Source organism: Geodermatophilus sp. SYSU D00705 (assembly GCF_054050135.1).
Window position 1 is genome coordinate 57,071 of record NZ_JBJGYT010000008.1, and the last position, 54,531, is coordinate 111,601.

Here is a 54,531-nt window from a genome sequence, read left to right on the forward strand (position 1 = left end):
TGCCTGCTCCTCGTAGCCGTAGCGCCGGGCCAGGTCGTTGTAGAAGTTCTTGCCGCGGGCGCCCATCCCACCGATGTAGAGCGCCAGTTGCGGCCGCACGTGGTCGAGCAGGCCCTCGACGTCGTCCCCGATGGCGACGGGCACGCCGGTGACCACCTGGAGCTCGCCCAGTGCCGGGTCCCGCCTGGCCTTGCCGGCGGCCAGGGACTCGCCCCACACCGAGGCCGCCTTCTCGGGGACGAAGAAGATCGGCTCCCACGCCTCGGCGATCTCGGCGGCGAGCTCCACGTTCTTGGGGCCGAGAGCGGCCAGCAGCACGGGGATCCGCTCGCGGACCGGGGTGTTGATCAGCTTCAGCGGCTTGCCCAGGCCGGTGCCCTGCTCCGGAGGGAGCGGGATGGTGTACTTCGGCCCCTCGTGCGCCAGCCGCTCCCGGCGCCACACCTGCCGGCAGATCTCGACGATCTCCCGGGTGCGCTGCAGCGGCGCGTCGTAGGGGACGCCGTGCCAGCCCTCGATGACCTGCGGACCGGAGGCGCCCAGGCCCAGGGTGAACCGGCCGCCCGAGACGAAGTCCAGCCCGGCGGCGGTCATGGCGGTCAGCGCCGGCGTGCGGCTGTAGATCGGGAAGATGCCGCTCATCAGCTCGACCCGCTCGGTCACCGCCGCCAGGTAACCGAGCTGGCTCACCGCGTCGAAGGTGTAGACCTCCGCCACCATCGCGAGGTCGAGGCCGGCGGACTCGAGGTCGCGGATCTCGGCGGCGGTCTCGCGGAACCCCCCGCTGTAGCTGGCCTGGATGCCGATGCGCACGTCCACTCCTCTGGTCGGCGGCACCCCGGTCGGCGCCGGTCCCGACCGTATCGGCAGCGGAGAGCGGTGGAGGTGCTGTCCAGGAGCGGGAGGAGGGGCCTTGCTCAGAGGGCGCGGACGACCCCGACGACCTCGGTGACGACACGGACGCCGTCGACGTCCCCCGGGACGCGGCTGGCCGCACCGGGGTCGGCCAGGTCGACCTTCACCACGTACCCGCTGTCGCGCCGGGCCAGGCCGATGCCGACCACCCCCGGGTCGGTGGCCAGCCTCGCGCTGAGGGCGCTCTTGGCGGCTCGGGCGGAGGCGCGGTCGGTCATGCACCCATGGTGCCCCGGATCGGTCCGGTGCGACAGGCTCAGACCGCCGGGGGCACCCTCAGGCGGGGACCCACTGCAGATCGAGCAGCTCCAGGACCGTGCTCAGGGGGTTGGCGAACGTGACGCCGCCACCGTTGCGGCCGCCGGTCTCGCTGCCCGCGAACAGCAGCCCCAGGGGCGCGCGGTCCGAGCTGCGCCAGATGACCGACCCACTGTCGCCGCCGGCGCTGAACCCGCCGTCCAGACCCTCGATCTCCACCTGGTCGTCGAAGACGTGCACCTGCTGGTCGTACTGGACGCTCAGTCCGTCCACCTCGACGGCGCTGATCCGGCCGATCGTGTGCGCCGTCGTCCGGCCGACCTTCTCCACCCGCTCGTCGGGGTCGACGTCCTCCACCGAGGGGACGTCGGCGCCGAGCGGACCGCCCGGCAGCCGCCCCGGCTCGGCGGGCACCTCCGGGTCGAGGGTGGCCACCGCGGCGTCGACGAGGTTGGCCCGGCCGTCGCCCCGGAACCGGACGAACGCGGCGAGCGTGGCGACGCGGTCGGCGTCGGTGCCGCCGTCGGCAGGCCCCGGCTGCAGCACCGCGTCGCCGACGGCGGCCGCGTCACTGGCCGCCAGCACGTGGTTGTTCGACAGCATCCCCAGCCGGCCGTCGACCCGGACGAAGCCCCCCAGGGTGCCCGCGGTGACCGACGGGTGCGCCACCGACAACCCCGGGCGCAGCGGGCGGGTGCGCCGCTGGAGCTCGCCCGGGGTGGGGGAGGACAGCGCCCGCACCGCGCCGACCACCCGGACGTCGACCTGCTCCAGGACGGCGTCGTCCAGCCCGGCCAGCAGCAGCTCCGCGTCGTCCTTGGCGCTGACCCGGATGGCCAGGTGGGCCCGACCGGGCCCGGTGGGGGCCAGCCCGAGCGCCGGCCGTGCCCAGCCGCCGAGGTCGAGTGCGCTGACCGGACCCGCCTCGGCCAGGCGAGCCGACAGGTGGGCCTTGAGCTCGCGGGCGAGGTCGACGTGCACGGCAATCCTCCGGTGGCGTTCGGTGGGCGTCCTGCGACCGACGGTAGGGCCGGGGTACGACAGCCGCGCGCCGGTCCGCGTCGTCCGAGGTGGACGGGGTGTCGCCGCGTGCACGGGCCCCCGCCGCGTGCGCCGAGCGGTACAGTCGCGCCACCGTCGGGCCGCCCGGTCGGGTCCGTCCGCCTCCGGGAATACCCGGTCCGGCGCGACGTTGACCCCGACGTACGACCTCGACGAGCGGGCTGTACCACCGCCTGTCGACATGTGGCGGACCCGGCTTTGACCGGGTTCGAGCACGCGGGTATCGTGGTCAGCCGTGCCCAGGGTGCCCTGGGCCTGCTCCCGTTCGCGGTGCGCCTGCCGGTAGGTGGTGGCGCCGAGTCGCGGGGGGCGACCGATCCGGTTCGACTCGCCGGCCGGTCCTGGGGAAGGCGACACGCCCGACCGCGGGGACCGGTGGTGGGCCACGGCCGGAACCGGGTACGGCCCCGGCAGGACCGGCACCCGGTACAGCAGAGCAACGTCCACAGCACGACCCAGCGCAGGTAGGAGATCCAGGCCACCCATGCCCACGATCAACCAGCTGGTCCGCAAGGGCCGCGAGGACAAGGTCGAGAAGACCAAGACCCCGGCGCTGAAGGGCTCCCCTCAGCGTCGTGGCGTGTGCACCCGCGTGTACACGACGACGCCGAAGAAGCCGAACTCGGCGCTGCGCAAGGTCGCTCGCGTGCGTCTCACGAGTGGCATCGAGGTGACCGCCTACATCCCCGGTGTCGGCCACAACCTGCAGGAGCACTCGATGGTGCTCGTGCGCGGCGGCCGGGTGAAGGACCTCCCCGGCGTGCGGTACAAGATCATCCGCGGCTCGCTCGACACCCAGGGTGTCCGCAACCGCAAGCAGGCTCGCAGCCGGTACGGCGCGAAGAAGGAGAAGAGCTGACATGCCGCGCAAGGGCCCTGCACCGCGCCGCCCCCTGGTCGCCGACCCGGTGTACCAGTCGCCGCTGGTCACCCAGCTGGTGAACAAGGTTCTCGTCGACGGCAAGCGCTCGGTCGCCGAGTCGATCGTCTACGGCGCCCTCGAGGGCTGCCGTGCCAAGACCGACACCGACCCGGTGGTCACGCTCAAGCGGGCGCTGGACAACGTCAAGCCGGCCCTCGAGGTCCGCAGCCGCCGCGTCGGTGGTGCGACCTACCAGGTCCCGGTCGAGGTCCGCGCCTCCCGGAGCACGACCCTCGGTCTGCGCTGGCTGATCCAGTACAGCCGCGCCCGTCGCGAGAAGACGATGACCGAGCGTCTGATGAACGAGCTGCTCGACGCCAGCAACGGCCTCGGTGCCGCGGTCAAGCGCCGCGAGGACACGCACAAGATGGCCGAGTCGAACAAGGCCTTCGCGCACTACCGCTGGTAAGTGCCACCCCGGCTGGCTCCGCCAGCCCCCGCGGCCGGCGGGTAGTCCGGGCCACCCCCTGGACACCGCACGCGGACCCGAACCAAAGAGGAGACGAGACAGATGGCCGACACCCAGGCCCAGCTCGCCAAGACCCGCAACATCGGGATCATGGCGCACATCGACGCCGGCAAGACCACGACGACCGAGCGCATCCTCTTCTACACCGGTATCAACTACAAGATCGGTGAGGTCCACGACGGCGCGGCCACGATGGACTGGATGGAGCAGGAGCAGGAGCGCGGCATCACCATCACGTCCGCCGCGACGAAGTGCTCCTGGAACGGCTACGACATCAACATCATCGACACCCCCGGGCACGTCGACTTCACCGTCGAGGTGGAGCGGTCGCTGCGGGTGCTCGACGGTGCCGTCGCCGTCTACGACGGTGTCGCCGGCGTGGAGCCGCAGACCGAGCAGGTGTGGCGGCAGGCCGAGAAGTACGGCGTCCCGCGCATGTGCTTCGTCAACAAGCTCGACCGCACCGGTGCGGACTTCTTCCGCTGCGTCGACATGATGGTCGAGCGGCTCGGCGCCAACCCGGCGGTGCTGCAGCTGCCGATCGGTGCCGAGGCCGACTTCATCGGCGTCGTCGACCTGGTCCAGATGCGTGCGCTCACCTGGCGTGGCGAGACGCAGATGGGTGAGGACTACGCGGTCGAGGAGATCCCGGCCGAGCTCGCCGACCAGGCGGCCGAGTACCGCGAGAAGCTCCTCGAGACCATCGCCGAGACCGACGACGAGCTCATGGAGGCCTACCTCGGCGGCGAGGAGATCTCCGTCGAGCGGCTGAAGGCGGCCATCCGCAAGGCGACCATCGCCGCGCAGGTGAACCCCGTCCTCACCGGCACCGCCTTCAAGAACAAGGGCGTCCAGCCCCTGCTCGACGCGGTCACCGACTACCTGCCCAGCCCGCTGGACATCGAGGCGATCGTCGGCACCGCGCTCGACGGCGAGACCGAGGTCATCCGGCACGCCGACGAGGACGAGCCGTTCTCGGCGCTGGCGTTCAAGATCCAGACCGACCAGCACCTCGGCAAGCTGACCTACATCCGGGTCTACTCCGGCAAGGTCTCCTCCGGGTCCCCGGTGCTCAACAGCACCAAGGACCGCAAGGAGCGGATCGGCAAGATCTACCAGATGCACGCCAACAAGCGCGAGGAGCGCGAGGGCGTGGGCGCCGGCCAGATCGTCGCCGTCGTCGGCCTGAAGCAGACCACCACGGGTGACACGCTCAGCGACCCGCAGAAGCCGGTGATCCTGGAGTCGATGACCTTCCCGGCGCCGGTCATCTCGGTCGCGATCGAGCCGAAGACCAAGAGCGACCAGGAGAAGCTCGGCACCGCCATCCAGAAGCTGGCCGAGGAGGACCCGACCTTCCAGGTCCGGCTCGACGAGGAGACCGGCCAGACGGTCATCTCCGGCATGGGCGAGCTCCACCTGGAGATCCTCGTCGACCGCATGCGGCGCGAGTTCAAGGTCGAGGCCAACGTCGGCAAGCCGCAGGTGGCCTACCGCGAGACCATCCGCAAGACGGTCGAGAAGTACGACTACACGCACAAGAAGCAGACCGGTGGCTCCGGCCAGTTCGCGAAGGTCCAGGTCACCCTGGCGCCGCTCGAGGTCAGCGGCGACGGTCCGACCTACGAGTTCGAGAACGCCGTCACCGGTGGGCGCATCCCGCGGGAGTACATCCCGTCGGTGGACCAGGGCATCCAGGACGCCATGCAGTACGGCGTGCTCGCCGGCTACCCGCTGGTCGGCGTCAAGGCCACCCTGGTCGACGGCCAGTACCACGAGGTCGACTCCTCGGAGATGGCCTTCAAGATCGCCGGCTCGATGGTCTTCAAGGAGGCCGCACGCAAGGCCAGCCCGGCCCTGCTCGAGCCGCTCATGGCCGTCGAGGTCGTCACCCCCGAGGACTACATGGGCGACGTCATCGGCGACCTGAACTCCCGGCGCGGGACCATCCAGGCGATGGAGGAGCGCTCCGGCGCCCGCGTCGTCCGGGCCCTGGTCCCGCTCTCGGAGATGTTCGGCTACGTGGGCGACCTGCGCAGCCGCACCCAGGGGCGGGCGAGCTACACCATGGTGTTCGACTCGTACGCCGAGGTCCCGCAGAACGTCGCCAAGGAGATCATCGCCAAGGCGACCGGCGAGTGATCTGCCGGGCGGGGTAGTCCCGTCCGGCCCCCCAGCAAGCCCACCCCAGAGTTCGCGCACGACTGCGACACCACGAGGAGAGGAACCCAGTGGCCAAGGCCAAGTTCGAGCGGACCAAGCCGCACGTCAACATCGGCACCATCGGGCACATCGACCACGGCAAGACGACGCTGACCGCGGCGATCACCAAGGTGCTGCACGACAAGTACCCGGACCTCAACGAGGCGTCCGCCTTCGACCAGATCGACAAGGCGCCCGAGGAGAAGGCCCGCGGCATCACGATCTCGATCGCGCACGTCGAGTACCAGACCGAGAACCGGCACTACGCGCACGTCGACTGCCCCGGTCACGCCGACTACATCAAGAACATGATCACCGGTGCGGCGCAGATGGACGGCGCCATCCTGGTGGTCGCGGCGACCGACGGCCCGATGCCGCAGACCAAGGAGCACGTCCTCCTGGCCCGCCAGGTCGGCGTCCCCTACATCGTCGTGGCCCTCAACAAGGCCGACATGGTCGATGACGAGGAGATCCTGGAGCTCGTCGAGCTCGAGGTCCGCGAGCTGCTCAGCGAGTACGAGTTCCCGGGCGACGACGTCCCCGTGGTCCGCGTCTCCGCGCTCAAGGCCCTCGAGGGCGACGCCGAGTGGGGCAACAAGCTCATGGAGCTCATGGACGCGGTCGACGCCGCGATCCCCGAGCCGCAGCGTGAGATCGACAAGCCCTTCCTCATGCCCGTCGAGGACGTCTTCACCATCACCGGTCGCGGCACCGTCGTCACCGGTCGCGTGGAGCGCGGCATCGTCAAGGTGAACGAGGAGGTCGAGATCGTCGGCATCCGTTCCTCGTCGACCAAGACCACCGTCACCGGCGTCGAGATGTTCCGCAAGCTGCTCGACCAGGGCCAGGCCGGCGACAACGTCGGTCTGCTCCTGCGCGGCATCAAGCGCGAGGACGTCGAGCGCGGCCAGGTCGTGGTGAAGCCGGGTTCGATCACCCCGCACACCAACTTCGAGGCCTCGGTCTTCATCCTGTCGAAGGACGAGGGTGGTCGTCACACCCCGTTCTTCAACAACTACCGTCCCCAGTTCTACTTCCGGACGACGGACGTGACGGGTGTGGTGACCCTGCCTGCCGGCACCGAGATGGTCATGCCGGGCGACAACACCGACATGACGGTCGAGCTGATCCAGCCGATCGCCATGGAGGAGGGCCTGAAGTTCGCCATCCGTGAGGGTGGCCGGACGGTCGGCGCTGGTCGCGTCACCAAGATCCTCAAGTAAGACCCTCGACGGGCGGCGGCCGATCGCGGCCGCCGCCCGTCCTCGGGTGGCCGACGCCACCCATCCCGCTGGGGCCAGACCGGATGAGGTCAGGACCACCCGGCGTTCCCCAGCTACGAACAGACACCGATCGGCAGGAGCAGAAGACAGCGATGGCGGGACAGAAGATCCGCATCCGGCTGAAGGCCTACGACCACGAGGCGATCGACGCCTCGGCGCGGCGCATCGTCGAGACGGTGACCAAGACCGGTGCGCGCGTCGTCGGCCCGGTGCCGCTGCCGACGGAGAAGAACGTGTACTGCGTCATCCGGTCCCCGCACAAGTACAAGGACTCGCGGGAGCACTTCGAGATGCGTACGCACAAGCGGCTCATCGACATCCTCGACCCGACGCCCAAGACGGTCGACGCGCTCATGCGCATCGACCTGCCGGCCTCGGTCGACGTCAACATCCAGTAAGGGCAGTCAGCAGACATGGCGAGCACATTCCGTGGTCTCCTCGGCGAGAAGCTGGGCATGACCCAGGTCTTCGACGAGAACAACCGCATCGTGCCGGTGACCGTCGTCAAGGCGGGCCCGTGTGTGGTGACCCAGGTGCGCACCCCCGAGGTCGACGGCTACTCGGCCGTCCAGCTCGGGTTCGGTGAGATCGACCCGCGCAAGGTGAACAGGCCCGAGGGCGGGCACTTCGCCAAGGCGGGCGTCACGCCGCGCCGGCACCTGGTGGAACTGCGCACCGCGGACGCCTCGAACTACACGGTCGGCCAGGAGCTGACCGCCGAGGTCCTCGAGGGCGTCGCGAAGGTCGACGTCATCGGCACCAGCAAGGGCAAGGGCACCGCCGGCGTCATGAAGCGTCACGGCTTCAAGGGCCTTGGCGCGGCGCACGGCACCCAGCGCAAGCACCGGTCGCCCGGTTCCATCGGCGGGGCCTCGACCCCCGGCCGCGTCTTCAAGGGCCTGCGCATGGCCGGCCGCATGGGCGCGGTCAAGACGACGACCCTCTCGCTCAACGTGCACAAGGTGGACGCCGAGCGTGGGCTGCTGCTGATCAAGGGCGCGATCCCTGGCCCGAAGGGCGGCCTCGTGCTCGTCCGCTCGGCGGTCAAGGGCGGCCCCGTGGGGAGTGACAACCAGTGACCCAGTCCACCCAGACCCGGACCGACCGTGAGGTCGACGTCCGGACCCCGGCGGGGGAGACCGCCGGCAGCGTGACGCTGCCCGGTGAGCTCTTCGACGCGTCGGCCAACGTCTCGCTCATGCACCAGGTCGTGGTGGCCCAGCTGGCCGCCGCGCGCCAGGGCACGCACGCGACCAAGACCCGCGGCCAGGTCAGCGGTGGTGGCGCCAAGCCCTACCGCCAGAAGGGCACCGGCCGAGCCCGCCAGGGCTCCACCCGCGCCCCGCAGTTCGAGGGCGGTGGCACCGTCCACGGGCCGCAGCCGCGCGACTACTCCCAGCGGACGCCCAAGAAGATGAAGGCCGCCGCCCTGCGCGGTGCCCTCTCCGACCGGGCCCGTGAGAACCGCGTCCACGTGGTGAGCACCTTCGTCGACGGGGACGCCCCCAAGACCAAGGCCGCCCTGGCCACGCTCGAGGCGATCACCACCGCCAAGCGCGTGCTCGTGGTCCTCGACCGCGACGACGTCCTCAACTGGGTCAGCCTGCGCAACGTGCCTCAGGTGCACCTGCTCGAGGCCGGCCAGCTCAACACCTACGACGTGCTGGTCTCCGACGAGGTCGTCTTCACCGAGACCGCGCTGGCCGAGTTCGTCGCCGGCCCGGTGTCCGGCAAGCGCCGCGACGTCGAGCTGCCCGACCTCTCGACCCACGAGACGCCCGGCGGCGTCCCGTCGATCGCCCCCGCCGAGGGTGAGGGCACCGTCGAGACCGCCAGCACCACCGACACCACCGAGGAGAAGGCGTGAGCGTCCGCGACCCCCGGGACGTCCTGCTGTCCCCGGTCATCTCGGAGAAGAGCTACGGGCTGCTGGACGAGAACCAGTACACCTTCATCGTCCTGCCCGAGGCGAACAAGACGCAGATCAAGATCGCGGTCGAGCAGATCTTCAACGTGAAGGTCCTCGGCGTGAACACGATCAACCGCCAGGGCAAGCGCAAGCGGAGCAAGGGCAACCAGATGGGCAAGCGCAAGGACACCAAGCGCGCCATCGTGTCCCTCGCCCCCGGCGACCGCATCGAGATCTTCGGTGGTCCCGGCGCCTGAGCGCCGCGACCGTTCGGACCAGAGATAGAGGACTGAGTCAGCAATGGCTATCCGCAAGTACAAGCCGACGACGCCGGGCCGCCGCGGCTCCAGCGTCGCCGACTTCGCCGAGGTCACCCGCGACCATCCCGAGAAGTCGCTGGTCCGACCGCTGCACGGTCGTGGCGGGCGCAACGTCCACGGGAAGGTCACCGCGCGGCACCAGGGCGGCGGGCACAAGCGCGCCTACCGGGTGATCGACTTCCGCCGGGCCGACAAGGACGGCGTGCCGGCCAAGGTCGCGCACATCGAGTACGACCCCAACCGCACCTCGCGCATCGCGCTGCTGCACTTCGCCGACGGCGAGAAGCGCTACATCATCGCGCCGGCGCGCCTGAAGCAGGGCGACACTGTCGAGTGCGGCCCCTCGGCGGACATCAAGCCGGGCAACAACCTGCCGCTGCGGAACATCCCGGTCGGCACCGTGGTTCACGCCATCGAGCTCCGTCCCGGTGGCGGCGCGAAGATCGCCCGCTCGGCCGGCACCAGCGTCCAGCTGGTGGCCCGTGAGGGTCGTCTGGCGCAGCTGCGCATGCCGTCGGGCGAGATCCGCAACGTCGACGTGCGCTGCCGCGCGACCGTCGGCGAGGTGGGCAACGCCGAGCAGTCGAACATCAACTGGGGCAAGGCCGGCCGCATGCGGTGGAAGGGCAAGCGCCCGACCGTCCGCGGTGTCGCCATGAACCCGGTGGACCACCCGCACGGCGGTGGTGAGGGCAAGACCTCCGGTGGTCGCCACCCGGTGAACCCGAAGGGCAAGCCGGAGGGCCGGACGCGCAAGCGCAAGGCCAGTGACGCCCTGATCGTGCGCCGCCGGCGCACCAACAAGAAGCGCTGAGCGGGTAGAGGAGTCCGACAGACATGCCACGCAGCCTGAAGAAGGGCCCGTTCGTCGACGACCACCTGCTCAAGAAGGTGGACTCGCAGAACGACAAGGGCACCAAGAACGTCATCCGCACCTGGTCGCGGCGCTCGACGATCATCCCCGACATGCTCGGGCACACGATCGCGGTGCACGACGGCCGCAAGCACGTCCCGGTCTTCGTGACCGAGGCGATGGTCGGGCACAAGCTCGGCGAGTTCGCTCCCACGCGCACGTTCCGTGGGCACGTCAAGGACGACCGCCGGTCCCGGCGCGGCTGACCAGGTAGAGAGAGATTCCAATGACTTCCCAGGTGGGACAGGAGACGCCGGTCGCCCGGGCCACGGCCCGGTTCGTCCGCGTCACCCCCATGAAGGCACGCCGGGTGGTGGACCTCATCCGCTACCTGCCGACCGACGAGGCGCTGGCGCTGCTGCGGTTCGCCCCGCAGGCCGCCAGTGAGCCGGTGCTCAAGGTGGTGGCCAGCGCCGTCGCGAACGCCGAGCACAACCTGCGGCTGGACCCGGCCGCCCTGGTCGTGAGCGCCGCGTACGTGGACGAGGGCCCGACGCTCAAGCGGATCCGTCCGCGTGCGCAGGGCCGCGCGTTCCGCATCAACAAGCGGACCTGCCACATCACCGTCGAGGTCGCGGAGGTGAGCGCCAGCGAGGAGCTCGCCGGCAAGTCCCGCACCGCGCGCCGCCGTACCGGCCAGTCCGGCCCGGCCACCCAGCAGCAGAAGAGCAACACGAGGGGAGGGACCCGCTAGTGGGTCAGAAGGTCAACCCGCACGGGTTCCGGCTCGGCATCACCACCGACTACAAGTCCCGGTGGTACGCCGACAAGCTCTACAAGGACTACGTCAAGGAAGACGTGGCCATCCGCAAGCTCATGAGCAAGGGGATGGAGCGGGCCGGGATCTCCAAGGTCGAGATCGAGCGCACCCGCGACCGCGTCCGCGTCGACATCCACACCGCCCGGCCGGGCATCGTCATCGGCCGTCGCGGCGCGGAGGCCGACCGCATCCGCGGCGAGCTGGAGAAGCTCACCGGCAAGCAGGTGCAGCTGAACATCCTCGAGGTCAAGAACCCCGAGTCCGACGCGCAGCTGGTCGCCCAGGGCGTCGCCGAGCAGCTCTCCAGCCGCGTGAGCTTCCGTCGCGCCATGCGCAAGGCCATGCAGTCGGCGCAGCGCAGCCCGCAGGTGAAGGGCATCCGGGTGCAGTGCTCCGGGCGCCTGGGCGGCACCGAGATGAGCCGGTCGGAGTTCTACCGCGAGGGGCGCGTGCCGCTGCACACCCTGCGCGCGAACATCGACTACGGCATCTACGAGGCCCGCACCACCTTCGGCCGCATCGGCGTGAAGGTCTGGATCTACAAGGGCGACGTGAGCGGCTCCCGGGCCGAGCGCGAGGCTCTCGAGGCCCTGGCCGCCCGTCAGCAGCGTCGCGAGCGGGCCCAGCGTCCGCAGCGCCGTTCCGGGTCCTCCGGCACCACCGCCGGTGGCACCGAGGCTGGCCGCGCCGCGGCCGAGTCCCCGACCGGCCCGGCCGTCGACACCACCGACAGCGCGGTGGCCGCGACCTCCGGCGAGGTGGCTCCCGAGCAGACCCTCGCCGAGGCCGCTGGTCCCGAGGCCACCGCTGCGGCCGAGACCACGGCCGCGCAGAACCCCACGGAGGGCTGACACGTGCTGATCCCACGGCGCGTCAAGCACCGCAAGCAGCACCACCCGAGCCGTTCGGGTCGTGCCAAGGGCGGCACCGAGATCAACTTCGGTGAGTACGCCATCCAGGCCCTCGAGCCGGCGTACGTGACCAACCGGCAGATCGAGTCCGCTCGTATCGCCATGACCCGGCACATCCGTCGTGGCGGGAAGGTCTGGATCTCGATCTACCCGGACCGTCCCCTCACCAAGAAGCCGGCCGAGACCCGCATGGGTTCCGGTAAGGGCTCGCCCGAGTGGTGGGTCGCCAACGTGAAGCCGGGCCGGATCATGTTCGAGCTGTCCGGCGTCGCCGAGCCCGTGGCCCGCGAGGCCATGCGCCGCGCGATCCACAAGCTGCCGATGAAGTGCCGCTTCATCACTCGTGAAGGAGAGGTGTGATGGCCGCCGGTCTGACCGCTCCCGAGCTGCGCGAGCTGTCTGCGGACGAGCTCGCCTCGCGGCTGCGCGAGTCGAAGGAAGAACTGTTCAACCTGCGGTTCCAGGTGGCCACCGGCCAGCTGGACAACAACCGGCGGCTGCAGACCGTCCGCCGCGACATCGCCCGGATCTACACGATCATGCGCGAGCGCGAGCTGGGCCTCTCGGTCGCCCCGAGTGAGGGTGTGGCATGAGCGAGCCCCAGTCGGCCACGACCGACAACACCGCCGCCGCGTCCGGGCCCGGCCTGGCCGGACGTGGCTACCGCAAGGTCCGCGAGGGCCTCGTGGTCAGCGACAAGATGGACAAGACGATCGTCGTCGAGGTCGAGGACCGCGTGAAGCACGGCCTCTACGGCAAGGTCATCCGTCGCACCAGCAAGCTGAAGGCGCACGACGAGCAGCAGGTCGCCGGCATCGGTGACCGCGTGCAGATCATGGAGACCCGGCCGACGTCGGCCACCAAGCGGTGGCGGCTGGTCGAGGTCCTCGAGAAGGCCAAGTAAGACCGCGGGGGCCTGCCGGCCTCCGTGTGCCAGGCGGCCCTCCGGGGCCGGTCCAGGAGCAGGTACTCTGGACGACTGGCGCGCCCCACGGGTGCGCGCCCATCCCGGTACTCGTGCTCGGACGCACCGGCGGCAGAAACGCTGCCGGTGCGTCCGCACGTGGGTGCCGGACAGCCGGTTCACCGTTCCGGCCCGGCTGTCACCACTGAGATTTGGGAGTAGGACGTGATCCAGCAGGAGTCGCGACTGCGGGTCGCCGACAACACCGGTGCAAAGGAGATCCTCTGCATCCGTGTGCTCGGCGGATCCGGGCGACGCTACGCGGGCATCGGCGACATCATCGTCGCCACCGTCAAGGACGCCCTGCCCGGCGCCGGCGTGAAGCGGGGTGACGTGGTCAAGGCCGTCGTCGTCCGCACCGTGAAGGAGCGTCGTCGTCCGGACGGCTCCTACATCCGCTTCGACGAGAACGCTGCGGTCATCATCCGCGACAGCGGCGACCCGCGCGGTACGCGCATCTTCGGCCCGGTGGGCCGTGAGCTCCGCGACAAGCGCTTCATGCGGATCATCTCGCTCGCTCCGGAGGTGCTGTGATCATGGCGGACAAGACGCCGTCGATGAAGGTCAAGAAGGGCGACACCGTCGTCGTGCTGTCCGGCAAGGACAAGGGCGCGAAGGGCCGGGTCATCGCCGCCTACCCGAAGGACCAGAAGGTCCTCGTGGAGGGCGTGGGCCGGGTCAAGAAGCACACCCGGATCAGCTCCAACCAGCGCGGCGCCCAGTCGGGCGGGATCGTCACGCAGGAGGCTCGCATCCACGTGAGCAACGTGATGGTGCTCGACTCCGAGGAGAAGCCGACCCGGGTCGGTTACCGCAAGGACGAGGAAGGCCGCAGCATCCGGGTCTCGCGGCGCACCGGTAAGGACCTCTGACCCCATGAGTGCACCCACCCGTGAGCTGCCCCGCATGCTCGCCCACTACCGCGAGCAGATCGCCCCGGCGCTGCAGTCGCAGTTCAACTTCGACAACGTCATGCAGATCCCGCGGCTGACGAAGATCGTGGTCAACATGGGCGTCGGCGAGGCGACCCGTGACGCGAAGCTGATGGACGGCGCGGTCCGCGACCTCACCGCCATCACCGGTCAGAAGCCGGCCGTCGTCCGCGCCCGCAAGTCCATCGCGCAGTTCAAGCTCCGCGAGGGCATGCCGATCGGCGCCAAGGTCACCCTCCGTGGCGACCGCATGTGGGAGTTCCTGGACCGGCTGCTGTCGCTGGCCCTGCCCCGCATCCGTGACTTCCGCGGGCTCAACGCCAAGCAGTTCGACGGTCACGGCAACTACACGTTCGGCCTGACCGAGCAGTCGATGTTCCGCGAGATCGACGTCGACAAGATCGACCGTCCGCGCGGCATGGACATCACGCTGGTCACCACCGCCACGAACGACGAGGAGGGTCGCGAGCTCCTCCGCCTGCTGGGCTTCCCGTTCGCCGGCCAGCCCGTCGTGACCACCACCCGCTGAGCCGGGGCGAGGAGACACTCAGATGGCCAAGAAGGCGCTGATCAACAAGGCGGCCCGCAAGCCCAAGTTCGCGGTCCGCGGGTACACCCGGTGCCAGCGGTGCGGTCGCCCGCACTCGGTGTTCCGCAAGTTCGGCCTGTGCCGGATCTGCCTCCGGGAGATGGCCCACGCCGGCGAGCTCCCGGGCGTCAGCAAGTCCAGCTGGTGAAGGCCCCCGCTGCCCCCACGCCTCGCAAGCTCGGCGCGGGACCCGGCAGCGGGGCCGTTCCAGCACCTCACCAACAGAGCACCACCGATCGCCGAGAGGCCCACGCGCGAGCGCGTGAGGAACCGCGGCGAGAGAGGCACCACACCCCATGACGATGACCGACCCGATCGCGGACATGCTCACGCGGATCCGGAACGCCAACCAGGCGTACCACGACTCCACGACCATGCCGTCGTCGAAGCTGAAGACGCACATCGCCGAGATCCTCCAGCAGGAGGGCTACATCGCCGGCTGGACCGTCAACGAGGTCGAGAAGGACGGCACCACCCGCAAGGAGCTGGTCGTCGACCTCAAGTACGGCCCCAACCGTGAGCGGAGCATCGCCGGCGTCCGGCGCGTCTCCAAGCCCGGTCTGCGGGTGTACGCCAAGTCCAACGCGCTGCCCAAGGTGCTCGGCGGCCTCGGGGTGGCCATCATCTCCACCTCGACCGGGCTGCTCACCGACCGGCAGGCGAACAAGAAGGGCGTGGGCGGGGAAGTCCTCGCCTACGTCTGGTAAGGGAGCGAGAAGATGTCACGGATCGGACGACTCCCGATTCCCGTGCCCGGTGGCGTGGACGTCTCCGTCGACGGTCAGACGGTCAGCGTGAAGGGCCCCAAGGGCTCGCTGACCCACACCGTCGCGGCGCCGATCACCGTCGAGCGCGGCGAGGACGGCACGCTCAGCGTGCAGCGCCCCAACGACGAGCGGGAGAGCCGGGCCCTGCACGGGCTGTCGCGCACCCTGATCGCCAACATGATCACCGGCGTCACCGAGGGGTACACCAAGACCCTCGAGATCGTCGGCGTCGGCTACCGCGTCGCGGCCAAGGGCTCGGACCTCGAGTTCGCCCTCGGCTACAGCCACCCGGTGCCGGTCAAGGCCCCGGAGGGCATCACCTTCACCGTCGAGTCGCCGACCCGCATCCGGGTCGCCGGCATCGACAAGCAGCAGGTGGGCCAGGTCGCGGCCAACATCCGCAAGCTGCGCCGCCCCGACCCGTACAAGGGCAAGGGCGTGCGCTACCAAGGCGAGGTCGTCAAGCGCAAGGTCGGGAAGACGGGTAAGTGATGGCACAGACCGAGAAGGCTGCCGCTCGGGTGCACAAGCCCGTCGGCACCGACATCAGCACCGCACGGCGGGTCTCCCGCCTGCGCCGGCACAACCGGCTGCGCAAGCGGGTCTCGGGCACGCCGGAGCGCCCGCGCCTGGTGGTCCACCGCAGCTCGCGGCACATCCACGTCCAGGTGGTCGACGACACCGTCGGCCGTACCCTGGTCAGCGCCTCGACCCTGGACCCGAGCCTGCGCGGCGCCGAGGGCGACAAGTCCTCGCTGGCCCGTCAGGTGGGGGCCCTGGTCGCCGAGCGCGCCAAGGCCGCCGGCATCGCAGCGGTCGTCTTCGACCGCGGCGGCAACCGCTACCACGGCCGCATCGCGGCGCTGGCGGACGGCGCCCGCGAGGGCGGTCTGGACTTCTGATGAGCTACACCGCGAACGAGCAGATCGAGAGGGACGTCTGATGCCAGGACCACAGCGACGCGGCGGCGGCGCCGGCGGCGGTAACGACCGCCGCGACCGTCGTGACGGCGGGCGGGGGCCCGGCGGCGCGCCTGCCGAGAAGAGCAACTTCATCGAGCGCGTGGTGGCCATCAACCGCGTGTCCAAGGTCGTCAAGGGCGGTCGGCGCTTCAGCTTCACCGCCCTGGTGATCGTGGGCGACGGCGATGGCACCGTGGGCGTCGGCTACGGCAAGGCCAAGGAGGTGCCCGCGGCGATCGCCAAGGGCGTCGAGGAGGCCAAGAAGCACTTCTACAAGGTGCCGCGCATCGCCAGCACCATCCCGCACCCCGTGCAGGGTGAGGCGGCTGCCGGTGTCGTGCTGCTGAAGCCGGCCAGCCCGGGTACCGGTGTCATCGCCGGTGGTCCGGTGCGCGCCGTCCTCGAGTGCGCCGGCATCCACGACGTGCTGTCCAAGAGCCTCGGGTCCTCCAACCCGATCAACATCGTGCACGCCACGATGCAGGCGCTGAAGGACCTCGTCCGTCCCGAGGAGATCGCGGCCCGCCGCGGTCTGCCCCTGGAGGACGTCGCTCCCGCGGCCATGCTGCGTGCCCGTGCGGGCCAGGGGGTCTGACATGGCGCAGCTGAAGGTCACCCAGATCCGGTCCGCGATCGGGACCAAGCCGAACCAGCGTCAGACGCTGCGTTCGCTGGGTCTGAAGAAGATCCACGACTCGGTCGTGCAGGAGGACCGTCCCGAGATCCGCGGGATGGTCGCGACGGTGCCGCACCTGGTCACCGTCGAAGAGATCAGCTGAACCGCGGCTGAGTAGGGACATCTCATGACTCTCAAGGTCCACCACCTGCGTCCGGCCCCGGGCGCCCACACCGCCAAGACCCGCGTGGGTCGCGGTGAGGGCTCCAAGGGCAAGACCGCCGGTCGCGGCACGAAGGGCACCGGCGCGCGGGGCAACACCTCCGCGCGGTTCGAGGGTGGGCAGACCCCGCTGCACATGCGGCTGCCCAAGCTCTCGGGCTTCAAGAACCCGAACAAGGTCGTGTTCCAGGTCGTCAACCTCGACCGGATCGCGGCGCTGTTCCCCCAGGGCGGCTCGGTCAACCCCGACACCCTCGCCGAGGCCGGCGCCGTGCGCCGTGGCCAGCCGGTGAAGGTGCTGGGCACCGGCGACCTGGGTGGCGTCGAGGTGCACGTGCACGCGCACGCGTTCTCGTCGTCCGCCGCCGAGAAGATCAGCGCGGCCGGGGGCAGCACCACCCGCATCTGACGGCCGATGACCCCCGGGGTGCGTCTCTCCGCGAGACGCCCCCGGGGGTCGTCTGCTGCCCGGCCGCGGCGCCGCAGCGCCGGGCCACGACAGGGCGGGACGGCGCACGGCGCCCCGCAGGGACGGGTCCTCGGCCGGTCCCGTTCCACTCGTTGCTAACCTCATCCGACCGAGTAGGGGAGGGCACGTGCTGCAGGCGTTCGCCGCGGCGTTCCGGACGCCAGACCTCCGGCGCAAGCTGCTGTTCTCCCTGGCGATCATCGCCGTCTACCGGCTGGGCGCCCAGGTGCCGGGGCCAGGGGTCTCCGTGGCGGCGATCAACAGCTGCCTCGAGCAGGCGCAGGCCTCCGACCAGCGGGACCTCTACTCGCTGGTCAACCTCTTCTCCGGCGGCGCGCTGCTGAGGCTGTCGATCTTCGCGCTCGGGATCATGCCGTACATCACGGCGAGCATCATCGTCCAGCTGCTGGTCGTGGTCATCCCGCGCTTCGAGCAGCTGAAGAAGGAAGGGCAGTCGGGTCAGGCCAAGCTGACCCAGTACACCCGCTACCTCACCATCGCCCTGGCGATCCTGCAGAGCACCGGCGTCATCGCCCTGGGCCGCAGCGGTCAGCTGTTCCCCAACTGCTCGCAGAACATCATCCCGTCGGACTCCATCTGGACGACGGTCGTGCTGGTCATCTCGATGACCGCCGGTACCGCCGTCATCATGTGGCTCGGCGAGCTGCTGACAGAGAAGGGGATCGGCAACGGCATGTCCGTGCTGATCTTCACCTCGATCGCGGCCCGCATCCCGGCCGAGGGCGGCGCGATCCTGCAGACCCGCGGCGGCTTCGTCTTCGCGCTGGTCTGCCTGCTGGCCGTCGTGATCATCACGTCGGTTGTCTACGTCGAGCAGGCACAGCGCCGGATCCCGGTCCAGTACGCCAAGCGCATGGTCGGTCGCCGCATGTACGGCGGGACGTCGACCTACCTGCCGCTGAAGGTGAACCAGGCCGGCGTCATCCCCGTCATCTTCGCGTCGTCGCTGCTCTACCTGCCCCAGCTGATCACCCAGCTGCAGGGCGACGAGACCGGTCCGGTGCGGCGGTTCTTCGAGAACTACGTCATCGACCAGAGCAGCCCCGTCCACATCGCCGTCTACTTCGGCCTCATCGTGTTCTTCACGTACTTCTACGTGTCGATCACGTTCAACCCGGAGGAGCGGGCCGAGGACATGAAGCGCTACGGCGGCTTCATCCCCGGCATCCGTCCGGGCCGGCCGACCGCGGAGTACCTGCAGTACGTGCTGTCCCGGATCACCCTGCCCGGGTCGATCTACCTGGGCCTGGTGGCGGTGTTGCCCAACCTGTTCCTCTCGCTGACGCAGGAGGGGCAGAACCAGAACTTCCCGTTCGGCGGGACCGCGGTGCTGATCATGGTGGGAGTGGGGTTGGAGACGGTGAAGCAGATCGAGACGCAACTCAACCAGCGCAACTACGAAGGGTTCCTGAAGTAGTGCGCGTCGTGCTGCTCGGCCCTCCGGGCGCGGGCAAGGGCACCCAGGCGCAGATCATCGCCGACCGTCTCGGCGTCCCGGCGATCTCGACCGGGGACATCTTCCGGGCCAACGTCAGCGGGCAGACCGAGCTGGGCCTGCAGGCGAAGGTGTTCATGGACGCCGGGGACCTGGTGCCCGACGAGGTGACCGTGGCCATGGTCCGGGACCGGCTGGCCGAGCCCGACGCCAAGGGCGGTTTCCTGCTCGACGGCTTCCCGCGCACCATCCCCCAGGCCGAGCAGCTGCGCTCCTCCCTCCAGGACCTCGGGCACGGGCTGGACCGCGTGCTGGAACTCGTCGTCGAGGAGGAGGAGCTGGTGCGCCGGCTCTCCGGCCGGCGGATGCTGGTCGACGGGGAGTGGGTGCAGCGCGAGGACGACAAGCCGGAGACGGTGCGGCACCGGCTGCAGGTGTACCGGGAACAGACCGAGCCGCTGTCGGGGTTCTACGAGGCCGAGGGGCTGCTCACGCGGATCGACGCCATCGGGGCGGTCGAGGAGGTCACCGAGCGGGCCATGCGCGCGCTCGGGCAGGCCGGCGGCGACGGGCAGCCGGACGTGCCGACCGGGCAGCCCACCGCGGGCTGAGGACGGCGGCGCAGATGACGGCCGCCGGACTCCTCGGCCGGCTCCCGCTGCTGGCGAAGTGGAGTGGACGGATGATCCAGATCAAGACCCCGCACGAGATCGAGCTGATGCGGGCCGCGGGCCTGGTCGTGGCCGGCGCGATCGCCGCGGTCAAGGCTGCGGTCCGGCCCGGTGTCACCACCGGTGAGCTGGACGCCATCGCCGAGGACCACATCCGCACGGCCGGCGCCATCCCGTCGTTCCTGGGCTACCACGGCTTCACGGGCAGCATCTGCGCGTCGATCAACGACGAGATCGTGCACGGCATCCCGAACGAGGACCGCGCGCTCGCCCTGGGCGACAACATCTCGATCGACTGCGGCGCGATCCTCCAGGGCTGGCACGGGGACTCCGCGGTCACCGTGACGGTGGGGGAGCCCTCCGCCGAGGACGCCGCGCTGATCGCCGTCACCGAGCGCTCGATGTGGGCCGGCCTCGCGCGGGCGCTGGCCGGCGGCCGGCTGACCGACATCAGCCACGCCGTCGAGGAGGCGATCACCAGCGAGCAGCACTCGTACGGGATCGTCGACCACTACGGCGGCCACGGCATCGGCACCGAGATGCACCAGGACCCGCACGTGCTCAACTACGGCCGTGCCGGGCGCGGGCCGAAGCTGGTGCCCGGGCTGGCGCTGGCGATCGAGCCCATGGTCACCGTGGGCGATCCGGCCACCGTCGAGCTCGAGGACGGCTGGACCGTGGTCACCAAGGACGGGTCGCGTGCGGCCCACTTCGAGCACACCGTCGCCATCACCCCCGAGGGGCCCTGGGTCCTGACGGCGGAGGACGGCGGCGTCGCGGGCCTGGCCCCCTTCGGGATCACGCCCCGCACCTGAGATCGCCGTCTGCGGCAGCGTTCCAGCCTCCCGGATCACACGGAGCCGGGTTGGAGAGGCGCGCCGGAGCGGGGTACAGTGAACGACGGCGTTCGCGCCGTCCTGTCGTCGTGCTGTGGCCGCATGACCCAGGGCGCCCTCGCGGGGACGTCTGCACCACCTGTTCTGCAAACAAGCCGAGTGTGACCGCCGGGCTCCGGCGTGGTCGCGCGAGGACCATCAGCACCACCGAGTACGGGAGGCCGTGTAGGGCATGGCGAAGAAGGACGGGGCCATCGAGGTCGAGGGTCGCGTCGTCGAGCCGCTGCCCAACGCGATGTTCCGGGTCGAGTTGCAGAACGGGCACCGGGTGCTCGCCCACATCAGCGGCAAGATGCGGCAGCACTACATCCGCATCCTGCCCGAGGACCGCGTGGTCGTGGAGCTCTCGCCCTACGACCTGACCCGCGGTCGCATCGTCTACCGGTACAAGTAACCGCCGCTGCGCGCCGCCCCATCGGGGCCGGTGCGTCCGGCGCACGATCGACAGGAATGAGGGGCGGCACCGGTGAAGGTCCAGCCGTCGGTGAAGAAGATCTGCGACAAGTGCAAGGTGATCCGCCGGCACGGCCGGGTCATGGTCATCTGCGACAACGCCCGCCACAAGCAGCGGCAGGGCTGAGGGAGTACCTGGACATGGCACGACTGGCCGGCGTCGACCTCCCCCGCGAGAAGCGGATGGAGATCGCGCTCACCTACATCTACGGCATCGGCAAGGCCCACGCGAAGGAGACCCTGGCCGCGACGGGCGTCAGCCCCGACCTGCGCGCCAAGGACCTCACCGACGAGGACCTGCTGAAGCTGCGTGACTACATCGACGAGCACTTCCGCGTCGAGGGTGACCTGCGCCGCGAGGTGGCCGCCGACATCCGCCGCAAGGTGGAGATCGGCTGCTACCAGGGCCTGCGTCACCGCCGCGGACTGCCCGTCCACGGTCAGCGCACCCGCACCAACGCGCGCTCGAGCAAGGGCCCGCGCAAGACCATCGCCGGCAAGAAGAAGGCCGGCAAGAAGTAAGCCGCAGTGCGCGCCGTCGTGGCGACCCGTGAGGGCGGGAACGGCGGCGCGCACCGCGCGCGCATCTGGCCACTGAACTGAAGGAAACCGGAGAGACATGCCTCCCAGGGCTCGCACTGCGGCTGGTGCCAAGAAGGTCCGCCGCAAGGAGAAGAAGAACGTCGCCCACGGCGCCGCGCACATCAAGAGCACGTTCAACAACACGATCGTGTCGATCACGGACCCGACGGGCAACGTGATCAGCTGGGCCTCCGCCGGCCACGTCGGCTTCAAGGGGTCGCGCAAGTCCACCCCGTTCGCCGCGCAGATGGCGGCGGAGAACGCCGCGCGCAAGGCGCAGGAGCACGGCATGCGCAAGGTCGACGTCTTCGTCAAGGGCCCGGGTTCCGGCCGCGAGACCGCCATCCGGTCCCTGCAGGCCACCGGCCTCGAGGTGGGCCAGATCCAGGACGTGACGCCGCAGCCGCACAACGGCTGCCGCCCCAAGAAGCGCCGCCGGGTCTGACCGGCCACCGACGAGAGCGAAGGTAGAGAAACGTGGCCCGTTACACCGGAGCCGACTGCCGCATGTGCCGGCGCGAGAAGATGAAGCTGTTCCTCAAGGGCAGCAAGTGCGAGTCCCCGAAGTGCCCGATCGAGATCCGGCCCTACCCGCCGGGCGAGCACGGCCGGGGCCGCAGCAAGGACAGCGAGTACCTGCTGCAGCTGCGTGAGAAGCAGAAGGCCCGCCGCATCTACGGCGTGCTGGAGAAGCAGTTCCGCGGCTACTACGAAGAGGCGAACAAGAAGTCGGGCAAGACCGGTGAGGTCCTGCTGCAGATCCTCGAGTCGCGCCTGGACAACGTGGTCTACCGGGCCGGCTTCGCCGAGTCCCGCGACATGGCCCGCCAGCTGGTCCGCCACGGTCACATCCGGGTGAACGGCCGCAAGGTCGACATCCCGTCGTACCGCGTGAGCGCCAACGACATCATCGAGGTCGCCGAGAAGTCGCGGCGGATGCTGCCCTTCGAGGTCGCCCAGGCCCGTGCCGGCGAGCGCCCCGTGCCGCCGTGGCTGGAGGTCATCAGCACCCAGCTGCGCGTGCTCGTGCACAGCGTCCCGGCCCGCCAGGTGATCGACACCCCGGTCCAGGAGCAGCTGATCGTGGAGCTCTACTCCAAGTAAGCAGGAGGCCCCCCTGCCCCTCCGCTCGCGGAGGGACCCTGCAGGGGGCCGACGGCCCCGGCGGGCGGACCGATGTCCGCCGGGGCCTGCACCACCCCCCTCACGGCGTCATATGGCGGGCGCCGGAGGATCCAGAGGAGAACACCCATGCTCATCGCACAGCGCCCGACGCTGACCGAGGAGACCCTCTCCGAGCAGCGCTCGCGGTTCGTCATCGAGCCGCTCGAGCCCGGCTTCGGCTACACCCTCGGCAACTCCCTGCGCCGCACCCTCCTGTCCTCCATCCCCGGCGCTGCTGTCACCAGCATCCGGATCGAGGGCACCCTGCACGAGTTCACCACCGTGCCCGGGGTCAAGGAGGACGTCACCGAGATCATCCTCAACCTCAAGGGCCTGGTCGTCAGCTCCGACTCCGACGAGCCGGTGACCATGTACCTGCGCAAGCAGGGTCCCGGTGAGGTCACCGCCGGCGACATCGCGCCCCCGGCCGGTGTCGAGGTGCACAACCCCGAGCTGCACATCGCCACCCTCAACGGCAAGGGCCGGCTCGAGATCGAGCTCGTCGTCGAGCGTGGCCGCGGCTACGTGCCGGCGCCGCAGAACAAGCAGCCGGGTCAGGAGATCGGCCGGATCCCCGTCGACTCGATCTACTCGCCGGTCCTCAAGGTGACCTACGCGGTCGAGGCGACCCGTGTCGAGCAGCGGACCGACTTCGACCGCCTGGTCGTCGACGTGGAGACCAAGCCGTCGATCGCCCCGCGCGACGCGATCGCCAGCGCCGGCTCCACCCTCGTCGAGCTGTTCGGCCTGCTGCGCGAGCTGAACATCGACGCCGAGGGCATCGAGGTCGGCCCCAGCCCGGCCGAGGCCGCCGACATCGCGAACTTCTCGATGCCGATCGAGGACATGGACCTCACCGTCCGGTCCTACAACTGCCTCAAGCGCGAGGGCGTGCACACCGTCGGTGAGCTCGTCACCCGTTCCGAGGCGGACCTGCTCGACATCCGCAACTTCGGGGCCAAGTCGATCGACGAGGTCAAGATGAAGCTGGCGGCCATGGGCCTGGCGCTCAAGGACAGCCCGCCCGGGTTCATCCCCACCTCGGTCGAGAGCTACGACGAGGGCTACGAGACCGACGCGTACCAGCAGCACGGCGAGTACGCCGAGGTCGAGTACAGCGACGGGTCCTACCAGGAGACCGAGCAGCTCTGAGCTGCGCAGCTGTCCGGGCCGGACGGCGGGGCGACCCGCCGTCCGGCGCCGTCGTCCGGGCAGCCACACTGAAGCGACGACAGCACCACGGATGATGCAGCCCGGCACCGACCGCCCGGCCGCCTGAGGAAGGACCGACATGCCCACCCCCACCAAGGGCCCCCGTCTCGGCGGGTCCCCCTCGCACGAGCGGCTGATGCTGGCCAACCTGGCCACGTCGCTGTTCGAGCACGGGCGGATCACCACCACCGAGACCAAGGCCAAGCGGCTGCGCCCGCTGGCCGAGAAGCTGGTCACCTTCGCCAAGCGCGGTGACCTGCACGCCCGTCGTCAGGTCATGACGACCATCCGGGACAAGGACGTCGTCCACACCCTGTTCGCGGAGATCGGGCCTCGCTTCGCGAACCGTCCCGGCGGCTACACGCGCATCACCAAGGTCGGTCCGCGCAAGGGCGACAACGCCCCCATGGCCGTCATCGAGCTGGTCGAGGGCCTGACCGTGGCCCAGGAGGCCGTCGGCGAGGCCGAGCGCGCCCGCGGCACCCGCTTCGCCTCCGGCGCCGGCGCGGCCGCCGCCTCCGGTGAGGTCACCGCCGACGCCCTCGAGGACGCCGACACCACCGCCGCCGAGACGACCGACGCCGGCACCACCGAGGCGACGGCGACCGACGCCGAGGCTCCCGCGGCCGACGGCGAGACCGCGGCGGACGGCGGGACCGTGGCCGACGAGGCCGTGGCCGAGGACGCCGAGTCCCCGGCCGACGCCGAGGGCACGGACGGCCCGAGGTGAGCGACCGGGCCGAGCCGGGCGAGGGCGGCAGCGCCGGCGCCTCCGGAGTGCCCGCCAGCGGCGGTGACCAGGGTGCGACGTTCGTGGGCGAGACCACCGGGCCCGGCGGGGACACCTCCCCGGCCGTGACCGGCGGCCAGGTCGACGACGAGGCGCAGCAGATCGTCAGCGACGTCTTCAGCCCCGACGGCGAGCGCCAGGACGACGGCGACGTCACCCGCGAGCCGACCGCCGAGAACGGCGTGGTCGTCGAGGGCGACAACGTGTCGCCCGACGTGGCCGACGCCGCGGCCGCCGAGGTCAACGCCGCCGAGCTCGGTGACGCCGCGACCGCGAGCCTGCAGGCGCCCGGCGGCGAGACCGCTCGCGACCCCGAGTGATCCGCTGAGCACTCCGTCCCGGGGTGCACAGACCCGCACCGTGCACGACACCGACGAGCCCGCCACCGTCCCCGGTGGCGGGCTCGTCCGTCTCCGGCTCCGGATCGCCTACGACGGCACCGCCCTCCACGGCTGGGCCCGTCAGCCGGCTCAGCGGACCGTCCAGGGCGACCTGGAAGCCGGGCTGACGACGGTGCTGCGCTGCCCCGTCGAGCTGACCGTCGCGGGGCGCACCGACGCCGGTGTGCACGCCACCGGGCAGGTGGCCCACGTCGACGTACCGCGATCGGCCTGGGCGCAGCAGCGGGAGCGCCTGGTCCGCCGGCTGAGGGGCGTCCTCCCGGCGGACATCGCCGTGCAGGGGGTGGACGAGGCGCCGGGGGACTTCGACGCGCGCTTCGGTGCGCTTCGCCGCCACTACGTCTACCGGCTGACCGACGCCGACGCCGGTCCTCCGCCGCTGCGTCGGGCGGACACCGTGGGGTGGCCGCGCCGACTGGATGCCAACGCCATGCACCTGGCTGCCGGGCTGCTGCTCGGCGAGCACGACTTCGCCGCCTACTGCCGGCGCCGCGAGGGGGCGACGACCATCCGCACCCTGCTCGGGCTGTCGGTCGAGCGCGACGGCGACCTGGTGCTCGTGCGGGCGTCGGCCGACGCCTTCTGCCACTCGATGGTGCGCAGCCTCGTGGGCGCCCTGCTGGCGGTCGGGGAGGGGCGGCGCCCGCCGGAGTGGCCGGCCGGGCTGCTGACCCGGACGGAGCGGGCCAGCGAGGTCCCCGTGGCCCCGGCCGGCGGGCTCACGCTGGTCGCGGTGGACTACCCGCCCGACGCCGAGCTCGCCGCCCGCGCGCAGGTCACCCGCGCCCGCCGCGACTGAGGTCAGGGGATGCCGGCGACCGCCTCGGCGACCGGCGTCGTCCCGCTGACCAGCTCGACCACCGCGCCGTCCCGCGGGTCGTCCAGGAAGGCGAGCAGCACCGCGGCGACGTCGTCCCGTGGGACCTCGCCGTACTCGACGCCGTGGGCGAGGGTGACGCGGCCGGTGCCGGGGTCGTCGGTCAGCCGTCCCGGCCGGAGGACCACAGTCTCGAGGGCCGGGCGCGGCAGGATGGCGTCCTCCGCGGCCAGCTTGGCCTGCAGGTAGGTCGCGAAGACCGGGTCCATGCCCGGCGGCGTGCCCTGGCGGGCCTGCTCCACGCCCATGGAGGAGACGAGCAGGTAGCGGCGGACGCCGGCCCGCTCGGCGGCGTCCGCCAGGAGCAGCGCGGCGCCCTTGTCCACGGTGTGCTTGCGGGCAGCGCCGCTGCCCGGCCCGGCGCCCGCGGCGAAGACGACCGCGTCGGCCCCCTCGAGCACGCCGGCCACGTCGTCGACGGCAGCCTGCTCGAGGTCGAGGACCACCGGCTGCACGCCGTCCTGGCGCAGGTCGTCCTGGTGGCCGGGGTTGCGGACGATGCCGACCACGGTGTCGCCGCGGGCGGACAGCAGGCGACCGAGGCGGCGGGCGACCTGTCCGTGGGCTCCGGCGATGGCGATGCGCATGGCGGGGGCCTACCCCCGGTGGCCTCGGCGCACCCGGGCCAGCCGGACGGCCGCGGCCCTGGCCTTCGCCAGGTCGGCGGGGGTGTCGCAGTCGGTCCACGGTGGCGGCTGCCCCGGCTGCACCGGTGGGTGCAGGCGGCGCACCGCCAGTGGGGCGAGGACCTTCCGCACCGACGTGGGGCCGGAGACGTCCGCGACCGCGGCGCGCAGCGCGTCGGTGCGCCACACGCCGAGCAGCAGCTGATCGCGGTCGGTGTCGTCCACGACGAGGACCCCGTCGCCGGTCAGCCGCTCCCGCAGGGCCCGGATCAGCCCGGGCGTGAGGAAGGGCAGGTCGCCGGCGAGCAGGGCGACGACGCCGGTGGACACGGCGGTGAGCCCGGCGCGCATGGCCGCGACCGGGCCGCCACGGGGCGGCTCCTCCCGGACGACGACGACGCCGGGCGGCACCGGCTGCGGCGGGCCGACCACCACCCGCGGGTCGGCGTCGGCGACCGCGGCCAGCACCGCGGCGAGCATCGGGCGGCCGCCGACGTCCAGTTGCGGTTTGGCCTGGCCGCCCATCCGCGCCGCGCGGCCGCCGGCGAGGACGACGGCGGCGTACGGCGGCAGCGAGGACACACCGCGAACCGTAGGGGCCGCACGTGGGTACCGTCGCCCTCCGTGGGACGAGTCACGAGCCGGACGCCGGTGCTGCGGATCCGCGGCGCGGCGCGCACCACCCGCCCGGACACCGTGGCGGCCGAGGAGCCGCTGGAGATCCGGCTGTCGGGGACGCCGCTCGCGGTGACCATGCGCACGCCCGGGCACGACTTCGACCTGGTGCACGGCTTCCTGCTCACCGAGGGCGTCATCGGCAGCAGCGACGACGTGCTGGGCCTGCGCTACTGCGACTCGGTGGACGTCGAGGGCCGCAACACCTACAACGTCGTCGACGTCGACCTGGCCCCCGGTGTGGCGGCGCCCGACACCGCGCTGGACCGCAACTTCTACACGTCCAGCTCCTGCGGGGTGTGCGGCAAGGCCAGCATCGACGCGATCCGCACGAGGACCCGGTACGACGTCGCCGGCGACGGCACGCGGCTGGCGCTGGAGACGCTGCTCGCGCTGCCCGACCGGTTGCGCGCGGCCCAGCAGGTGTTCGACAAGACCGGGGGGCTGCACGCCGCCGGCCTCTTCACCTCCGACGGCGAGCTGGTGGCCCTGCGCGAGGACGTCGGCCGGCACAACGCGGTCGACAAGGTCGTCGGGGACGCGGTGCGCTCGGGCGGCCTGCCGCTGGCCGGGCACGTGCTGATGGTCAGCGGCCGGGCCAGCTTCGAGCTGACCCAGAAGGCGGCGATGGCCGGCATCCCGGTGCTGGCCGCGGTCTCGGCGCCGTCGTCCCTGGCGGTGGAGCTGGCGGCCGACGTCGGGATCACCCTGGTCGGCTTCCTCCGCGGCGACGGCTGCAACGTCTACACCTGCACCGAGCGGCTGGTCCTCCCGGAGTAGGAGAGCCGTCCGGCACGAGGCGGATGCCGCCCTGCGAGGCGGTGGACCGACGGCGGGCCCGGAGGCTTTCCGGCGGGTCGCCGGAGTGGGCTCAGCGCCGGTCGGGGACGGCACGTGGCCGCGGTGTCGTCCGGAGGAGGACGTCAGACGTGGTCGCCGCCGCGGAGCTGGCTGACCACGTGCGGAAGCAGCGGGCCGAGCACGGCGAGCCCGTCGCGCACCCCGCCGGTGGAGCCGGGGAGGTTGACGATGAGGGTCCGCCCGGCCGTGCCGGCCACACCGCGGGAGAGCACCGCCGTGGGCACCGCCGGCTCGCCGTACCGGCGCACGGCCTCGGCCAGGCCGGGTGCCTCGCGCTCCAGGACGGCGCGGGTCGCCTCCGGGGTGACGTCGGTGGGGGAGAGCCCCGTGCCGCCGGTGGTGAGGACGACGTCGGCGCCGGACGCGACCGCCTGGCGCAGCACCACCTCGAGCTCGGCGACGTCGTCGGGGCGCACGTGCGGGCCCTCCACGGCGAACCCCAGCGCGCGCAGTCCCTCGGCCAGCGCCTGCCCGCTGCGGTCCTCGTAGACCCCGGCGGCGGCCCGGTTGGACGCGGTGACGACGACGGCGCGGGCGCCCTCGGGGAGGGTCACCGCCGCCACTCGCCGCTCTTGCCGCCGGACTTCGCCAGCAGCCGGACGTCGGTGATCGACGCCCGCGGGTCGACGGCCTTGACCATGTCGATCACGGTGAGCCCGGCGACGGCGACCGAGGTGAGGGCCTCCATCTCGACGCCGGTGCGGTCGGCGGTGCGGGCGGTGGCGGTGATCTCCACGGCGTCGTCGGCGACGGTCACGTCGACGGTGACGCCGTGCAGGGCGATGGGGTGACACAGCGGCACGAGGTCCGGGGTGCGCTTGGCCCCGGCGATGCCGGCGATCCGCGCGACGGCGACGGCGTCACCCTTGGGCACACCCTCCCCGCGCAGCAGCGCGACCACCTCGGGGCTGACCAGGACCCGGCCGGCGGCGGTCGCCTCGCGGGCGGTGACCGGCTTCGCCGAGACGTCCACCATGCGGGCGGCCCCGGCGGCGTCCACGTGGGTCAGCCGCGCCTCGGCGAGGGGCGAGTGCACGCCGTCCTCGCGGGTCGGGTTGTCCGCCGTCGGGTCGATGCTGGCCGGGTCACCGGTCACTGGAGCGCTCCTTCGATCAGCACGACGTCCACCTGGGCGCCGGCGGGCAGTTCGGTGACGTCCTCGGGGACGACCACCAGGCAGTTGGCGCGGGCCAGGTGTGCCACCAGGTGCGACCCGGGCCCACCGACCTGGGAGACCCGGCCGGCGTCGTAGCGGCCGCGCAGGAACTGGCGGCGGCCGGCGGGGGAGCGCAGCGGCGCGGTGAGGGTGGCCGGTGCCCGCAGCCGGCCCGGGCTCGCGTGGCCCAGCGCCCGGCGCAGCGCCGGCCGGACGAACACCTCGAAGGAGACGAAGGAGCTGACCGGGTTGCCGGGCAGGGTGACCACGGGGACGCCGTCGACGGTGCCGGCGCCTTGGGGCCCGCCGGGCTGCATGGCGACCTTGACGAACTCGACGGTGCCCAGGGCGCGGAAGGCGTCCTTGACCACCTCGTAGGCGCCGGCGCTGACCCCGCCGCTGGTGACGAGCAGGTCGGCGGTTGCCAGCTCGGCGCGGACGGTGGCGAGGAACTGGTCGACGTCGTCGGGGACGAAGTGCAGGCGCCGAGCCGTGCCGCCGGCGTCCTCCACCGCGGCGACCAGCAGCGCGGAGTTCGACTCGTAGATCTGGCCGGGCAGCAGCGGCGCCCCGGGTTCGACCAGCTCGCTGCCGGTGGAGAGCACCAGCACCCGCGGACGGCGGCGGACCCACACGGTGCGCGCCCCGACGGCGGCGGCCAGGCCCAGCTGGGCGGCGCCGAGCGCGGTCCCGGCGGTGAGCGCGACCGCGCCGGCGGCGATGTCCTCGCCCGCGGCGCGCAGGTGGGTGCCGGCCGCGGGCGCGTCCCGGATCTCCACGACGTCGGTGCCGCCGTCGGTGAGCTCGACCGGGACGACGACGTCGGCACCCGCGGGCAGGGGCGCGCCGGTCATGATCCGCTGGACCGTGCCCACGGCGAGTGGGCGGACGTCGGTGCGCCCGGCGGGGATGTCGTCGGCCACCGGCAGCCGGACGGGGAGGACCGACACCTCCGACCAGCGCGCGGCGTAGCCGTCCATCGCGGAGTTGTCGAACCCCGGCAGCGCCACCCGGGCCGTCACGTCGCGGGCCAGCACGCGGTTGTGCGCGGCGGCGAGCTCGACCTCCTCCTCGGGCAGGGCGGGCAGCAGCGCCGCGACGACCGCCTGGTGTTCCTCGACCGTGCGCACGGGGCACATCCTGACCGATCCCCGCCGTACGTACCCGGGAGGGCGCCGCACGGGGTCCTCGAGGCCCTACGAGCGCTTCCCGGAGAACAGGTGGGGAGATCCCGCAGACCGACGACGTGGGGCCCGGTCAGTTGACCGGGGCCCACGTGCCCTGGCGTCGAGCCCGACGTCGACCCCAGCCGGTCGCAACCGGCTCAGTCGGTGGAACCAGGCTGCGCCAACCGGCGGGGTCAGCGCGCGGGCTCCTCGGCCGTGGTCGCCGCTCGGCGCGGAGCCGGGACACCGGGCGCGGCCGGTCGGACGTTCGGGTTGTGCTGGAACACGTTCTCCGGGTCCCATGCGGCCTTGAGCGCAGCCAGTCGGCGGTATTTCCGCTCCCCGTAGGAGGCGCGCACCCGTCGCTCCTCGGTGTCGCTCTCGAAGTTGAGGTAGGCGCTCTCATCAGCGGCGTACGGCCGCAGCGCCTGCCACAGATCCCGGACCCAGGCGCGGTCGGCCGCATGGCTCTCCTCGTCCCAGGCGAGGCCAAGCAGGGCCGCCGCCCAACGCGCGCTGCGAGGGCTGCCCCAGGCCGTGGCGTCGTCGGGGATCTCGGAGTATCGGCCCCGCAGGGTGAACATCGGCACGCAGGACATGGGGGAGCGTCTGCGCGGCAGCCGCTCGAGCAGGATCTCGATCGCCTCGTCCGGCAGGTCGTCGAAGTTCAGGCTCTTGGCGTAGGCGCGGATGCCCCACGGTTCGCCGTTGTCGAGCACCTGCTGCAACGCCACGTGCGGCAGAGGCGTGACCATGTCGAACAGCGGTCTGCGCTCCCGCAGCGGCGCCACCGCGGCGGCGTGTTGCTCCGCACTGCCCCAGTTGGCGACGAGCACGGCGATGCCGGGTGTGCCGCGGTGGTGCTCCGGGACGAACGGCTCCGGCGGTGCGGACAGCGCCGCGACCACCGCGCCCATGTCCTCCGGCAGCTCGAACAGGTACTCCCGGGCGAAGGCCAGTGGTGCGGCGGCGTCGGCAACGGACCAGAAGAACAGCCCCAGGTTCGCCATCGGGTCCACCTCGTGCAGGGCGAACACCAGCTCGGTCACGACGCCGAAGTTGGTGCCGGCTCCACGCAGAGCCCACATGAGGTCGGGCTCGGCCTGGTCGGAGGCGACCACGGTACGGCCGTCGGCGGTGACCAGCGTGGCTGCGACCAGGTTGTCGCAGGCGAGGCCCTGCTGGGACATCAACCAACCCATGCCGCCGCTGAGTGTCAGCCCGGCGACGCCGGTGTGGCTGACCGTGCCACCGACGACTGCGAGGCGGTGCTGGGCGGTCGCGGCGTCCACGGCGGCCCAGGACGCGCCCCCGCCGACGTATGCGCGACGCGTCTCCGGGTCCACCCGTACGTGGTTCATCCGGGACAGGTCGATCATCACCGCGCGCTCTTCGACGCAGCTGCCCGCTGCGCTGTGCCCGCCGCCGCGCACGGTCACATCCGTCCCGGTCTCCCGGGCGAGGGCGATCGTCGCGGCTACGTCCTCGGCCGAGCCGGGACGCACGATCAGCGCCGGCTGGCGCGTGATCGCCCCGTTCCAGACCGCCTCAGCTCGTGCGCTGACGAACCCGTCGTCGGCTGGCCGCAGCACCTCCGCCCGGACGGTCCGGAGGAAGCGGGTGATAGAGGAGTCGTCGAGAGGCATCTGTGCCCCCTCTGGTGGGACATCGCTCCCACGGTGAGTGCGCGCTGGGAGCGACCAACCCTTGCACCCGCGGCCGCCGTGGGGCTGCCCATGTGTCCGCCCGTCCAGGCTCGCCGCTGCGCCTCCCGCGCGTGGTGACGCAGGGCACGCGGCAGGTGTGGCACGGCCACCGGCGGGTCAGTCCGGTGGACGGGATCAGATCTCGATGGGACGGCCGGCCGGCGAAGGAGAGCGGGGGCGTCGTGACGTGGTGGAGGACGGCGGCCGACGGCGGCTGCTCGAGCACGTGCCGGACGGCGTCCTGCTCACCCCCGCGGGCGTCGCCGCCGCCGCGGACCGGCTCGCGACCGCGCGGGTCGTGAGCCTGCAGCTGCAGCGGCCCGGGCCGGCCGTGCGGGCGGCCCTGGAGCGGGTGTCTCCCGGGGCGGTGGTGGTCACCGACGGGGCGCCCGAGGACGACGCCTCCCGCACGGCCGTGCTCGCCCGGGCCGACGTCGTCCGCGCCGACGCCGCCGAGGCCGAGCTGCTCACCGGCCGGCCGCTGGACGGGGTCGCACCGGAGGACGCCGCGTGGGCGGCAGCGGCGGCCGCCGCCCTCACCGTGGTCCACGCCGGCGGCTGGACCTGTGCCCGGACGCGCTGGAGGACCTCGTGCGCCGGTCCCGGCCGGCCTGAGCCATCCCGGGATGAGCCCCGGTGCCGCCGCGGCTAGGGTCGCCGGAGGCGAGTGGGAGGCGGAGACGTGGCCGAGTTCGAGAAGATGCTGGCGGCGAACGAGCAGTGGGCCCGGGACTTCCCCGGCGAGCTCCCGGTGCGGCCGGCGCGCAAGGTGGCCGTCGTCGCCTGCATGGACTCCCGGATGCCGCTGTTCCCCCTGCTGGGCCTGGCGGTCGGCGACGCGCACGTCATCCGCAACGCCGGCGGGGTGATCACCGAGGACACGATCCGCTCCCTCACCATCTCCCAGCACCTGCTGGACACCCGCGAGATCGTGCTCGTGCACCACACCAACTGCGGCCTGCAGGCCACCGACGACACCTCGTTCGCCGACCTGGTGGAGCGGGCGACCGGGCGCCGCCCGCCGTGGGCCGCCCGCGCCTTCACCGACCCGGAGAGCGACGTGCGCGAGTCGATGCGGCTGCTGCGCGACTCTCCCTACCTGGTGTCCCGGGAGGTCTGGGGCAGCGTCTACGACGTCGCCACGGGCCGGTTGCACCCGGTCGCGCTGGAGGACTGAGTCCCGCGTCACCCGCCCGGTCGTCTCCGCCCCGGGGACGGCGGTCGGCCGGCTGGTATCGTGATCGGCTGGCGCGCGGGCCGGCTGGTGTCCGCGCGCGCTGCACCGTCTCCCGTGTTCGGTGAGGCGATCCCACCAGCCGATCCGACGACGACGGAGGACACGAGCGCCGTGCGCACGTACACCCCCAAGCCCGGCGAGGTCAGCCGGGCCTGGCACGTCATCGACGCCACTGACGTGGTGCTCGGTCGACTCGCCAGCCAGACCGCGATCCTGCTCCGCGGCAAGCACAAGCCCCAGTACGCCCCGCACGTGGACGTCGGCGACTTCGTCGTCATCATCAACGCCGGCAAGGTGGCGCTGACGGGCACCAAGCGCGACGACAAGATGGCCTACCGCCACTCCGGCTACCCGGGCGGTCTCAAGACCATCCCGGTCGGCGACCAGCTGCGCACCCACCCCGACCGCGTCATCGAGCGCGCGATCAAGGGCATGCTGCCGCACAACAGCCTGGGCCGTCAGATGCTCAAGAAGCTGAAGGTGTACGCCGGGCCGGAGCACCCGCACGCCGCGCAGCAGCCCCAGACCTACGAGATCAAGCAGGTGGCCCAGTGACCAGCGCACTGACCGTGACCGACGCCGAGGGGCGTCCGGTGCAGACCGTCGGCCGGCGCAAGGAGGCCGTGGTCCGCGTGCGGCTGCTGCCGGGCACCGGCCAGTTCCGCCTCAACGGCCGCACCATCGAGGAGTACTTCCCGAACAAGGTGCACCAGCAGCTCATCCGTGAGCCGTTCGTGATCCTCGAGAAGGCCGAGCAGTACGACGTCGTCGGCATCCTCCGGGGTGGCGGCGTCAGCGGGCAGGCCGGCGCGCTGCGCCTGGCGATCGCCCGCGCGCTGGTCGAGGTCGAGGCCGAGGACCGTCCGGCCCTCAAGAAGGCCGGCTTCCTGACTCGTGACGCCCGCGTCACCGAGCGCAAGAAGTACGGCCTCAAGAAGGCCCGCAAGGCGCCTCAGTACTCGAAGCGCTGACCGGTACGTCCGTGGGTCGCCTGTTCGGGACCGACGGCGTCCGGGGTCGGGCCAACGCCGACCTCACGCCGGAGTTGGCCCTCGCGGTGGCACGTGCCGCCGCTGGCGTGCTCGCCGACCGCGACGGGACCTCGCGTCCCGTCGCGGTCGTCGGCCGCGACCCCCGCGCCAGCGGGGAGATGCTCGAGGCCGCCGTCGTGGCGGGCCTCGCCAGCGCCGGTGCGGAGGTGCTGCGGGCCGGGGTGCTGCCCACCCCGGCGATCGCGCACCTGACCGCCTCCACCGGCGCGGACCTCGGCGTGATGATCTCCGCCAGTCACAACCCGATGCCGGACAACGGCATCAAGCTGTTCAGCCGCGGCGGCCACAAGCTGCCCGACGCCGTCGAGGCGGCGATCGAGCAGGTCGTCACCACCGGCGACACGACCGGCCACCGCCCGACCGGGGGTGAGATCGGTCGCGTCCGCGACCTCGCGGGCGCGGGCGCCACCTACGTCGAGCACCTGCTGTCGACCGTGGCGCAGCCCCTGACCGGCCTGACGCTCGTCGTCGACTGCGCCCACGGCGCCGCGGCGACCGTCGCCCCCGAGGTCTACCGCCGGGCCGGCGCCGCCGTCCACGTCATCGGCGGCGAGCCCGACGGCTGGAACATCAACGACGGCATCGGCTCCACGCACCTCGGCCCGCTGACCGAGGCCGTCCGTGCCCACGGCGCCGACCTCGGCATCGCCCACGACGGCGACGCCGACCGCTGCCTCGCGGTCACCGCCGACGGCGAGGTCGTCGACGGCGACGCGATCCTCGCCGTGTGCGCGCTCGCGCTCAAGGAGCGCGGTGAGCTGGCCGGCGACACGGTCGTGGCCACGGTGATGAGCAACCTGGGCTTCCACCACACGATGCGCGCCGCCGGGATCTCGGTGCACACCACCGCCGTCGGCGACCGCTACGTCCTCGAGGCGCTGCGCGACCGCCGGCTCAGCCTCGGCGGGGAGCAGAGCGGGCACCTGGTGTTCCTCGACCACGCCACCACCGGCGACGGCCTGCTCACCGGTCTGTCGCTGCTGTCCCGCATGGCGGCGACCGGGTCGTCGCTGGCCGAGCTGGCGTCGGTGGTGCACCGGCTGCCGCAGACGCTGGTCAACGTCCCGGTCAAGGACCGCCTGGCGGTCGTGGAGAGCAGCGAGGTGGCCGACGCGGTCAACGCCTGCGAGGCCGAGCTCGGCGACGACGGCCGGGTGCTGCTGCGCCCGTCCGGCACCGAGCAGCTGGTGCGCGTGATGGTCGAGGCGCCCACCCAGGAGCAGGCCGACCACATCGCGGCCCGGCTGGCCGAGGTCGTCTCCGCCGTCGACTGAGAGGGTCGACCGGGTCGTCCCGGAGTGAGGCGAGCGTCTCGTCACCGGTACGGGTGAGCGGGCCCGCGCGCGACGGATCGGTCCCGTTCCGCCGGTACTCTCGGGACAATGTGCGGAATCGTGGGATACGTCGGCCCGCAGAACGCCCTGGACGTCGTCCTGGAGGGTCTGCGCCGTCTCGAGTACCGGGGGTACGACTCGGCCGGGGTCGCCGTCGTCGCTGACGGGACGATGGCGACGGCGAAGAAGGCCGGCAAGCTGGCGAACCTGGAGAAGGTGCTCGTCGACACGCCGCTGCCCGCCGCGACGATCGGCATCGGGCACACCCGGTGGGCGACCCACGGTGGCCCCACCGACCGCAACGCGCACCCCCACCTGTCGGCCGACGGCACGGTGGCGGTGATCCACAACGGCATCATCGAGAACTTCGCCGCCCTGCGCGCCGAGTGCGAGGCCGCCGGCGTCGAGTTCAGCTCCGAGACCGACACCGAGGTCGCCGCCCACCTGCTCGCCACGGCGTACGCGCAGACCCCGGGGGGGCCCGGGCGGCTGGCCGAGGCGATGCGGGCGGTGAGCAACCGCCTGGAGGGCGCCTTCACGCTGGTCGCCTCGCACGTCGACGAGCCCGACACCCTGGTCGCCTCCCGCCGCAACAGCCCGCTCGTGGTCGGCGTCGGCGACGGCGAGTACTTCCTCGGGTCCGACGTCGCCGCGTTCATCTCCCACACCCGCGAGGCCCGGGAGCTCGGGCAGGACCAGGTCGTCGAGATCGACCGGACCCGCGGGCTCACCGTGACCGACTTCGCCGGCACCGTCGTCGAGCCGACCGCCTACACCGTCGACTGGGACGCCGACGCCGCCGAGAAGGGCGGCCACGACTGGTTCATGCTCAAGGAGATCGCCGAGCAGCCGCAGGCGGTCGCCGACACCCTGCTGGGCCGGCTGGGCGACACCGGTGAGCTCGTGCTCGACGAGGTGCGCCTGTCCGACCAGGAGCTGCGCGAGATCGACAAGGTGTTCGTCGTCTCCTGCGGCACCTCGTACCACGCGGGGCTGATCGCGAAGTACGCGATCGAGCACTGGACCCGCATCCCGGTCGAGGTCGAGGTGGCCAGCGAGTTCCGCTACCGCGACCCGGTCCTCGACCGCTCCACGCTCGTGGTGGTCATCAGCCAGTCCGGCGAGACCATGGACACGCTGATGGCGCTGCGCCACGCCCGCGAGCAGAAGGCGCGCACGCTGGCCATCTGCAACGTCAACGGCTCGACCATCCCGCGGGAGTCCGACGCCGTCCTGTACACGCACGCCGGGCCGGAGATCGCCGTCGCCTCGACGAAGAGCTTCCTGGCGCAGATCGTCGCCTGCTACCTCGTGGGGCTCTTCCTCGCGCAGGTCCGCGGGGTCAAGTACGCCGACGAGGTCGCCTCGATCGTCGCCGACCTGCGCCGCATGCCGGAGGCGGTCCGCGAGGTGCTCACCCAGATGGAGCCCGTCCGCGAGCTGGGCCGCTCCCTGGCCGACGCCGACACGATCCTCTTCCTCGGCCGGCACGTGGCCTTCCCGGTGGCCCTGGAGGGCGCGCTCAAGCTCAAGGAGCTCGCCTACATCCACGCCGAGGGCTTCGCCGCGGGCGAGCTCAAGCACGGCCCGATCGCGCTGATCGACCAGGGCACCCCGGTGGTCGTCGTCGTCCCGTCGCCGCGGGCCCGCGAGTCGGTGCACGGCAAGGTCGTCTCCAACATCCAGGAGGTCCGCGCCCGCGGCGCCCGCACGATCGTGATCGCCGAGGAGGGCGACGAGGACGTCGTCCCCTACGCCGACCACGTCATCCGCGTGCCCCGGACGCCGACGCTGATGGCGCCGATCGTCACCACGGTCCCGCTGCAGGTGCTGGCCTGCGAGATCGCCGACACCCGCGGGTACGACGTCGACCAGCCGCGCAACCTGGCCAAGTCCGTCACCGTCGAGTAGAAGGCCCCGGCTGCTCCCCGCGATCGAAGGACACCGTCCCTCTCACCCCTCACGCGCTCGGGATGAGCCTCCGGACGGGGCCGGGCAGACTGGCGCCGTGATCATCGGGGTCGGGATCGACGTCGTGCCCGTGGACCGCTTCGCCGAGTCGCTGACCCGCACGCCGGGGCTGCGCAACCGGCTGTTCACCGCGGCGGAGCAGAGCACCCCGTCGGGGACGCCGCGCACCGGGGAGTCGCTGGCCGCCCGCTTCGCCGCCAAGGAGGCCCTCGCCAAGGCCCTCGGTGCGCCGGGTGACCTGCACTGGCACGACGCCGAGGTCACCGTCGGCGAGAACGGCCGGCCGCACCTGGCGGTCAGCGGCACCGTGGCCGGGCGCGCCGCGCAGCTGGGCGTGAGCTCGTGGCACGTGTCGCTGAGCCACGACGGCGGCATCGCCTCGGCCGTGGTGGTCGCGGAGGGCTTCCCCCGCGTGGAGGACGGGCATCCGTGATCGGGCTTTACACGGCCGCCGAGGTGCGGGCGGCGGAGGCGCCGCTGCTGGCCGCCACCCGCGAGGGCGTGCTGATGCAGCGGGCCGCGACGGGCCTCGCGACGGTCTGCCTGCGGCTGCTGGACCGGGCGCACGGCGCCCGCGTCACCGCGCTCGTGGGCGCCGGCAACAACGGCGGGGACGCGCTGTACGCCGGGGCGCAGCTGGCCCGGCGCGGAGCGCGGGTGACCGCCGTCCTCCTGGACGCCGACCGCGCGCACCCCGGTGGCCTGGCGGCGCTGCGGGCCGCCGGCGGCCGGGTCACCGGGCCCGACGGGGACACCGGGCTGGAGCGGGCCGAGCTCGTCCTCGACGGGATCGTCGGCATCGGCGGCACCGGCGGACTGCGCCCGGCCGCGGCCGCGCTGGTCGAGCGCGCGGTGGCCGGCCCCGGGCTGCTGGTGGCGGTCGACGTCCCCAGCGGGGTGGACGCGAGCACCGGGGCCGTCCCCGGGGTGGCGGTCCCGGCGCAGCACACGGTCACCTTCGGCGCGGTGAAGGCCGGGCTGGTGGTGGGGGAGGGCCGCGGCCACGCCGGCGTCGTCCACCTGGTCGACATCGGCCTGGACGCCACGCTGCCGGCGCCCACGGTCCGGCGGCTGACCGACGCCGCCGCCGCCGCCCGCATCCGCCCGCCGGAGGCGGGGGACGACAAGTACTCCCAGGGCGTGGTCGGCATCGTCGCGGGCTCCTCGACCTACCCGGGCGCCGGCGTGCTGTGCACGGGCGCGGCGCTGCGCACCCGGCCGGGGTTGGTCCGCTACGCCGGGACGGCGGCCGAGGGGGTGCGGGCCGCCTGGCCCGAGGCGATCGTCACCTCCGGCAGGCCCGCGGACGCCGGACGCGTGCAGGCGTGGGTGGTCGGGCCCGGCATGGGCACCGACGACGACGCCCGTAGCGTGCTGGCCGAGGTGCTCGCGACCGACCTGCCGGTGCTGGTGGACGCCGACGCCCTCACGATGGCCGCGCAGCAGCCGGAGCTGGTGCGCGGCCGCGGAGCCCCCACGGTGCTCACCCCGCACGACCGGGAGTTCGCCCGGTTCGGGGCTGAGGTGGGTCCCGACCGGATCGGGGCGGCCCGCCGGCTGGCCGCTGACCTGGGCGCCGTCGTCCTGCTCAAGGGCGAGGCCACCGTCGTCGCCGCCCCCGACGGCACCGCGTTCGTCAACGGCACCGGCACCCCGTGGCTGGCCACGGCGGGCACCGGCGACGTGCTGTCGGGCATCGGCGGTGCCCTGCTGGCCACCGGCCTGCCCGCGGTCGAGGCGGCCGCGGTCGCGGCGCACGTGCACGGGCGGGCGGGGCAGCTGGCCGCCGAGGAGGGACCGCTGGTCGCCGGTGACCTGGTCCGCCGGCTGCCCGCGACGCTGGCCCGCCTGCACCGGTCGCCCAGGGGAGGCCTGGGAGACTCGGAGGCGTGACGAGCGGAGCCCGAGCGGAAGTCGTCGTCGACCTGGACGCCATCGCGGCCAACACCGCGGTGCTGCGGGAGCGGGTCGGCCGGCCGCTCATGGCGGTGGTCAAGGCCGACGGCTACGGGCACGGCATGGTGCCCGCCGCGCGGGCGGCCCTGGCCGGCGGCGCCGACGCGCTGGGCGTGGCGGTGGTGGAGGAGGCGCTCGCGCTGCGGGCCGCCGGGGTCACGGCGCCCGTGCTGGCCTGGCTGAACGGGCCCGGGGAGGACTTCGCGGCCGCCCTCTCCGCCGACGTCGAGGTCTCGGTCAACGCCGTCTGGGGGCTGGCCGAGGTGGTCGCCGCGGCCCGGGCCACCGGCCGCCCCGCACGCCTGCACCTGAAGATCGACACCGGGCTCTCCCGGGGCGGGGCGACGTTGGAGCAGTGGCCCGACCTGGTCACCGCCGCCGCCCGCGCGCAGGCCGACGGCGACGTCGAGGTCGTCGGGCTGTGGAGCCACCTCGCCTACGCCGACGCACCGACCCACCCGACGATCGGCCTGCAGGTGGGGGTCTTCGAGCAGGCCGTGGCCGTCGCCCGCGACGCCGGCCTCACCGGCGCCCGCCGGCACCTGGCCAACTCCGCGGCGACCGTCGCCCTGCCCGACACCTGGTTCGACATGGTCCGCCCCGGGGTCGCCATCTACGGGCTGGACCCGCTCGGCGGCGACCCGGCGGCTCACGGGCTGCGCCCGGCGATGACCGTGCAGGCGCGGGTGATGCTCACCAAGCGGGTGCCCGCCGGTGTCGGCGTCTCCTACGGGCACACGTACTCGCCGGAGGCCGAGACCACGCTGGCCGTCGTGCCGGTGGGCTACGCCGACGGCGTGCCGCGGGCGGGGGGCAACCGGGCGCCGGTGCTGGCCGGTGGCCGGCAGCGGACGATCGCCGGTCGCGTGTGCATGGACCAGTTCGTGCTGGACGTCGGCGACGACGCGGTGGCCCCCGGCGACCCCGTCGTCCTCTGGGGTCCGGGGACCGGCGGCGAGCCGACCGCGCAGCAGTGGGCCGACGCGGTCGAGACCATCCACTACGAGCTGGTCGCCCGCATCGGCGGCCGCTTCGTGCGCCGCCACGTCGGCTCGGCGGGCGCCGTCTGATGGCGGCGGCGAGGAAGGCCCCCGCGAGGAGGTCCCCGGCGAAGGGCTCGACGGCGAAGGGGCTGGCCGGCCACCGCGCCGGCATCGTCGGCGCGGTGCTCGGGCTGGCCGCGGCCGGCACCGCCGTCGGGGTCGCGGTCAGCCGGGCCGCGGCGCGCCGGGTCGGCGCCGAGCGGCTGGGGTCGGCGGCCGGACTGCCGCCGGGCCGCACGGACGCCGAGCTGCGCGAGGACGACCCGCTGGGTGCCGCCTCCCGGCCGGCCGACCGCACCGCGCTGGTGCAGGCCGACGACGGCGTGCTCCTGCACGTCGAGGAGATCGGCCCGGCCGACGCGCCGCTGACCGTGGTCTTCGTGCACGGCTACACGCTGTCGATGGCGTCGTGGACGTTCCAGCGGCGGACGCTGGCCGCCGAGCTCGCCACCGCCAACGGCTCCCGCCCCCAGGCCCGGCTGGTCTTCTACGACCAGCGGGGCCACGGCGCCTCCGGCCGCGGCACGGCCGCGCACGCCACCGTGGCGCAGCTGGGCCGCGACCTGGAGGCGGTCCTGCGGGCGCGGGTGCCCTCCGGCCCGGTCGTCCTCGTCGGTCACTCCATGGGCGGGATGACCGTCATGTCGCTGGCGAAGCTGCGACCGGAGCTGTTCGGGACCCGGGTCGTGGGCGCGGCTCTGCTGAGCACGTCGAGCGGCAACCTCGCCGACCTCGACTTCGGCATGCCGGAGTTCCTCACCCGGGTGCGGGCGGCCGTCCTGCCGGTCGCGGCGTTCACGATGCGCCGCCGTCCGGCCCTCGCGGAGCGGACCCGCCGGCTCGCCGCCGACCTGATCTCGTACGTGACGTGGTCGCTGTCGTTCGCCTCGGCGGACGTCGACCCGGCGCTGGGCCGCTACGTCGACTCGATGATCGCCGGCACCCCGGTCGAGGTGATCGCGGAGTTCTACCCGGCGCTGGCCGGCCTCGACGAGAGCGGGTCGCTCGAGCCGCTGCGCGCCGTCCCGACCCTCGTGCTGACCGGTGCCAAGGACACGCTGATCCCCAGCGCGCACAGCGACGCGATCGTCGAGCTGCTCGGCGGGGCGGGCACGCCGGGGGTGGAGTACGTCGTCGTCCCGGACGCCGGCCACATGGTGCTGCTGGAGAAGCCCGACGAGGTGACCGGTGCCCTGTCGGCGCTGCTGCGCCGGGTGGTGGCCGAGCGCCCGGCGGTCGCGGGCGGGTAGTCGGTCGTCGGCGGCTCAGCGCGACGGCACGGGCGTGCCCGTGCGCGCGGCCCGGACGACGTCGTCGACGGCGCGGGCGGCCACGGCAGCGCCGCGTTCCTCGTCCAGCAGGCCGACGTGGCTGACGTCCGCCTCGCGCCGGCCGCTGTTGGTCGACAGCGCCGCCATCCGGCCGTGGGCCTCGGAGAAGCCGGGCGCGTGGGGCGACCCCCTGGTGGTGACCACGACCAGCGGCGCGCTGCCGAGGCCGGTGAGGCGCTGAGCCTGGCCGAACACGGCCGGCATGGCGGCGTACTCGTCGCGCTGGTTGCGCCAGCCGCGCGGACCGGCCGCGAACGCCCGGAGCTGACCGGCGGCCGGCTCGGGCAGGGCGGACCAGGCGGCGGACGGGGCGAGGCGGCCGAGGCCCAGCCGCGCCAGGCCGGGCGCGATCGCGACCAGGGCCGGGGCGCCGGCGTCGGGAGAGACGGAGCCGGCCGTGGACCGGTAGGGGTCGGACGGGTCGAGCAGCGCCATCCCGGCCACCTGCCCGGGGTACTGCGCGGCGTAGACCATCGCGTAGCTGCCCCCGGTCGAGTGCCCGGCGAGGACGAACGGACCGTCCTCCCCGGCGCGGTCGAGCAGGGCGTGCAGGTCGGCCGCGACCTCGATGCCGTCCTGCACGTGGGGCAGGTCGTCACTCCAGCCCTGCCCCGCGCGGTCGTAGGCGCACACCCGGGTGGTGCGACCGACGACCGGTGCGATGCGGGCCCAGCTCGACGACATCGACCCGAGCCCGCCCAGCAGGACGACGGTGGGGCTGCCGGTGCCGGTGCAGTCCAGGTGCAGTCGGCGGCCGCCGACGTCGTAGCCCCGTCCTGGCATCGCGTCGTCGCCCTGAGAGGCGCGCACGAGGGTCTCCGCCATGCCGCCCACGGCCGCCAGCACCATGAGCGCCACGATCGGGTGGAGCAGCCGGCGGCCGCGGCGCGGGGCGAGCGAGCGGCGCACGCGCCGGCCCGACCACAGGGCCAGCACGAGCAGGGCCGGGGGCCACACCCACCCGGCGGCGGTCAGGCCGGCGTCGCCGGGCGCGACCGCCAGCAGCGCGAGCCCCGTCGCGGCCATCGCGGTCGCCGGGACCAGCGCCCAGCGCTGCGGCTGGTCGGTCCACCGGGACGACGCCACCGCGAGCACCGCCCACCCGAGCGCGAGACCGAGCAGGGCGGACCCGGTGACCACGTGCTCGCGGGCTCCGGCGACGACGACCAGGGTCAGGACGCCGGCCGCCACCAGGCCCGTGAGCAGCGAGCCCGCGACGACCCACCGGGTGCGCCCGGCCCGCGCTGCCGTGCCGGCTCGCGACGGCGGGAAGCGGTCCCTGGTGGTCGTCGGCACATCGGGGATGGTGGCACCGGGCGGCCCCGTAGGGTGCTGTCGTGGCCGCACCCCGTCCGCCCCGGTTCGACGCCGCCGCGGAGGAGGTGGCCCGCGTCGCCGCCGCCGCGCCGGACTGGGAGACGCTGGCCGCCGCGGCCCGGCCCTGCGTCGCCTGCCCCGAGCTGGCCGCCACCCGGCAGCACGTCGTGGTCGGCGACGTCCCGGCAGGCCGGCCGCGCCTGGCCCTGGTCGGCGAGGCGCCCGGCGCGCAGGAGGACGAGACCGGCCGCCCGTTCGTCGGCAGGTCCGGCGCGCTGCTCGACCAACTGCTCGCCGAGGCGGGGCTCGACCGCGGGCAGGCCGCCGTCCTCAACGTGGTGAAGTGCCGCCCGCCGGGCAACCGGACGCCGAAGGCGCCGGAGGTGGCCCGCTGCAGCGGCTGGCTGCGGCGCCAGCTGGAGCTGCTCGACCCGCCGGTGGTCGTGGCCTTGGGGCTGTCCTCGGCCAAGTGGTTCCTCGGGCCCCGCACGGTGCTGGCCGAGGCCCGCGGGCGGCCGCACGACGTCGAGGGGCGGGCGGTGTGGGCCACCTACCACCCGTCGGCGGCGATCCGGTTCGGGCCGAAGGGCGCGCCGCGGGCCGGGCTGCTGGCCGACCTGACCGCCGTCGCGGGGAGCCTGGCGTGAGGCGCGAGCACGTGCTGCCCACCCCGGAGGACACCCGGGCCCTCGGTGCGGCCCTGGCGGACCTCGCGCGCCCCGGTGACCTGGTGGTGCTGGTCGGTCCGCTGGGCGCGGGCAAGACCGCGCTCACCCAGGGGATCGGGCAGGCCCTCGGCGTCCGGGAGCCGGTCACCTCGCCGACGTTCGTCATCGCCCGCGTGCACCGCGGCGGCCGGCTGCCGCTGGTGCACGTCGACGCCTACCGGCTCGGCAGCGTCGCCGACGTCGACGACCTGGACCTCGACGCCTCGACCGAGGAGTCCGTGACCGTGGTCGAGTGGGGCCAGGGCCTGGTCGAGCGGCTGGCCGACGAGCACCTCGAGGTACGGCTGGACCGGCGGGACAACGACGTCCGGACAGCGCAGCTGGTGCCGCACGGCCCCGGCTGGGAGCAGCGCCTCGACGGCGGGCCGGCCGCGGGGGCGTGAGCGTGCGGGTGGAGCTGGTGCAGCTGAGCCCCGCGGCGTTGCGCGCCCTCGCCGGCGGCGACCTGACCGCGGCCGAGGCGAGCGCGCCGGTGCCGCTCAGCCGGTACCTCGCCGGGCCCGAGTGCCGCCCGGTGTGGGCGATGCGGGCGGCCCAGGTGGTCGCCGACCCGCCCAGCGCCGACTGGGTCACGCGGGTGGTCTGGGACCCCGACCGCCGCCTGGCCGTCGGGCGGGCCGGCTTCCACGGGCCGCCCGACGCCGCCGGCGTGGTCGAGGTCGGCTACTCGATCGACCCCGGGCACCGGCGGCGGGGGTACGCGCGGGCGGCGCTGCGGGCCCTGCTCGACCGGGCGGCCGCGGACCCGTGCGTCACCACCGTGCGGGCCTCCGTCGCGCCGGGCAACGTGGCCTCGCGGGACCTCGTGCTGGGCTCCGGCTTCGTCGCCGTGGGGGAGCAGGTGGACGAGGTGGACGGCCCGGAGGTCGTCTACGAGGTGGCCGCCGGCGCTCACCTAGGCTGAGCGGTCGTGCTGGTCCTCGCCCTCGACACCGCCACGCCGACGCTCGTCGCCGGCCTCGCCCGGTGGTCCCCGGACGGCGCGACGCAGGTGCTGGCCGAGCGCGCGGTGCCCTCGGGCAACCGGCACGCCGAGCTGCTCACCGTCGCGGTCACCGAGGTCCTCGCCGAGGCCGGGCACACGGTGGCCGACCTCGACGCGGTCGTGACCGGGCTCGGGCCCGGGCCGTTCACCGGCCTGCGGGTCGGCGTGGTGACCGCCGCCGCGCTCGCCGACGCGCGCGGGGTGCCCGTCGTCGGCGTCTGCTCGTTCGATGCCGTCGGCTCGGGCGCCCGCACCGTGGTGACCGACGCCCGCCGCAAGGAGGTCTACTGGGCCGCCTACGGCGCCGACGGCGCCCGCACCGGCGGGCCCGGAGTCGTGCGTCCCGAGGAGCTCGCCGCGTCCGGCCCGCTGGTGGGCGACACCCGGTTCGCCGAGCGGCTGGGCGCGCCGGTCACCCCGGCCGACGTGACGACGGCGGGGCTGTTGCGGGCCGCGGCCGCCCAGCTCGCCGACCCGTCGTCCGCCGCGCCGCTGGCGCCGCTGTACCTGCGCCGCCCGGACGCCGTCCCGCCGACGACGTTCAAGCCGGTGACGACCACGTGAGTGCCCGGCTGCGGCCGATGCGGCTGGCCGACCTCGGCGCCGTCCTGGAGCTGGAGGAGGAGCTGTTCGCCCCCGACACCTGGACCGCGGCGATGTACCGCGACGAGCTCGCCCGCACCGACACCCGGTACTACCTGGTGGCCGAGGACGGTGACCGCGTCGTCGGCTACGCGGGCCTGATCGCCTACGACGACGAGGCGCACGTGGCCACCATCGGGGTGGCCGTCGAGCGGCAGGGCGAGGGCATCGGGGCCGCGCTGCTGGACGCGCTGCTGGCCGAGGCCGACCGGCGCAGCCCGGTGGTGCTGCTGGAGGTGCGGGCGGACAACGAGCTGGCCCAGGGTCTCTACCGGCGGCGGGGGTTCACCGAGATCGGCCGGCGCCGGGGCTACTACCAACCGAGCGGCACCGACGCCGTCGTGATGAAGCGGGAGAAGGCGTGAGCGACTCTGTGATCGATCCGGCTCCGCCGGGCGGGAGCGAACGGTGACGTCGAGTCAGCCGCTCGTCCTGGGCTTCGAGACCTCGTGCGACGAGACCGGCGTGGGCCTCGTGCGCGGGCAGACGCTGCTGTCGGACGCCCTGGCCACCTCCGTGGCCGAGCACGAGCGCTTCGGCGGGGTGGTGCCCGAGATCGCGTCGCGGGCGCACCTGGAGGCGATGGTGCCCACCGTGCACCGCGCCCTGGCCGAGGCGGGGGTGCAGGCCTCCGACGTCGACGCCGTCGCGGTGACCGCCGGACCCGGCCTCACCGGCGCGCTGCTGGTCGGGCTGGCCGCGGCGAAGGCCTACGCCCTGGCCCTGGGCAAGCCGCTGTACGGCGTCAACCACCTGGCCGCGCACGTCGCCGTCGACGAGCTGCAGCACGGCCGGCTGGCCGAGCCGTCGCTGGCGTTGCTGGTCTCCGGCGGGCACAGCTCGCTCCTGCTGGTGCCCGACCTCGCCCGCGAGGTGCAGTCCCTGGGCCGGACCATCGACGACGCGGCGGGGGAGGCCTTCGACAAGGTGGCCCGGGTGCTCGGCCTGCCGTTCCCCGGTGGCCCGCCGATCGACAGGGCCGCGCGCGAGGGGGACCCCGCGGCGATCGACTTCCCGCGCGGGCTCACCGGCCCCCGCGACGCGCCCTACGACTTCTCGTTCTCCGGCCTGAAGACCGCTGTCGCCCGGTGGGTCGAGGCCCGGCAGCGGGCGGGGGAGGCGGTGCCGGTGGCCGACGTCGCGGCGTCCTTCCAGGAGGCGGTGGCCGACGTCCTGACGCGGAAGGCGGTCCGCGCCTGCAAGGACCACGGCGTCGACCACCTGGTGCTCGGTGGCGGGGTCGCGGCCAACTCCCGGCTGCGCGCGCTGGCCGAGGAGCGCTGCGCGGAGGCCGGCATCGTGCTGCGGGCGCCCAGCCCGCGGCTGTGCACGGACAACGGCGCGATGGTGGCCGCGCTGGGCTCGCGGCTCGTCGAGGCCGGCGTGGCCCCGTCGGCACCGGACGTCGGCGCGGACAGCTCCCTGCCGATCGACGTCGTCACCCGCTGAGGGCCATTGTGGCCACAATGGCCCTCAGCTGACTCCGCAGACGAGGGCGGTGGGGGCTCCGGCGACGCGGGTGACGACGACGGTGGCCGCGCCCGCGCCCGCTCCGCGCAGCTGCCGGGCCAGCGTCTCCGGCTCGATGGCCGACCCGCGCTTCTTCACCACGACCCTTCCCACGCCGCGGGCCCGCAGCAGGGCCCTGAGCTTCTTGAGGTTGAACGGCAGCACCTCGTCGACCCGGTACGAGGCGACCCAGGGGGAGCCGGCCGGGGAGTCCGAGGTCAGGTAGGCGATGGTCGGGTCGACGAGGGTCGCGCCCAGGTCGGCGGCGACCAGCGACACCAGCCCCGACCGGATCACCGCCGGGTCCGGCTCGTGCAGCCAGCCGCGCACCGGGCCCACCGGCGCCGGGCCGGGATCGGCGTCCGCGGTCAGCTCGAGGACCTCGCCGTCGCGCACCAGCGCGGCCCGCCGCCACGTCGTCGACAGCGCGCGCCCCCACAGCAGCGCCTCGACGATCGAGCTCCCGGCCGAGACCCACTCCGCCTCGACGCCGGCCGGGACGCGGTCGTGGTCCAGCCCCGGCGCCACCTTCACCACCGCACGGGGCACGCGGTCCAGCAGCGCGACGACCGTCGACCAGGGCGGCGACCACCGGTCGGGGTCCAGCTGCCGCCGTCCGCCGGTCCGCCGGGCGGGGTCCAGGACGGCGGCGGCGCACCCGGCCACCGCGCCGTCGGCGGCCGCGGCCACCAGGTCCACGACGTCGGCGTCGCGCACGGTGACCCGGTCGGCGAGGTCCAGCGCGGCGGCGTTGGCCGCGGTCAGCTCACGGGCCAGCGGGTCACGGTCGACGGCGACCACGGAGGCGCCGGCCCGGGCGAGGGCCACGGTGTCGGTGCCGGACGCGCAGCCCAGGTCGGCGGCCGTGCCGGCGTCCGCGGCCAGCAGCCGGGCCGCCCGGCGGGTCGCCAGCGCGGGACGGCCGGCCTGCTCCAGCGTGTCGGCGGTGAGGAACAGGACGTCGGCGTCGGCACCGAACACCGGCCGGGCCCGTGCCCGGAGCCGGGCCAGCTCCCACGCCGGCCCGGCGTGCTCCGCGCCGACCTCGGCGCGCAACCGGCCGAGGCCGGTCAGCAGGTCGGCGCCCCCGGCGAGCAGCTCCGCCGCCCGGCCGGCCGCCGCCGTGCCCTCCGGGGTGCGCAACCACCTGAGCTGCGCCAGCGCGTCGATGGCAGGCTCAGGGGGCACCGGCACAGCGTGACGCACCGGTCCGTGCCCCGGTCCGGTGACCCGGTTGAGCGGCTGGCACTCTCATGGGTAGAGTGCCAATCGACACGGGCAGGCGCCTGACCCCCGCGACGGCAGGCCCCGCCCCCGTGCCACAGCATCAGCACCAACCCACCAGCCGTCCGACACCGAAGGGGGCGTCGCCGACGTGACGACCGCTACCAAGGTCAGCATCAAGCCGCTGGAGGACCGTGTCGTGGTCCAGGCCAACGAGGCCGAGACCACCACCGCCTCCGGTCTGGTCATCCCGGACACCGCCAAGGAGAAGCCCCAGGAGGGCACCGTCGTCGCCGTGGGCCCCGGCCGCGTCGACGACAACGGCAACCGCGTGCCGCTCGACGTCAAGGTCGGCGACGTGGTCATCTACTCCAAGTACGGCGGCACCGAGGTCAAGTACGCCGGCGAGGAGTACCTGGTGCTCTCCGCCCGCGACCTGCTCGCCGTCGTGGAGAAGTAGAAGGACCCCGTCCTCCTCATCCCTCGCGAGCTCGGGACGAGCCTCGGGACGGGGCCGGCATCCGGTCCCGCCCCGAGGGTGACCCGCCTCCGCACCGACCGCCCCGGCGACCCGAACACCGGGTCCCGGGGCGGTCGTCGTCCGACCCCCTGAACTCCGTATCGGAAGGGCCCCATGGCCAAGATCATCAAGTTCAACGAGGACGCCCGCCGCGCGCTCGAGCGCGGTGTGGACAAGCTCGCCGACGCCGTCAAGGTGACCCTCGGCCCGCGCGGCCGCAACGTCGTCCTCGACAAGAAGTTCGGCGCGCCCACCATCACCAACGACGGCGTCACGATCGCCCGCGAGGTCGAGCTCGAGGACCCCTACGAGAACCTCGGCGCCCAGCTGGCCAAGAACGTCGCCACCAAGACCAACGACGTCGCCGGTGACGGCACCACCACCGCGACCGTGCTGGCCCAGGCCCTGGTCCACGAGGGCATGCGCAACGTCGCCGCCGGCGCGGGCCCGATGGCGCTGGGCGCCGGCATGCGCGCCGCCGCCGACGCCGTCGCCACGGCCCTCGACGAGGTCGCCATCCCCGTCTCCGACCAGGCCTCCATCGCCGGCGTCGCGACGATCTCCGCGCAGGACGCCGAGGTCGGCCGGCTCATCGGCGAGGCCATGGAGAAGGTCGGCAAGGACGGCGTCATCACCGTCGAGGAGAGCAACACCCTCTCCACCGAGCTCGACGTCACCGAGGGCGTGCAGTTCGACAAGGGCTACCTCTCGCCCTACTTCGTCACCGACCAGGAGGCGATGGAGGCCGTCCTCGACGACGCCCTCGTCCTGCTGGTCAGCGACAAGATCAGTGCCCTGGCCGACCTGCTCCCGCTGCTGGAGAAGGTGCTGTCCACCGGCGCCCGGCCGCTGCTGATCGTCGCCGAGGACGTCGAGGGGGAGGCGCTGTCCACCCTCGTCGTCAACTCCATCCGGAAGACGATCAAGGTCGTCGCCGTCAAGTCGCCGTACTTCGGTGACCGGCGCAAGGCGTTCATGACCGACCTCGCCGTCGTCACCGGCGGTCAGGTGGTCAGCGAGGACGTCGGCCTCAAGCTCGACCAGGTCGGCCTGGAGGTGCTCGGCACCGCCCGCCGGATCACCGTCGACAAGGACAACACCACGATCGTCGACGGCGGCGGCACGACCCAGGCCATCGGCGACCGCGTGGCCCAGATCCGGCGCGAGATCGAGGCGACCGACTCCGACTGGGACCGCGAGAAGCTGCAGGAGCGGCTGGCCAAGCTCGCCGGCGGCATCGGCGTCATCCGCGTCGGTGCGGCGACCGAGGTCGAGATGAAGGAGAAGAAGCACCGCATCGAGGACGCCATCGCCGCCACCCGCGCCGCGGTGGAGGAGGGCGTCGTCCCCGGCGGTGGCTCGGCGCTCGTGTACGCGGCGGCCGCGATCGATTCCCTCGGCCTCTCCGGTGACGAGCTCACCGGCGCCCGCGCCGTCCGTGCCGCCCTCGACGCCCCGCTGGTGCGGATCGCCGAGAACGCCGGGTTCGAGGGCCGGGTCGTCGTCGCCAAGGTCCGCGAGGCGGGCACGGGCACGGGCTTCAACGCCGCGACCGGCGAGTTCGGCGACCTGGTCGCCCAGGGCGTCATCGACCCGGTCAAGGTGACCAAGGCCGCGCTGGGCAACGCCGTCTCGATCGCCGCGATGGTGCTGACCACCGACTCCGCCGTCGTCGAGGCGCCGCAGGAGGAGCACGAGCACGCGGGCGCCGGGCACCACACCCACGGCCACTCGCACGGCCACGGGCACAGCCACTGAGGTGAGCCCCGGCTCCTGACGAGATCGGCGATCTCGCACGCTTCCCGCCATCGGGACGTGCGAGATCGCCGATCTCGTCGCACAAGGGAGCGCCAGAACGCACAGAGGGCCGGTCCAGCAGCTGCTGGACCGGCCCTCTGCCGCGTCTGTGGAGGGGGCTCAGACCCCCGCGGCGACGGCGGCGGGCTCCGCGGCGATCAGCCGGGCCCGCTCCTCCTCGCTCATGCCGCCCCACACGCCGTACGGCTCGCGGACGGACAGTGCGTGCTTCAGGCACGCGTCGATGACGGGGCAGCGGGCGCAGACGGCCTTGGCGGCCGCCTGGCGCCGGGCCCGGGCCGGGCCGCGCTCGCCGTCGGGGTGGAAGAACAGGGCCGTGCTCTCGCCACGGCAGGCTCCGTGCAGCTGCCAGTCCCAGACCTCGGCAACGGGGGTGGGGAGTCGGCGGATGTCGGCCATGAAGGTCCTCCTCGGCTCGGTGCGGGCCGGAGAAGGCGGTCCGGCTGCAAGGGGCCCGGTGCCCGAGGCCTCCACGGGTCAAACACACCGTGACCCTGCATTTTCACGGCTCTCGTCTCCCCCCGCTGGGTGAGAGGCGCTGTCGTCACCCCCCGCACTCGATCAAGGTGACTGCAGGTCGTGTCGAACTCCGGCGTGGGACACCCCACGGAGCGTCGGCACTGCCGGTGGCGACGGCGGTGCCCCGGGTGGGGACTCCCGCCCGAGCGACACCCGGCCGGGGGATCCGGGCGGTGGGACCCGGACGGTACCGAGCGGCCGGGAGAGCGAGGAGCAGGCGTGATCGACGACAGGATGCGCGGCCCGGGCCAGGGCACGACGACCGTGTGGGTCTACGACGAGCGCCGGCGGGTCCGCGACGACATCGCGGGCCGGCTGGTGGCGCTGCCGTTCGTGGGCCGGGTGGAGGTCGTCGGTGACGCCGCCGCCCTCATGTCCCGGCTGGCGACCCGGCTGCCCGACGTGCTGCTGGTCGGCACCCAGCGGGCGCTGGACTCCGGGCTGACCGTCGCCACCCAGGCGCTGCGGGCGCACCCCCGGCTGCCGGTGCTCGTGCTCGGCGCGCCCGACGACGCCGAGAGCGTGCGGGCCGCCGTCGCGGTGGGTGCGCGCGGGTACCTGCGCTGGGACGCCACGGCCCTGGAGATGGGCCTGGGCCTGTCCCGGGTCGGGCTGCGGGTCGACGGCCGGGGTCCCGCCCCTTCCATCCCGCACCAGCCGGTGCCGCTGGCGTCGGTCGGCGCCGCCACCGCGAGCCCCGCGTGGAGTGGTGCCACCCCGCTGGCCGGGTCCGCCCCGACGACGGTGCGCTCCACCGTGCGCGAGCCGGCGGCGGTCAGCCTCTCGATGCGCGAGATGCAGGTGCTGACCGGCATGAGCCAGGGCAAGAGCAACGCCCAGATCGGCCGGGAGCTCTACCTGTCCGAGGACACCATCAAGACCCACGCCCGCCGGCTGTTCCGCAAGCTGGGCGCCAAGGACCGCGCCGAGGCGGTGGCCACCGGCTTCCGCCGCGGCATGATGCAGTGACGATGCGGTCCTGACCGACCGCGATGACGAGAGCCCCCGGCGTGCGCGCCGGGGGCTCTCGGCGTGTCAGCGGGCCGGGACGGCGATCGGGACCGACGGGAGGGCAGCGCAGGTCGGGCACGGCACGCGTCCGGGTGGACCGGTCGAGGGGCCCGGAGGGTCCCCGACCGGGACACGGGCAGCGGCTCCACGCAGCCGGGGACGGCACGCGGCCGCGGTGCCGTCCGGAGGACCGCAGTGACTCAGTCGTCGCGGGCGTGCTTGCCGGCGCGGCCGCTGCCGGGCTCTTCGCGCTCGGCCATCGCGGCGATCCCGTCCGCGTAGCCGCTGGCGTAGTCCCAGCTCACGTAGTCGTCGGGGTCGGGGTCGAACGGCGGCTCGTGGCGGCCGGTCTGCCCCTCCTCGAGCAGCTGGCGCAGGTTGGCCTGCATGAGGGCCCAGTCGACGTGGTGCTCCTCGTCGCAGTCGGGGCAGTCCACGACGATGCCCTTGATGCCGGTGGGCTCCAGGAGGGTGCGGAACACCTCCAGCTCGGCGAGGTCGTCCAGGACGCCGGCCCGCTCCTCCATGGTCAGCGGCGGCGGACCTGGCTGGTCGGCGGGCCCGAAGTCGGGCCCGGATGCGTCGTCCCACGTACTCACGGCTCCCACGGTAGTGGCCTGACGGGCATCACATCGAGCGCGCGGTGTCGCCGCCTACGATCGACGGAGACTCCCGCGCGCCCATCAGGGCGCCGGCCGATCCGGAGGGGTGGCGGCTTCGATGCAGCCCGACGAGTTCGTTCCCGAGCTGCCGGCGAAGTTCGCGCCGCTCGGGCTCACCTACGACGACGTCCTGCTGATCCCCGGCGCGTCCGACGTCGTGCCGGCCGAGGTGGACACCAGCAGCCAGCTCACGCGGGGCATCCGGCTGGCCGTGCCGCTGGTCTCCAGCGCGATGGACACCGTCACCGAGGCCCGGATGGCGATCGCGATGGCCCGCGTCGGCGGCATCGGTGTCCTGCACCGCAACCTCGCCGCCGAGGAGCAGGCCGGCCAGGTGGACCTGGTCAAGCGCTCCGAGGCCGGCATGGTCACCAACCCGGTCACCTGCTCCCCGGAGAACACCCTCGCCGAGGTCGACGCGCTGTCGGCGCGCTACCGGATCTCCGGTGCGCCCGTCGTCGACGCCGACGGGGTCCTCGTGGGCATCGTGACCAACCGCGACATGCGGTTCGAGACCGACCAGTCGGTGCTGGTCCGCGACGTGATGACGCCGATGCCGCTGATCACCGCCCCGGTCGGTGTCGACGCCGACACCGCGCTGCGCCTGCTCTCCAAGCACAAGGTCGAGAAGCTGCCGCTGGTCGACGACGCCGGCCGGCTGCGCGGGCTGATCACCGTCAAGGACTTCGTCAAGCGCGACCAGTACCCCAACGCCACCAAGGACGTCGACGGCCGGCTGATGGTGGGCGCCGCGCTCGGCGTGGGCGAGGACGCCTACAAGCGGGCCGGCCTGCTGGTCGACGCCGGCGTCGACGTGCTGGTCGTCGACACCGCGCACGGCCACCAGCGCGCGGTGCTGGACATGGTCGCCCGCGTGAAGAAGGACTTCGCGACCGTCGGCCACGGCGTCCAGGTGGTCGGCGGCAACGTCGCCACCCGCGCGGGTGCGCAGGCGCTGATCGACGCGGGCGTGGACGCGGTGAAGGTCGGCGTCGGGCCCGGCTCCATCTGCACCACCCGGGTGGTCGCCGGCGTCGGCGTCCCCCAGGTCACCGCCATCTACGAGGCCGCGCTGGCGGCCCGGGCGGCCGGCGTCCCGGTGATCGCCGACGGCGGTCTGCAGTACTCCGGCGACATCGCCAAGGCGCTCGTCGCCGGCGCGTCCACGGTGATGATCGGCGGCCTGTTCGCCGGCGTCGAGGAGGCGCCGGGCGAACTGGTGTTCGTCAACGGCAAGCAGTACAAGACCTACCGCGGCATGGGGTCGCTGGGCGCGATGCAGAAGCGCGGCAACCAGTCCTACAGCCGGGACCGCTACTTCGCCGACGACGTCCTCTCCGACGACAAGCTCGTCCCCGAGGGCATCGAGGGCCAGGTGCCCTACCGCGGCCCGCTGGCCGGCGTGGCGCACCAGCTCGTCGGCGGCCTGCGCGCCTCCATGGGCTACGCGGGGGCGGAGACCGTCGAGGACCTGCAGGAGCGCGGCCGGCTGACCCGCATCACCTCCGCGGGTCTGGTGGAGAGCCACCCCCACG

At 73.2% G+C, this 54,531-nt stretch carries 71 protein-coding genes (2 of these 71 only partly in view); 58 read left to right on the forward strand and 13 right to left on the reverse strand.

What is annotated here, in order from left to right:
- The 3 genes from ACI78Q_RS08635 to ACI78Q_RS08645 form a co-directional block, all read right to left on the reverse strand.
- On the reverse strand, nt 1–813 hold the 5' portion of the coding sequence (locus ACI78Q_RS08635) for an LLM class F420-dependent oxidoreductase (protein WP_456922926.1). Its footprint begins 228 nt before the window's first position; only the first 813 of its 1,041 coding nucleotides appear in the window; its start codon is at nt 811–813; its stop codon lies beyond the left edge, outside the window.
- Nucleotides 814–917: 104 nt separating this feature from the next.
- Nucleotides 918–1,133 (reverse strand): hypothetical protein, encoded by a 216-nt coding sequence (locus ACI78Q_RS08640; RefSeq protein WP_456922927.1) that lies wholly within the window; start codon nt 1,131–1,133, stop codon nt 918–920.
- 58 nt (nt 1,134–1,191) lie between these two features.
- The gene (locus tag ACI78Q_RS08645) at nt 1,192–2,154 is read right to left on the reverse strand and encodes a hypothetical protein (protein WP_456922928.1); all 963 of its coding nucleotides are present in this window, start codon (nt 2,152–2,154) and stop codon (nt 1,192–1,194) included.
- A 565-nt stretch (nt 2,155–2,719) separates the two neighbouring features.
- On the opposite strand from ACI78Q_RS08645, the gene rpsL reads away from it, so the two are divergent.
- The 37 genes from rpsL to truA all read left to right on the forward strand — a co-directional run bounded on the left by rpsL (nt 2,720) and on the right by truA (nt 25,869).
- Nucleotides 2,720–3,094: a 30S ribosomal protein S12 gene (rpsL, locus tag ACI78Q_RS08650; RefSeq protein ID WP_012950487.1), complete on the forward strand. Its 375-nt coding sequence runs from the start codon at nt 2,720–2,722 to the stop codon at nt 3,092–3,094.
- Between the two features lies 1 nt (nt 3,095).
- Nucleotides 3,096–3,566, forward strand: a complete 471-nt coding sequence (rpsG, locus tag ACI78Q_RS08655; RefSeq protein WP_117375616.1) for a 30S ribosomal protein S7 — start codon at nt 3,096–3,098, stop codon at nt 3,564–3,566.
- 102 nt (nt 3,567–3,668) lie between these two features.
- Entirely contained in the window at nt 3,669–5,768 is a 2,100-nt protein-coding gene (fusA, locus tag ACI78Q_RS08660) for an elongation factor G (protein WP_456922929.1), read from the forward strand.
- An 89-nt stretch (nt 5,769–5,857) separates the two neighbouring features.
- Nucleotides 5,858–7,051 carry an elongation factor Tu gene (tuf, locus tag ACI78Q_RS08665; protein ID WP_456922930.1) on the forward strand — a complete coding sequence of 398 codons (1,194 nt, stop codon included), beginning with the start codon at nt 5,858–5,860 and terminating at the stop codon, nt 7,049–7,051.
- A 152-nt stretch (nt 7,052–7,203) separates the two neighbouring features.
- On the forward strand, nt 7,204–7,509 hold the full coding sequence (gene rpsJ / locus ACI78Q_RS08670; RefSeq protein ID WP_012950483.1) for a 30S ribosomal protein S10: 306 nt from the start codon (nt 7,204–7,206) through the stop codon (nt 7,507–7,509).
- A gap of 15 nt (nt 7,510–7,524) precedes the next feature.
- Nucleotides 7,525–8,190 carry a 50S ribosomal protein L3 gene (rplC, locus tag ACI78Q_RS08675; RefSeq protein ID WP_456922931.1) on the forward strand — a complete coding sequence of 222 codons (666 nt, stop codon included), beginning with the start codon at nt 7,525–7,527 and terminating at the stop codon, nt 8,188–8,190.
- A complete protein-coding gene (gene rplD, locus ACI78Q_RS08680) occupies nt 8,187–8,978 on the forward strand; it encodes a 50S ribosomal protein L4 (protein WP_456922932.1) in 792 nt (263 codons plus the stop codon). The genes rplC and rplD overlap by 4 nt, the downstream gene beginning before the upstream one ends.
- Nucleotides 8,975–9,277, forward strand: a complete 303-nt coding sequence (gene rplW, locus ACI78Q_RS08685) for a 50S ribosomal protein L23 (protein WP_456922933.1) — start codon at nt 8,975–8,977, stop codon at nt 9,275–9,277. The genes rplD and rplW overlap by 4 nt, the downstream gene beginning before the upstream one ends.
- A gap of 43 nt (nt 9,278–9,320) precedes the next feature.
- Complete coding sequence (rplB, locus tag ACI78Q_RS08690) at nt 9,321–10,154, forward strand: 50S ribosomal protein L2 (protein ID WP_091213410.1); 834 nt, start codon at nt 9,321–9,323, stop codon at nt 10,152–10,154.
- 23 nt (nt 10,155–10,177) lie between these two features.
- Nucleotides 10,178–10,459 (forward strand): 30S ribosomal protein S19, encoded by a 282-nt coding sequence (rpsS, locus tag ACI78Q_RS08695; protein WP_456922934.1) that lies wholly within the window; start codon nt 10,178–10,180, stop codon nt 10,457–10,459.
- A 20-nt stretch (nt 10,460–10,479) separates the two neighbouring features.
- On the forward strand, nt 10,480–10,947 hold the full coding sequence (gene rplV / locus ACI78Q_RS08700) for a 50S ribosomal protein L22 (RefSeq protein ID WP_456922935.1): 468 nt from the start codon (nt 10,480–10,482) through the stop codon (nt 10,945–10,947).
- Complete coding sequence (gene rpsC, locus ACI78Q_RS08705) at nt 10,947–11,864, forward strand: 30S ribosomal protein S3 (RefSeq protein WP_456922936.1); 918 nt, start codon at nt 10,947–10,949, stop codon at nt 11,862–11,864. Before rplV ends, rpsC begins: the two co-directional genes overlap by 1 nt.
- Before the next feature lie 3 nt (nt 11,865–11,867).
- On the forward strand, nt 11,868–12,284 hold the full coding sequence (gene rplP / locus ACI78Q_RS08710; protein ID WP_012950475.1) for a 50S ribosomal protein L16: 417 nt from the start codon (nt 11,868–11,870) through the stop codon (nt 12,282–12,284).
- Entirely contained in the window at nt 12,284–12,517 is a 234-nt protein-coding gene (gene rpmC, locus ACI78Q_RS08715) for a 50S ribosomal protein L29 (protein ID WP_014377985.1), read from the forward strand. The genes rplP and rpmC overlap by 1 nt, the downstream gene beginning before the upstream one ends.
- The gene (gene rpsQ / locus ACI78Q_RS08720; RefSeq protein ID WP_456922937.1) at nt 12,514–12,828 is read left to right on the forward strand and encodes a 30S ribosomal protein S17; all 315 of its coding nucleotides are present in this window, start codon (nt 12,514–12,516) and stop codon (nt 12,826–12,828) included. The genes rpmC and rpsQ overlap by 4 nt, the downstream gene beginning before the upstream one ends.
- Nucleotides 12,829–13,053: 225 nt before the next feature.
- Entirely contained in the window at nt 13,054–13,422 is a 369-nt protein-coding gene (rplN, locus tag ACI78Q_RS08725) for a 50S ribosomal protein L14 (protein ID WP_097205697.1), read from the forward strand.
- Nucleotides 13,423–13,424: 2 nt separating this feature from the next.
- The gene (rplX, locus tag ACI78Q_RS08730; protein ID WP_456922938.1) at nt 13,425–13,760 is read left to right on the forward strand and encodes a 50S ribosomal protein L24; all 336 of its coding nucleotides are present in this window, start codon (nt 13,425–13,427) and stop codon (nt 13,758–13,760) included.
- A 4-nt stretch (nt 13,761–13,764) separates the two neighbouring features.
- Entirely contained in the window at nt 13,765–14,349 is a 585-nt protein-coding gene (rplE, locus tag ACI78Q_RS08735; RefSeq protein ID WP_456922939.1) for a 50S ribosomal protein L5, read from the forward strand.
- 22 nt (nt 14,350–14,371) lie between these two features.
- Complete coding sequence (locus tag ACI78Q_RS08740) at nt 14,372–14,557, forward strand: type Z 30S ribosomal protein S14 (protein ID WP_012950469.1); 186 nt, start codon at nt 14,372–14,374, stop codon at nt 14,555–14,557.
- Between the two features lie 154 nt (nt 14,558–14,711).
- Nucleotides 14,712–15,116 (forward strand): 30S ribosomal protein S8, encoded by a 405-nt coding sequence (rpsH, locus tag ACI78Q_RS08745; RefSeq protein ID WP_448617472.1) that lies wholly within the window; start codon nt 14,712–14,714, stop codon nt 15,114–15,116.
- Between the two features lie 12 nt (nt 15,117–15,128).
- On the forward strand, nt 15,129–15,668 hold the full coding sequence (gene rplF, locus ACI78Q_RS08750; protein ID WP_456922940.1) for a 50S ribosomal protein L6: 540 nt from the start codon (nt 15,129–15,131) through the stop codon (nt 15,666–15,668).
- Nucleotides 15,668–16,078, forward strand: coding sequence for a 50S ribosomal protein L18 (gene rplR / locus ACI78Q_RS08755; RefSeq protein ID WP_456847915.1), 411 nt, complete (start codon nt 15,668–15,670; stop codon nt 16,076–16,078). The genes rplF and rplR overlap by 1 nt, the downstream gene beginning before the upstream one ends.
- 40 nt (nt 16,079–16,118) lie before the next feature.
- Nucleotides 16,119–16,733 (forward strand): 30S ribosomal protein S5, encoded by a 615-nt coding sequence (rpsE, locus tag ACI78Q_RS08760; RefSeq protein ID WP_072919083.1) that lies wholly within the window; start codon nt 16,119–16,121, stop codon nt 16,731–16,733.
- A 1-nt stretch (nt 16,734) separates the two neighbouring features.
- Entirely contained in the window at nt 16,735–16,917 is a 183-nt protein-coding gene (gene rpmD / locus ACI78Q_RS08765) for a 50S ribosomal protein L30 (protein ID WP_456922941.1), read from the forward strand.
- A gap of 24 nt (nt 16,918–16,941) precedes the next feature.
- Nucleotides 16,942–17,385: a 50S ribosomal protein L15 gene (gene rplO, locus ACI78Q_RS08770; RefSeq protein ID WP_456922942.1), complete on the forward strand. Its 444-nt coding sequence runs from the start codon at nt 16,942–16,944 to the stop codon at nt 17,383–17,385.
- Between the two features lie 187 nt (nt 17,386–17,572).
- Nucleotides 17,573–18,883 carry a preprotein translocase subunit SecY gene (secY, locus tag ACI78Q_RS08775; RefSeq protein ID WP_456922943.1) on the forward strand — a complete coding sequence of 437 codons (1,311 nt, stop codon included), beginning with the start codon at nt 17,573–17,575 and terminating at the stop codon, nt 18,881–18,883.
- Between the two features lie 8 nt (nt 18,884–18,891).
- A complete protein-coding gene (locus ACI78Q_RS08780; protein ID WP_456922944.1) occupies nt 18,892–19,512 on the forward strand; it encodes an adenylate kinase in 621 nt (206 codons plus the stop codon).
- Nucleotides 19,513–19,526: 14 nt separating this feature from the next.
- Nucleotides 19,527–20,387: a type I methionyl aminopeptidase gene (gene map, locus ACI78Q_RS08785; RefSeq protein ID WP_456922945.1), complete on the forward strand. Its 861-nt coding sequence runs from the start codon at nt 19,527–19,529 to the stop codon at nt 20,385–20,387.
- A 253-nt stretch (nt 20,388–20,640) separates the two neighbouring features.
- Nucleotides 20,641–20,862, forward strand: a complete 222-nt coding sequence (infA, locus tag ACI78Q_RS08790; RefSeq protein WP_012950459.1) for a translation initiation factor IF-1 — start codon at nt 20,641–20,643, stop codon at nt 20,860–20,862.
- Between the two features lie 72 nt (nt 20,863–20,934).
- Nucleotides 20,935–21,048 (forward strand): 50S ribosomal protein L36, encoded by a 114-nt coding sequence (gene rpmJ, locus ACI78Q_RS08795; RefSeq protein WP_012950458.1) that lies wholly within the window; start codon nt 20,935–20,937, stop codon nt 21,046–21,048.
- Nucleotides 21,049–21,062: 14 nt separating this feature from the next.
- Nucleotides 21,063–21,443, forward strand: a complete 381-nt coding sequence (rpsM, locus tag ACI78Q_RS08800) for a 30S ribosomal protein S13 (protein WP_456922946.1) — start codon at nt 21,063–21,065, stop codon at nt 21,441–21,443.
- Between the two features lie 97 nt (nt 21,444–21,540).
- Entirely contained in the window at nt 21,541–21,948 is a 408-nt protein-coding gene (gene rpsK, locus ACI78Q_RS08805) for a 30S ribosomal protein S11 (RefSeq protein ID WP_091380976.1), read from the forward strand.
- A gap of 32 nt (nt 21,949–21,980) precedes the next feature.
- A complete protein-coding gene (rpsD, locus tag ACI78Q_RS08810; RefSeq protein ID WP_456922947.1) occupies nt 21,981–22,607 on the forward strand; it encodes a 30S ribosomal protein S4 in 627 nt (208 codons plus the stop codon).
- Nucleotides 22,608–22,754: 147 nt separating this feature from the next.
- Nucleotides 22,755–23,819 (forward strand): DNA-directed RNA polymerase subunit alpha, encoded by a 1,065-nt coding sequence (locus ACI78Q_RS08815; protein ID WP_456922948.1) that lies wholly within the window; start codon nt 22,755–22,757, stop codon nt 23,817–23,819.
- A gap of 139 nt (nt 23,820–23,958) precedes the next feature.
- Entirely contained in the window at nt 23,959–24,609 is a 651-nt protein-coding gene (gene rplQ, locus ACI78Q_RS08820; RefSeq protein WP_456922949.1) for a 50S ribosomal protein L17, read from the forward strand.
- Nucleotides 24,606–24,989, forward strand: a complete 384-nt coding sequence (locus tag ACI78Q_RS08825; protein WP_456922950.1) for a hypothetical protein — start codon at nt 24,606–24,608, stop codon at nt 24,987–24,989. The genes rplQ and ACI78Q_RS08825 overlap by 4 nt, the downstream gene beginning before the upstream one ends.
- A gap of 40 nt (nt 24,990–25,029) precedes the next feature.
- On the forward strand, nt 25,030–25,869 hold the full coding sequence (gene truA / locus ACI78Q_RS08830) for a tRNA pseudouridine(38-40) synthase TruA (RefSeq protein ID WP_456922951.1): 840 nt from the start codon (nt 25,030–25,032) through the stop codon (nt 25,867–25,869).
- Between the two features lie 2 nt (nt 25,870–25,871).
- Here the strand turns inward: truA and ACI78Q_RS08835 are convergent, their stop codons facing one another.
- Nucleotides 25,872–26,534 carry an NAD(P)-binding oxidoreductase gene (locus ACI78Q_RS08835; RefSeq protein ID WP_456922952.1) on the reverse strand — a complete coding sequence of 221 codons (663 nt, stop codon included), beginning with the start codon at nt 26,532–26,534 and terminating at the stop codon, nt 25,872–25,874.
- 9 nt (nt 26,535–26,543) lie between these two features.
- Nucleotides 26,544–27,155, reverse strand: a complete 612-nt coding sequence (gene mobA, locus ACI78Q_RS08840) for a molybdenum cofactor guanylyltransferase (protein WP_456922953.1) — start codon at nt 27,153–27,155, stop codon at nt 26,544–26,546.
- Nucleotides 27,156–27,197: 42 nt separating this feature from the next.
- On the opposite strand from mobA, the gene fdhD reads away from it, so the two are divergent.
- Nucleotides 27,198–28,028, forward strand: coding sequence for a formate dehydrogenase accessory sulfurtransferase FdhD (fdhD, locus tag ACI78Q_RS08845; RefSeq protein WP_456922954.1), 831 nt, complete (start codon nt 27,198–27,200; stop codon nt 28,026–28,028).
- A gap of 143 nt (nt 28,029–28,171) precedes the next feature.
- On the opposite strand, the gene ACI78Q_RS08850 is transcribed toward fdhD, so the two are convergent.
- From ACI78Q_RS08850 to ACI78Q_RS08865, 4 genes are all read right to left on the reverse strand, one after another.
- Nucleotides 28,172–28,663, reverse strand: coding sequence for a MogA/MoaB family molybdenum cofactor biosynthesis protein (locus ACI78Q_RS08850; RefSeq protein WP_456922955.1), 492 nt, complete (start codon nt 28,661–28,663; stop codon nt 28,172–28,174).
- Nucleotides 28,660–29,205 (reverse strand): cyclic pyranopterin monophosphate synthase MoaC, encoded by a 546-nt coding sequence (gene moaC, locus ACI78Q_RS08855; protein ID WP_456922956.1) that lies wholly within the window; start codon nt 29,203–29,205, stop codon nt 28,660–28,662. Before moaC ends, ACI78Q_RS08850 begins: the two co-directional genes overlap by 4 nt.
- Nucleotides 29,202–30,395, reverse strand: coding sequence for a molybdopterin molybdotransferase MoeA (gene moeA, locus ACI78Q_RS08860; RefSeq protein WP_456922957.1), 1,194 nt, complete (start codon nt 30,393–30,395; stop codon nt 29,202–29,204). Before moeA ends, moaC begins: the two co-directional genes overlap by 4 nt.
- A 230-nt stretch (nt 30,396–30,625) precedes the next feature.
- Nucleotides 30,626–32,077 (reverse strand): FAD-binding oxidoreductase, encoded by a 1,452-nt coding sequence (locus ACI78Q_RS08865; RefSeq protein WP_456922958.1) that lies wholly within the window; start codon nt 32,075–32,077, stop codon nt 30,626–30,628.
- 247 nt (nt 32,078–32,324) lie between these two features.
- On the opposite strand from ACI78Q_RS08865, the gene ACI78Q_RS08870 reads away from it, so the two are divergent.
- From ACI78Q_RS08870 to ACI78Q_RS08915, 10 genes are all read left to right on the forward strand, one after another.
- Nucleotides 32,325–32,789 carry a hypothetical protein gene (locus ACI78Q_RS08870; protein ID WP_456922959.1) on the forward strand — a complete coding sequence of 155 codons (465 nt, stop codon included), beginning with the start codon at nt 32,325–32,327 and terminating at the stop codon, nt 32,787–32,789.
- Between the two features lie 30 nt (nt 32,790–32,819).
- Complete coding sequence (locus ACI78Q_RS08875; protein ID WP_456922960.1) at nt 32,820–33,314, forward strand: beta-class carbonic anhydrase; 495 nt, start codon at nt 32,820–32,822, stop codon at nt 33,312–33,314.
- Nucleotides 33,315–33,485: 171 nt separating this feature from the next.
- A complete protein-coding gene (gene rplM / locus ACI78Q_RS08880; RefSeq protein WP_456922961.1) occupies nt 33,486–33,929 on the forward strand; it encodes a 50S ribosomal protein L13 in 444 nt (147 codons plus the stop codon).
- The gene (gene rpsI, locus ACI78Q_RS08885) at nt 33,926–34,345 is read left to right on the forward strand and encodes a 30S ribosomal protein S9 (protein ID WP_456922962.1); all 420 of its coding nucleotides are present in this window, start codon (nt 33,926–33,928) and stop codon (nt 34,343–34,345) included. The genes rplM and rpsI overlap by 4 nt, the downstream gene beginning before the upstream one ends.
- Before the next feature lie 11 nt (nt 34,346–34,356).
- Nucleotides 34,357–35,700 carry a phosphoglucosamine mutase gene (gene glmM / locus ACI78Q_RS08890; protein WP_456922963.1) on the forward strand — a complete coding sequence of 448 codons (1,344 nt, stop codon included), beginning with the start codon at nt 34,357–34,359 and terminating at the stop codon, nt 35,698–35,700.
- Nucleotides 35,701–35,808: 108 nt separating this feature from the next.
- Complete coding sequence (gene glmS, locus ACI78Q_RS08895; RefSeq protein ID WP_456922964.1) at nt 35,809–37,671, forward strand: glutamine--fructose-6-phosphate transaminase (isomerizing); 1,863 nt, start codon at nt 35,809–35,811, stop codon at nt 37,669–37,671.
- A gap of 97 nt (nt 37,672–37,768) precedes the next feature.
- Nucleotides 37,769–38,164: a holo-ACP synthase gene (locus tag ACI78Q_RS08900; protein ID WP_456922965.1), complete on the forward strand. Its 396-nt coding sequence runs from the start codon at nt 37,769–37,771 to the stop codon at nt 38,162–38,164.
- Nucleotides 38,161–39,624 (forward strand): NAD(P)H-hydrate dehydratase, encoded by a 1,464-nt coding sequence (locus tag ACI78Q_RS08905; protein ID WP_456922966.1) that lies wholly within the window; start codon nt 38,161–38,163, stop codon nt 39,622–39,624. The genes ACI78Q_RS08900 and ACI78Q_RS08905 overlap by 4 nt, the downstream gene beginning before the upstream one ends.
- Nucleotides 39,621–40,757: an alanine racemase gene (gene alr / locus ACI78Q_RS08910; protein WP_456922967.1), complete on the forward strand. Its 1,137-nt coding sequence runs from the start codon at nt 39,621–39,623 to the stop codon at nt 40,755–40,757. Before ACI78Q_RS08905 ends, alr begins: the two co-directional genes overlap by 4 nt.
- Complete coding sequence (locus ACI78Q_RS08915; RefSeq protein WP_456922968.1) at nt 40,757–41,980, forward strand: alpha/beta fold hydrolase; 1,224 nt, start codon at nt 40,757–40,759, stop codon at nt 41,978–41,980. Before alr ends, ACI78Q_RS08915 begins: the two co-directional genes overlap by 1 nt.
- Before the next feature lie 15 nt (nt 41,981–41,995).
- On the opposite strand, the gene ACI78Q_RS08920 is transcribed toward ACI78Q_RS08915, so the two are convergent.
- Nucleotides 41,996–43,357, reverse strand: coding sequence for an alpha/beta fold hydrolase (locus tag ACI78Q_RS08920; RefSeq protein ID WP_456922969.1), 1,362 nt, complete (start codon nt 43,355–43,357; stop codon nt 41,996–41,998).
- 41 nt (nt 43,358–43,398) lie between these two features.
- On the opposite strand from ACI78Q_RS08920, the gene ACI78Q_RS08925 reads away from it, so the two are divergent.
- The 6 genes from ACI78Q_RS08925 to tsaD are packed head-to-tail and all read left to right on the forward strand — an operon-like array spanning nt 43,399 to nt 47,182.
- Nucleotides 43,399–44,025: a uracil-DNA glycosylase gene (locus ACI78Q_RS08925; RefSeq protein WP_456922970.1), complete on the forward strand. Its 627-nt coding sequence runs from the start codon at nt 43,399–43,401 to the stop codon at nt 44,023–44,025.
- On the forward strand, nt 44,022–44,489 hold the full coding sequence (tsaE, locus tag ACI78Q_RS08930; RefSeq protein WP_456922971.1) for a tRNA (adenosine(37)-N6)-threonylcarbamoyltransferase complex ATPase subunit type 1 TsaE: 468 nt from the start codon (nt 44,022–44,024) through the stop codon (nt 44,487–44,489). Before ACI78Q_RS08925 ends, tsaE begins: the two co-directional genes overlap by 4 nt.
- A complete protein-coding gene (locus tag ACI78Q_RS08935) occupies nt 44,486–45,010 on the forward strand; it encodes a GNAT family N-acetyltransferase (protein WP_456922972.1) in 525 nt (174 codons plus the stop codon). The genes tsaE and ACI78Q_RS08935 overlap by 4 nt, the downstream gene beginning before the upstream one ends.
- A 6-nt stretch (nt 45,011–45,016) precedes the next feature.
- Nucleotides 45,017–45,655 (forward strand): tRNA (adenosine(37)-N6)-threonylcarbamoyltransferase complex dimerization subunit type 1 TsaB, encoded by a 639-nt coding sequence (tsaB, locus tag ACI78Q_RS08940; RefSeq protein ID WP_456922973.1) that lies wholly within the window; start codon nt 45,017–45,019, stop codon nt 45,653–45,655.
- Entirely contained in the window at nt 45,652–46,098 is a 447-nt protein-coding gene (gene rimI / locus ACI78Q_RS08945) for a ribosomal protein S18-alanine N-acetyltransferase (protein ID WP_456922974.1), read from the forward strand. Before tsaB ends, rimI begins: the two co-directional genes overlap by 4 nt.
- Nucleotides 46,099–46,141: 43 nt before the next feature.
- Complete coding sequence (gene tsaD, locus ACI78Q_RS08950; RefSeq protein ID WP_456922975.1) at nt 46,142–47,182, forward strand: tRNA (adenosine(37)-N6)-threonylcarbamoyltransferase complex transferase subunit TsaD; 1,041 nt, start codon at nt 46,142–46,144, stop codon at nt 47,180–47,182.
- 24 nt (nt 47,183–47,206) lie between these two features.
- Here tsaD and ACI78Q_RS08955 read toward each other — a convergent pair whose 3' ends face one another.
- A complete protein-coding gene (locus ACI78Q_RS08955) occupies nt 47,207–48,430 on the reverse strand; it encodes a THUMP-like domain-containing protein (RefSeq protein WP_456922976.1) in 1,224 nt (407 codons plus the stop codon).
- Nucleotides 48,431–48,617: 187 nt separating this feature from the next.
- Between ACI78Q_RS08955 and groES the strand changes: the two genes are divergently transcribed.
- The gene (gene groES / locus ACI78Q_RS08960) at nt 48,618–48,926 is read left to right on the forward strand and encodes a co-chaperone GroES (protein WP_456922977.1); all 309 of its coding nucleotides are present in this window, start codon (nt 48,618–48,620) and stop codon (nt 48,924–48,926) included.
- A gap of 174 nt (nt 48,927–49,100) precedes the next feature.
- Nucleotides 49,101–50,744 carry a chaperonin GroEL gene (gene groL / locus ACI78Q_RS08965; RefSeq protein ID WP_456922978.1) on the forward strand — a complete coding sequence of 548 codons (1,644 nt, stop codon included), beginning with the start codon at nt 49,101–49,103 and terminating at the stop codon, nt 50,742–50,744.
- Nucleotides 50,745–50,903: 159 nt separating this feature from the next.
- Here the strand turns inward: groL and ACI78Q_RS08970 are convergent, their stop codons facing one another.
- Entirely contained in the window at nt 50,904–51,203 is a 300-nt protein-coding gene (locus ACI78Q_RS08970) for a WhiB family transcriptional regulator (protein WP_456847850.1), read from the reverse strand.
- A 339-nt stretch (nt 51,204–51,542) separates the two neighbouring features.
- Here ACI78Q_RS08970 and ACI78Q_RS08975 point away from each other — a divergent pair, with 339 nt between their 5' ends.
- Nucleotides 51,543–52,292: a response regulator transcription factor gene (locus tag ACI78Q_RS08975; protein ID WP_456922979.1), complete on the forward strand. Its 750-nt coding sequence runs from the start codon at nt 51,543–51,545 to the stop codon at nt 52,290–52,292.
- A 242-nt stretch (nt 52,293–52,534) separates the two neighbouring features.
- Here the strand turns inward: ACI78Q_RS08975 and ACI78Q_RS08980 are convergent, their stop codons facing one another.
- Nucleotides 52,535–52,933, reverse strand: a complete 399-nt coding sequence (locus ACI78Q_RS08980; protein WP_456922980.1) for a DUF5319 family protein — start codon at nt 52,931–52,933, stop codon at nt 52,535–52,537.
- A 121-nt stretch (nt 52,934–53,054) separates the two neighbouring features.
- Here ACI78Q_RS08980 and guaB point away from each other — a divergent pair, with 121 nt between their 5' ends.
- On the forward strand, nt 53,055–54,531 hold the 5' portion of the coding sequence (guaB, locus tag ACI78Q_RS08985) for an IMP dehydrogenase (RefSeq protein ID WP_456922981.1). The gene runs 44 nt beyond the window's last position; 1,477 of the gene's 1,521 nt are visible here — the first part of the coding sequence; its start codon is at nt 53,055–53,057; its stop codon lies off the right edge, out of view.

Coding starts and splice junctions, on each gene's coding strand:
- ACI78Q_RS08640 (WP_456922927.1), bottom strand. CDS start 1,133: ATGACCGACCGCGCCTCCGCCCGAGCCGCCAAGAGCGCCCTCAGCGCG.
- rpsL (WP_012950487.1), top strand. CDS start 2,720: ATGCCCACGATCAACCAGCTGGTCCGCAAGGGCCGCGAGGACAAGGTC.
- rpsG (WP_117375616.1), top strand. CDS start 3,096: ATGCCGCGCAAGGGCCCTGCACCGCGCCGCCCCCTGGTCGCCGACCCG.
- fusA (WP_456922929.1), top strand. CDS start 3,669: ATGGCCGACACCCAGGCCCAGCTCGCCAAGACCCGCAACATCGGGATC.
- rpsJ (WP_012950483.1), top strand. CDS start 7,204: ATGGCGGGACAGAAGATCCGCATCCGGCTGAAGGCCTACGACCACGAG.
- rplC (WP_456922931.1), top strand. CDS start 7,525: ATGGCGAGCACATTCCGTGGTCTCCTCGGCGAGAAGCTGGGCATGACC.
- rplB (WP_091213410.1), top strand. CDS start 9,321: ATGGCTATCCGCAAGTACAAGCCGACGACGCCGGGCCGCCGCGGCTCC.
- rpsS (WP_456922934.1), top strand. CDS start 10,178: ATGCCACGCAGCCTGAAGAAGGGCCCGTTCGTCGACGACCACCTGCTC.
- rplV (WP_456922935.1), top strand. CDS start 10,480: ATGACTTCCCAGGTGGGACAGGAGACGCCGGTCGCCCGGGCCACGGCC.
- rpmC (WP_014377985.1), top strand. CDS start 12,284: ATGGCCGCCGGTCTGACCGCTCCCGAGCTGCGCGAGCTGTCTGCGGAC.
- rpsQ (WP_456922937.1), top strand. CDS start 12,514: ATGAGCGAGCCCCAGTCGGCCACGACCGACAACACCGCCGCCGCGTCC.
- rplX (WP_456922938.1), top strand. CDS start 13,425: ATGGCGGACAAGACGCCGTCGATGAAGGTCAAGAAGGGCGACACCGTC.
- rplE (WP_456922939.1), top strand. CDS start 13,765: ATGAGTGCACCCACCCGTGAGCTGCCCCGCATGCTCGCCCACTACCGC.
- ACI78Q_RS08740 (WP_012950469.1), top strand. CDS start 14,372: ATGGCCAAGAAGGCGCTGATCAACAAGGCGGCCCGCAAGCCCAAGTTC.
- rpsH (WP_448617472.1), top strand. CDS start 14,712: ATGACCGACCCGATCGCGGACATGCTCACGCGGATCCGGAACGCCAAC.
- rplF (WP_456922940.1), top strand. CDS start 15,129: ATGTCACGGATCGGACGACTCCCGATTCCCGTGCCCGGTGGCGTGGAC.
- rplR (WP_456847915.1), top strand. CDS start 15,668: ATGGCACAGACCGAGAAGGCTGCCGCTCGGGTGCACAAGCCCGTCGGC.
- rpsE (WP_072919083.1), top strand. CDS start 16,119: ATGCCAGGACCACAGCGACGCGGCGGCGGCGCCGGCGGCGGTAACGAC.
- rpmD (WP_456922941.1), top strand. CDS start 16,735: ATGGCGCAGCTGAAGGTCACCCAGATCCGGTCCGCGATCGGGACCAAG.
- rplO (WP_456922942.1), top strand. CDS start 16,942: ATGACTCTCAAGGTCCACCACCTGCGTCCGGCCCCGGGCGCCCACACC.
- map (WP_456922945.1), top strand. CDS start 19,527: ATGACGGCCGCCGGACTCCTCGGCCGGCTCCCGCTGCTGGCGAAGTGG.
- infA (WP_012950459.1), top strand. CDS start 20,641: ATGGCGAAGAAGGACGGGGCCATCGAGGTCGAGGGTCGCGTCGTCGAG.
- rpsM (WP_456922946.1), top strand. CDS start 21,063: ATGGCACGACTGGCCGGCGTCGACCTCCCCCGCGAGAAGCGGATGGAG.
- rpsK (WP_091380976.1), top strand. CDS start 21,541: ATGCCTCCCAGGGCTCGCACTGCGGCTGGTGCCAAGAAGGTCCGCCGC.
- ACI78Q_RS08815 (WP_456922948.1), top strand. CDS start 22,755: ATGCTCATCGCACAGCGCCCGACGCTGACCGAGGAGACCCTCTCCGAG.
- rplQ (WP_456922949.1), top strand. CDS start 23,959: ATGCCCACCCCCACCAAGGGCCCCCGTCTCGGCGGGTCCCCCTCGCAC.
- ACI78Q_RS08835 (WP_456922952.1), bottom strand. CDS start 26,534: ATGCGCATCGCCATCGCCGGAGCCCACGGACAGGTCGCCCGCCGCCTC.
- ACI78Q_RS08865 (WP_456922958.1), bottom strand. CDS start 32,077: ATGCCTCTCGACGACTCCTCTATCACCCGCTTCCTCCGGACCGTCCGG.
- glmS (WP_456922964.1), top strand. CDS start 35,809: ATGTGCGGAATCGTGGGATACGTCGGCCCGCAGAACGCCCTGGACGTC.
- ACI78Q_RS08915 (WP_456922968.1), top strand. CDS start 40,757: ATGGCGGCGGCGAGGAAGGCCCCCGCGAGGAGGTCCCCGGCGAAGGGC.
- groL (WP_456922978.1), top strand. CDS start 49,101: ATGGCCAAGATCATCAAGTTCAACGAGGACGCCCGCCGCGCGCTCGAG.
- ACI78Q_RS08970 (WP_456847850.1), bottom strand. CDS start 51,203: ATGGCCGACATCCGCCGACTCCCCACCCCCGTTGCCGAGGTCTGGGAC.